The organism is Candidatus Methylobacter favarea, from assembly GCF_902806695.1.
Classification (GTDB): Bacteria; Pseudomonadota; Gammaproteobacteria; order Methylococcales; family Methylomonadaceae; genus Methylobacter_B; species Methylobacter_B favarea.
In genome coordinates this window covers 1-57,671 of sequence record NZ_CADCXN010000047.1, presented here as the reverse complement: position 1 = coordinate 57,671, position 57,671 = coordinate 1, and the positions used below count along the sequence as shown (strand labels likewise).

General features: G+C 50.3%; 54 protein-coding genes and 1 riboswitch. Of the genes, 32 read left to right on the top strand and 22 right to left on the bottom strand.

Features of this window, described 5'->3' with window-relative positions:
• Window positions 1-142: 142 nt before the first annotated feature.
• The 9 genes from HUX64_RS05220 to HUX64_RS05180 form a co-directional block, all read right to left on the bottom strand.
• The gene (locus HUX64_RS05220) at window positions 143-682 is read right to left on the bottom strand and encodes a hypothetical protein (protein WP_174625178.1); all 540 of its coding nucleotides are present in this window, start codon (window positions 680-682) and stop codon (window positions 143-145) included.
• A gap of 251 nt (window positions 683-933) precedes the next feature.
• Window positions 934-1,209: a cell division protein FtsB gene (gene ftsB, locus HUX64_RS05215; protein ID WP_174625261.1), complete on the bottom strand. Its 276-nt coding sequence runs from the start codon at window positions 1,207-1,209 to the stop codon at window positions 934-936.
• Window positions 1,210-1,269: 60 nt separating this feature from the next.
• Complete coding sequence (gene eno, locus HUX64_RS05210) at window positions 1,270-2,550, bottom strand: phosphopyruvate hydratase (protein WP_174625177.1); 1,281 nt, start codon at window positions 2,548-2,550, stop codon at window positions 1,270-1,272.
• Window positions 2,551-2,559: 9 nt separating this feature from the next.
• A complete protein-coding gene (gene kdsA / locus HUX64_RS05205) occupies window positions 2,560-3,393 on the bottom strand; it encodes a 3-deoxy-8-phosphooctulonate synthase (RefSeq protein ID WP_174625176.1) in 834 nt (277 codons plus the stop codon).
• Window positions 3,374-5,023 (bottom strand): CTP synthase, encoded by a 1,650-nt coding sequence (gene pyrG, locus HUX64_RS05200; protein ID WP_174625175.1) that lies wholly within the window; start codon window positions 5,021-5,023, stop codon window positions 3,374-3,376. The genes kdsA and pyrG overlap by 20 nt, the downstream gene beginning before the upstream one ends.
• Before the next feature lie 88 nt (window positions 5,024-5,111).
• Complete coding sequence (gene tilS, locus HUX64_RS05195; protein WP_174625260.1) at window positions 5,112-6,431, bottom strand: tRNA lysidine(34) synthetase TilS; 1,320 nt, start codon at window positions 6,429-6,431, stop codon at window positions 5,112-5,114.
• A 79-nt stretch (window positions 6,432-6,510) separates the two neighbouring features.
• Entirely contained in the window at window positions 6,511-7,479 is a 969-nt protein-coding gene (accA, locus tag HUX64_RS05190; RefSeq protein WP_174625174.1) for an acetyl-CoA carboxylase carboxyl transferase subunit alpha, read from the bottom strand.
• A 340-nt stretch (window positions 7,480-7,819) separates the two neighbouring features.
• Entirely contained in the window at window positions 7,820-8,425 is a 606-nt protein-coding gene (locus tag HUX64_RS05185) for an NUDIX domain-containing protein (protein ID WP_174625173.1), read from the bottom strand.
• Between the two features lies 1 nt (window position 8,426).
• Window positions 8,427-9,542: a PQQ-dependent sugar dehydrogenase gene (locus HUX64_RS05180; RefSeq protein ID WP_174625172.1), complete on the bottom strand. Its 1,116-nt coding sequence runs from the start codon at window positions 9,540-9,542 to the stop codon at window positions 8,427-8,429.
• A 113-nt stretch (window positions 9,543-9,655) separates the two neighbouring features.
• Here HUX64_RS05180 and htpX point away from each other — a divergent pair, with 113 nt between their 5' ends.
• The 4 genes from htpX to thrC all read left to right on the top strand — a co-directional run bounded on the left by htpX (window position 9,656) and on the right by thrC (window position 14,688).
• Window positions 9,656-10,528, top strand: coding sequence for a protease HtpX (gene htpX, locus HUX64_RS05175; protein WP_174625171.1), 873 nt, complete (start codon window positions 9,656-9,658; stop codon window positions 10,526-10,528).
• Between the two features lie 520 nt (window positions 10,529-11,048).
• Window positions 11,049-12,236, top strand: a complete 1,188-nt coding sequence (gene alaC, locus HUX64_RS05170) for an alanine transaminase (protein WP_174625170.1) — start codon at window positions 11,049-11,051, stop codon at window positions 12,234-12,236.
• A gap of 38 nt (window positions 12,237-12,274) precedes the next feature.
• Window positions 12,275-13,585, top strand: a complete 1,311-nt coding sequence (locus HUX64_RS05165) for a homoserine dehydrogenase (RefSeq protein ID WP_174625169.1) — start codon at window positions 12,275-12,277, stop codon at window positions 13,583-13,585.
• An 8-nt stretch (window positions 13,586-13,593) separates the two neighbouring features.
• The gene (gene thrC, locus HUX64_RS05160; protein ID WP_174625168.1) at window positions 13,594-14,688 is read left to right on the top strand and encodes a threonine synthase; all 1,095 of its coding nucleotides are present in this window, start codon (window positions 13,594-13,596) and stop codon (window positions 14,686-14,688) included.
• Between the two features lie 246 nt (window positions 14,689-14,934).
• Here the strand turns inward: thrC and HUX64_RS05155 are convergent, their stop codons facing one another.
• Window positions 14,935-15,861: a histone deacetylase family protein gene (locus tag HUX64_RS05155; protein ID WP_174625167.1), complete on the bottom strand. Its 927-nt coding sequence runs from the start codon at window positions 15,859-15,861 to the stop codon at window positions 14,935-14,937.
• A gap of 306 nt (window positions 15,862-16,167) precedes the next feature.
• On the opposite strand from HUX64_RS05155, the gene HUX64_RS05150 reads away from it, so the two are divergent.
• Genes HUX64_RS05150 through rsfS form a run of 3 tightly spaced genes read left to right on the top strand, consistent with a single transcriptional unit; the run spans window position 16,168 to window position 18,428 of the window.
• Complete coding sequence (locus HUX64_RS05150) at window positions 16,168-17,424, top strand: glutamate-5-semialdehyde dehydrogenase (RefSeq protein WP_174625166.1); 1,257 nt, start codon at window positions 16,168-16,170, stop codon at window positions 17,422-17,424.
• Entirely contained in the window at window positions 17,425-18,048 is a 624-nt protein-coding gene (gene nadD / locus HUX64_RS05145) for a nicotinate-nucleotide adenylyltransferase (RefSeq protein WP_174625165.1), read from the top strand.
• Window positions 18,049-18,074: 26 nt separating this feature from the next.
• Window positions 18,075-18,428 (top strand): ribosome silencing factor, encoded by a 354-nt coding sequence (rsfS, locus tag HUX64_RS05140; RefSeq protein WP_174625164.1) that lies wholly within the window; start codon window positions 18,075-18,077, stop codon window positions 18,426-18,428.
• A gap of 74 nt (window positions 18,429-18,502) precedes the next feature.
• Here the strand turns inward: rsfS and HUX64_RS05135 are convergent, their stop codons facing one another.
• The 3 genes from HUX64_RS05135 to HUX64_RS05125 all read right to left on the bottom strand — a co-directional run bounded on the left by HUX64_RS05135 (window position 18,503) and on the right by HUX64_RS05125 (window position 21,666).
• Window positions 18,503-19,072: a hypothetical protein gene (locus tag HUX64_RS05135; protein ID WP_174625163.1), complete on the bottom strand. Its 570-nt coding sequence runs from the start codon at window positions 19,070-19,072 to the stop codon at window positions 18,503-18,505.
• 52 nt (window positions 19,073-19,124) lie between these two features.
• Complete coding sequence (locus HUX64_RS05130) at window positions 19,125-20,972, bottom strand: TonB-dependent receptor domain-containing protein (RefSeq protein WP_174625162.1); 1,848 nt, start codon at window positions 20,970-20,972, stop codon at window positions 19,125-19,127.
• Window positions 20,973-21,079: 107 nt separating this feature from the next.
• Window positions 21,080-21,290, bottom strand: a riboswitch (cobalamin riboswitch).
• A gap of 37 nt (window positions 21,291-21,327) precedes the next feature.
• The gene (locus HUX64_RS05125; protein ID WP_217426431.1) at window positions 21,328-21,666 is read right to left on the bottom strand and encodes a hypothetical protein; all 339 of its coding nucleotides are present in this window, start codon (window positions 21,664-21,666) and stop codon (window positions 21,328-21,330) included.
• Window positions 21,667-21,688: 22 nt separating this feature from the next.
• Here HUX64_RS05125 and urtA point away from each other — a divergent pair, with 22 nt between their 5' ends.
• The 13 genes from urtA to ureG all read left to right on the top strand — a co-directional run bounded on the left by urtA (window position 21,689) and on the right by ureG (window position 33,314).
• Window positions 21,689-22,924 (top strand): urea ABC transporter substrate-binding protein, encoded by a 1,236-nt coding sequence (gene urtA, locus HUX64_RS05120; protein ID WP_246246909.1) that lies wholly within the window; start codon window positions 21,689-21,691, stop codon window positions 22,922-22,924.
• A gap of 110 nt (window positions 22,925-23,034) precedes the next feature.
• Window positions 23,035-24,735 (top strand): urea ABC transporter permease subunit UrtB, encoded by a 1,701-nt coding sequence (gene urtB, locus HUX64_RS05115; protein WP_174625160.1) that lies wholly within the window; start codon window positions 23,035-23,037, stop codon window positions 24,733-24,735.
• A 2-nt stretch (window positions 24,736-24,737) separates the two neighbouring features.
• Window positions 24,738-25,826, top strand: a complete 1,089-nt coding sequence (gene urtC, locus HUX64_RS05110) for an urea ABC transporter permease subunit UrtC (RefSeq protein WP_246246908.1) — start codon at window positions 24,738-24,740, stop codon at window positions 25,824-25,826.
• 29 nt (window positions 25,827-25,855) lie between these two features.
• Window positions 25,856-26,662, top strand: a complete 807-nt coding sequence (gene urtD, locus HUX64_RS05105) for an urea ABC transporter ATP-binding protein UrtD (protein ID WP_217426438.1) — start codon at window positions 25,856-25,858, stop codon at window positions 26,660-26,662.
• A gap of 3 nt (window positions 26,663-26,665) precedes the next feature.
• Window positions 26,666-27,361 (top strand): urea ABC transporter ATP-binding subunit UrtE, encoded by a 696-nt coding sequence (gene urtE, locus HUX64_RS05100; protein ID WP_174625158.1) that lies wholly within the window; start codon window positions 26,666-26,668, stop codon window positions 27,359-27,361.
• Window positions 27,362-27,487: 126 nt separating this feature from the next.
• Window positions 27,488-28,054 carry a HupE/UreJ family protein gene (locus tag HUX64_RS05095; protein WP_174625157.1) on the top strand — a complete coding sequence of 189 codons (567 nt, stop codon included), beginning with the start codon at window positions 27,488-27,490 and terminating at the stop codon, window positions 28,052-28,054.
• A 4-nt stretch (window positions 28,055-28,058) separates the two neighbouring features.
• A complete protein-coding gene (locus tag HUX64_RS05090) occupies window positions 28,059-28,910 on the top strand; it encodes an urease accessory protein UreD (protein WP_174625156.1) in 852 nt (283 codons plus the stop codon).
• 268 nt (window positions 28,911-29,178) lie between these two features.
• Entirely contained in the window at window positions 29,179-29,481 is a 303-nt protein-coding gene (ureA, locus tag HUX64_RS05085) for an urease subunit gamma (RefSeq protein WP_174625155.1), read from the top strand.
• A 9-nt stretch (window positions 29,482-29,490) separates the two neighbouring features.
• Entirely contained in the window at window positions 29,491-29,799 is a 309-nt protein-coding gene (locus HUX64_RS05080; RefSeq protein WP_174625154.1) for an urease subunit beta, read from the top strand.
• A complete protein-coding gene (gene ureC, locus HUX64_RS05075) occupies window positions 29,796-31,499 on the top strand; it encodes an urease subunit alpha (protein WP_174625153.1) in 1,704 nt (567 codons plus the stop codon). Before HUX64_RS05080 ends, ureC begins: the two co-directional genes overlap by 4 nt.
• A gap of 54 nt (window positions 31,500-31,553) precedes the next feature.
• Window positions 31,554-32,018, top strand: coding sequence for an urease accessory protein UreE (ureE, locus tag HUX64_RS05070; RefSeq protein WP_174625152.1), 465 nt, complete (start codon window positions 31,554-31,556; stop codon window positions 32,016-32,018).
• Window positions 32,008-32,685, top strand: coding sequence for an urease accessory protein UreF (locus tag HUX64_RS05065; RefSeq protein ID WP_246246907.1), 678 nt, complete (start codon window positions 32,008-32,010; stop codon window positions 32,683-32,685). The genes ureE and HUX64_RS05065 overlap by 11 nt, the downstream gene beginning before the upstream one ends.
• 8 nt (window positions 32,686-32,693) lie before the next feature.
• On the top strand, window positions 32,694-33,314 hold the full coding sequence (gene ureG / locus HUX64_RS05060; RefSeq protein ID WP_174625151.1) for an urease accessory protein UreG: 621 nt from the start codon (window positions 32,694-32,696) through the stop codon (window positions 33,312-33,314).
• 106 nt (window positions 33,315-33,420) lie between these two features.
• On the opposite strand, the gene mutM is transcribed toward ureG, so the two are convergent.
• Window positions 33,421-34,236 carry a bifunctional DNA-formamidopyrimidine glycosylase/DNA-(apurinic or apyrimidinic site) lyase gene (mutM, locus tag HUX64_RS05055; RefSeq protein WP_174625256.1) on the bottom strand — a complete coding sequence of 272 codons (816 nt, stop codon included), beginning with the start codon at window positions 34,234-34,236 and terminating at the stop codon, window positions 33,421-33,423.
• Between the two features lie 387 nt (window positions 34,237-34,623).
• On the opposite strand from mutM, the gene HUX64_RS05050 reads away from it, so the two are divergent.
• Window positions 34,624-34,794, top strand: a complete 171-nt coding sequence (locus HUX64_RS05050; RefSeq protein ID WP_174625150.1) for a hypothetical protein — start codon at window positions 34,624-34,626, stop codon at window positions 34,792-34,794.
• A gap of 139 nt (window positions 34,795-34,933) precedes the next feature.
• Here HUX64_RS05050 and HUX64_RS05045 read toward each other — a convergent pair whose 3' ends face one another.
• The 4 genes from HUX64_RS05045 to HUX64_RS05030 all read right to left on the bottom strand — a co-directional run bounded on the left by HUX64_RS05045 (window position 34,934) and on the right by HUX64_RS05030 (window position 38,857).
• Complete coding sequence (locus HUX64_RS05045) at window positions 34,934-35,518, bottom strand: DUF1440 domain-containing protein (RefSeq protein ID WP_174625149.1); 585 nt, start codon at window positions 35,516-35,518, stop codon at window positions 34,934-34,936.
• Window positions 35,519-36,347: 829 nt separating this feature from the next.
• A complete protein-coding gene (locus tag HUX64_RS05040; RefSeq protein ID WP_174625148.1) occupies window positions 36,348-36,668 on the bottom strand; it encodes a carboxymuconolactone decarboxylase family protein in 321 nt (106 codons plus the stop codon).
• Window positions 36,669-37,541: 873 nt separating this feature from the next.
• Window positions 37,542-37,745 (bottom strand): hypothetical protein, encoded by a 204-nt coding sequence (locus HUX64_RS05035; RefSeq protein WP_174625147.1) that lies wholly within the window; start codon window positions 37,743-37,745, stop codon window positions 37,542-37,544.
• Window positions 37,746-38,221: 476 nt separating this feature from the next.
• On the bottom strand, window positions 38,222-38,857 hold the full coding sequence (locus HUX64_RS05030; RefSeq protein ID WP_174625146.1) for a YchE family NAAT transporter: 636 nt from the start codon (window positions 38,855-38,857) through the stop codon (window positions 38,222-38,224).
• 81 nt (window positions 38,858-38,938) lie between these two features.
• Between HUX64_RS05030 and HUX64_RS05025 the strand changes: the two genes are divergently transcribed.
• The 11 genes from HUX64_RS05025 (at window position 38,939) to HUX64_RS04975 (ending at window position 51,958) form a co-directional block, all read left to right on the top strand.
• Window positions 38,939-39,412 (top strand): ATP-dependent zinc protease family protein, encoded by a 474-nt coding sequence (locus HUX64_RS05025; protein WP_174625145.1) that lies wholly within the window; start codon window positions 38,939-38,941, stop codon window positions 39,410-39,412.
• A gap of 79 nt (window positions 39,413-39,491) precedes the next feature.
• Window positions 39,492-43,055 (top strand): exodeoxyribonuclease V subunit beta, encoded by a 3,564-nt coding sequence (gene recB, locus HUX64_RS05020; RefSeq protein ID WP_174625144.1) that lies wholly within the window; start codon window positions 39,492-39,494, stop codon window positions 43,053-43,055.
• On the top strand, window positions 43,045-44,691 hold the full coding sequence (gene recD, locus HUX64_RS05015) for an exodeoxyribonuclease V subunit alpha (RefSeq protein WP_174625143.1): 1,647 nt from the start codon (window positions 43,045-43,047) through the stop codon (window positions 44,689-44,691). Before recB ends, recD begins: the two co-directional genes overlap by 11 nt.
• 366 nt (window positions 44,692-45,057) lie before the next feature.
• Window positions 45,058-45,768 (top strand): DUF2490 domain-containing protein, encoded by a 711-nt coding sequence (locus tag HUX64_RS05010; RefSeq protein ID WP_174625142.1) that lies wholly within the window; start codon window positions 45,058-45,060, stop codon window positions 45,766-45,768.
• Window positions 45,769-45,830: 62 nt separating this feature from the next.
• Window positions 45,831-46,022, top strand: a complete 192-nt coding sequence (locus HUX64_RS05005) for a hypothetical protein (RefSeq protein ID WP_174625141.1) — start codon at window positions 45,831-45,833, stop codon at window positions 46,020-46,022.
• Between the two features lie 42 nt (window positions 46,023-46,064).
• Window positions 46,065-46,271, top strand: a complete 207-nt coding sequence (locus tag HUX64_RS05000; protein ID WP_174625140.1) for a hypothetical protein — start codon at window positions 46,065-46,067, stop codon at window positions 46,269-46,271.
• 17 nt (window positions 46,272-46,288) lie between these two features.
• Complete coding sequence (locus HUX64_RS04995; protein ID WP_174625139.1) at window positions 46,289-47,299, top strand: molybdate ABC transporter substrate-binding protein; 1,011 nt, start codon at window positions 46,289-46,291, stop codon at window positions 47,297-47,299.
• Window positions 47,300-47,492: 193 nt separating this feature from the next.
• Window positions 47,493-49,049: a cytochrome B6 gene (locus HUX64_RS04990; protein WP_174625138.1), complete on the top strand. Its 1,557-nt coding sequence runs from the start codon at window positions 47,493-47,495 to the stop codon at window positions 49,047-49,049.
• A 42-nt stretch (window positions 49,050-49,091) separates the two neighbouring features.
• Window positions 49,092-49,889: an OBAP family protein gene (locus HUX64_RS04985; RefSeq protein WP_217426430.1), complete on the top strand. Its 798-nt coding sequence runs from the start codon at window positions 49,092-49,094 to the stop codon at window positions 49,887-49,889.
• A gap of 67 nt (window positions 49,890-49,956) precedes the next feature.
• Window positions 49,957-51,306: an MBL fold metallo-hydrolase gene (locus HUX64_RS04980; RefSeq protein WP_217426429.1), complete on the top strand. Its 1,350-nt coding sequence runs from the start codon at window positions 49,957-49,959 to the stop codon at window positions 51,304-51,306.
• Between the two features lie 91 nt (window positions 51,307-51,397).
• Window positions 51,398-51,958 (top strand): DsrE family protein, encoded by a 561-nt coding sequence (locus HUX64_RS04975; protein WP_174625137.1) that lies wholly within the window; start codon window positions 51,398-51,400, stop codon window positions 51,956-51,958.
• A gap of 295 nt (window positions 51,959-52,253) precedes the next feature.
• On the opposite strand, the gene HUX64_RS04970 is transcribed toward HUX64_RS04975, so the two are convergent.
• From HUX64_RS04970 to HUX64_RS04955, 4 genes are all read right to left on the bottom strand, one after another.
• The gene (locus HUX64_RS04970) at window positions 52,254-53,303 is read right to left on the bottom strand and encodes an SDR family oxidoreductase (RefSeq protein WP_174625136.1); all 1,050 of its coding nucleotides are present in this window, start codon (window positions 53,301-53,303) and stop codon (window positions 52,254-52,256) included.
• 730 nt (window positions 53,304-54,033) lie between these two features.
• Window positions 54,034-55,764, bottom strand: coding sequence for a SulP family inorganic anion transporter (locus tag HUX64_RS04965; RefSeq protein WP_174625135.1), 1,731 nt, complete (start codon window positions 55,762-55,764; stop codon window positions 54,034-54,036).
• 124 nt (window positions 55,765-55,888) lie between these two features.
• Window positions 55,889-57,142, bottom strand: a complete 1,254-nt coding sequence (locus HUX64_RS04960) for an NAD(P)/FAD-dependent oxidoreductase (RefSeq protein WP_174625134.1) — start codon at window positions 57,140-57,142, stop codon at window positions 55,889-55,891.
• Window positions 57,143-57,309: 167 nt separating this feature from the next.
• On the bottom strand, window positions 57,310-57,671 hold a 362-nt coding region (locus HUX64_RS04955), incomplete at its 5' end, for a rhodanese-like domain-containing protein (protein WP_246246906.1).

The window sequence follows — 57,671 nt, the reverse complement described above, 5'->3', positions numbered from 1 at the left end:
ATCACTTATCCTTGCCCGCTACAGAGTAGTTTTAAATTGAGGGGTTATATAGTTAAAGGATGAAAATGTCAGGTGTTCATATTACAAAATAATGTCTATAGTCATCTTAATGCAATATGCAGGCTCGCTTCTTCTGCGCCCCTCAGCAGAGCACGACAAGCAAGATCAGTCCCGGGATAATGCCCAGGATCAAGCCGACCACGATGGCGATTACCTCTCCTGTTGAGTAGCTGCATCCGGCCTTGCCCACGTTTACATTCGCTGCCCGGTCATCGTCGAGCCCGGCAAGCATCATACCGGAAAACTCATCCGCAACCTGGCGTGGCATACCGGCATCTTCGATGCGCGAGCGTGCGTCGCTGAGCCGGGTTTCGGCCAAGCGCAGGTCTTCGCTAAAAGGCATAATGGAACGGGCATTTTTGAGGGCGCCAATTGCACCGTTTGTCGGTGCTAGGGCCAGAACACGGGCCTCATTGACACTGCCTGCTTTTGATATTTCATCGCGCAAGCGAACAAGCTCCGGATAGCGTGTTGATCCGGAAGTGCGAGCAGCCTTAACCAACTCCAAAGACTCTTCCTTAGGCCAGGTAGTTGCGGCGGCTGTTTTAGACATCATAAAAACAGCGGCCGGAATTATCGCCAACATCATTAATACAAACAAAAACTTATTACTTGTAGACATGGGCTTTCTCCTTCATGATTCAGGCAATTGGCAAGGCTTGAGATATAACTTAAAAAAACGGATTTATACCAAGTTTATTAGCTTGCCGACTTTCAATGCATTGCTATGTCGCAGATTCCCGGACTAAAAATGGATGTCGCCTGATGGACGGTTTTATTCAGCCACAAACATTAGGCGGCGCGTTGCTTAGCCCAACCTGGGAACTCTAAAAATAACAAGGCAAGGCTAAAAGTGTTTATTCACTTTTAGCCTTATTTGGACTCAAGAATCTGAAAAAATGTTTCATCTTCCCTAATCATCCCTAATTCTTCTCTGGCTCGCTCATCAATTGCTTCCGCGCCTTTTCTTAAGTCCAGCACTTCCGCATAAAGAGCGTCGTTGCGTTCTCTTTTTTCCTGGGCCTGTTGCCTGAGGTCATCAAGCCGTTGTTGATAGGCATTAATCTGCGCAATGCCGCCATCGCCAAACCATAAGCGGTATTGAAGATGAACAATCAACAGGATAATGATTGCAATTAGAATTTTTATGGGTTCCACCTCAATGTATTGGCAAGGGCGGACTGACCGGCCGCCCTTGCCAATTCTAATTTATAGCATTTTAAAGGCGCTGCGGCCTGCGTATTTAGCCAGACTGCCTAATTCCTCTTCAATTTTCATCAGGCGGTTGTATTTGGCAACGCGGTCAGAGCGGCTTAAGGAACCGGTTTTGATTTGACCGGTGCCGGTTGCTACGGCTAAATCGGCAATGGTGACATCTTCTGTTTCCCCGGAGCGGTGTGAAACCACTGCCGAATAAGAGGCTTTATGCGCCATATCAATCGCTGCCAGGGTTTCCGTCAGGGTGCCGATTTGATTGACTTTAATCAGAATGGAATTGGCGATATTTTTTTCAATGCCCTTTTTCAAAATGGCGGGATTGGTTACAAACAGATCATCGCCGACCAACTGAATGCGGTTTCCGAGTTTTTCGGTCATCAATTTCCAGCCGTCCCAGTCATTTTCATCAAAGCCGTCTTCAATGCTGATAATCGGGTATTTATTAACCCAGTCTACAAAGAAATCAGCCATTTGCGCTGAACTGTACTTTTTGCTTTCAGACGCTAAATCATAAACGCCGTCCGTGTAATATTCAGAGGCGGCCGCATCCAGACCCAGGTAAATATCCACGCCGGGTTTATAGCCTGCCTGCTCGATGGCTTGCAGGATAACGCTTATGGCTTCTTCGTTTGAAGACAGGTTCGGAGCGAATCCGCCTTCATCGCCGACTGTAGTCGCCAAACCTTTGGCTTTTAATACTTTGCTCAGGTTATGGAACACTTCCGCGCCGTAACGGATCGCTTCGCGGAAAGTCGGCGCGCCTACCGGCAGAATCATGAACTCCTGCAAATCAACGTTGTTATCGGCATGCGAGCCGCCATTGATAATATTCATCATCGGTACCGGCATGATGAATTCGCCGGATTTATTCAAATACCGGTATAAAGGCATAACCGCTTCCTTCGCCGCCGCGTGAGCTGCCGCCAAAGACACAGCCAACGTAGCATTTGCTCCCAGCCGTGATTTACTCTCCGTGCCGTCCAGCGCTATCATTTTATGGTCAATGCCGGACTGATCGGCGACATCCATGCCGATAATGGCGGAACGGATTTCTGTGTTTACATTGTTAACTGCGTTCAGTACGCCTTTGCCCAGATAACGGGATTTATCGCCATCACGCAGTTCTATCGCTTCGCGTTCGCCGGTTGAGGCGCCGGACGGCACCATGGCATTGCCAATGACGCCGGAGGCTAAAATTACATCGGCTTCAACGGTGGGATTGCCGCGTGAATCCAGGATTTCTCTTGCTCGAATATCTATTATTGCAGCCATTATGATTCCTTATAGCGTTGTTTCTATCAGGCCTTTTGATTTAACGGCCTGATCGATGGTTAATAAAATTTCCAGTAATTCCTTCATTCTGTGGATCGGCCAGGCATTCGGGCCGTCACTTTTGGCTTCCGCCGGATTCGGATGCGTTTCCATGAACAGGCCGGCAATGCCGACGGCGGTTGCGGCTCTTGCCAAGACCGGTACAAATTCGCGCTGTCCGCCGGATGACGAGCCTTGTCCGCCCGGCAACTGCACGGAATGGGTGGCGTCAAAAACGACCGGGCAGCCGGTGTCTCTCATTACCGCCAGGGAGCGCATATCGGAAACCAGATTATTGTAGCCGAAGGACACGCCGCGCTCACATACCATAATCTGCTGATTTCCTGTCGCCTTGGCTTTATTGGCGACATTTGCCATATCCCAGGGCGCCAGAAACTGGCCTTTTTTTATATTAACGGGAATGCCTTGCGAGGCGACCTGCTGGATAAAATTGGTTTGCCTGCATAAAAAAGCAGGGGTCTGCATGACATCGACAACTGAGGCTACCTCAGCCAACGGCGTATCTTCATGGACATCGGTTAATACCGGCACCCCAATTTGCTGCTTGACTTTTGCCAGTATTTCCAAGCCTTTATCCATGCCCAGGCCGCGAAAACTTTCGTGTGACGAGCGATTGGCTTTATCAAATGACGATTTATAGATAAAGGGAATATTCAATGCGCTGGTGATTTCCTTCAGAATGCCGGCGGTATCAAGCGCCAACTGCTCGCTTTCAATAACACAAGGGCCTGCGATCAAAAAAAACGGCAGATCCAGGCCTGCTTCAAAATGACACAGTTTCATTACGTTTAGCCTTTTTATGTTTGGAAGCCGCCACTACAAAACCGGAAAATAAAGGATGGCCTTTCCTTGGGGTTGAGGTGAATTCGGGGTGAAACTGACAAGCCAGAAACCAGGGATGATCAGGCAGTTCAATGACTTCTACCAGCCGGCCGTCAATAGACTTGCCTGAAAATCGCAGCCCTGCCTGCTCAAGCTTTTCAAAATACCGGTTGTTAAATTCATAACGATGCCGATGTCTTTCGGTAATTATCTCTTTCCGGTAAAGCTGAAAAGCCAGGGAATCCGGCTGCAGCCGGCACTGCTGCCCGCCCAGCCGCATCGAGCCGCCTAAATCGGAGTGTTCATCGCGCGTTTCCAGTTGACCGCTGCCGGCTATCCATTCTGTAATCAAGCCGATAACAGGGTGCGGTGAGGCAGGCGAAAATTCAGTACTGTGCGCGCCTTCAAGACCGGCAACAGTACGGGCAAATTCAATCACGGCTACCTGCATGCCCAGGCAGATGCCCAGGTAAGGAATTTTATTTTCCCGCGCATACCGGGCCGTTATGATTTTTCCTTCAATGCCCCGTTCGCCGAATCCGCCCGGCACCAGAATGGCATCAACGTTTTCCAGCCTGGCTATCCCATCCTCTTCTATGGTTTCCGAATCAATATATTCGATATTCACTTTATGGCGGGTGCGGATGCCGGCATGAATTAAAGCTTCATTGAGGGACTTATAAGCATCCGAGTGATCCACATACTTGCCGACAATGGCAATGGTCACTTCATCGGCTGAGTGCGTCAAGGCCTCAATAACATCTTTCCATTCAGTCAAATCGGCGGGGCGCGCATCCAGCTTTAACTTATCGACAACAATATCATCAAGACCCTGCTCGTGCAGCAACAGCGGAATCCGGTAAATGGAATCTGCATCTATCGCCGAAATAACCGCTTTTTCCTCGACATTGGTAAACAGGGCGATTTTACGCCGCTCACTGACAGGTATCGGCTGCTCGGAGCGGCACATCAGAATATCCGGCTGGATGCCGATAGACCGCAGTTCCTTTACCGAATGCTGGGTAGGCTTGGTTTTTAATTCACCGGCCGAACGGATAAAAGGAACCAGCGTCAGGTGGATAAACAGCGATTTTTCATGACCCAGTTCAAAACGCATCTGCCGGATGGCTTCCAGGAACGGCAGGGACTCAATATCACCGACCGTGCCGCCGATTTCAATCAGGGCGACATCGACTCCCTCGCCGCTCTGATAGACACGGTTTTTTATTTCATCGGTAATATGCGGAATAACCTGAACAGTCGCGCCCAGATATTCGCCCTTGCGCTCTCTGCGCAGAACGCTGTCATAGATCTGGCCGGTGGTGAAGTTATTCTTTTTGGCCATCGTGGTTTTAAGAAAGCGCTCATAATGGCCTAAATCCAGATCAGTTTCCGCGCCGTCTTCAGTAACAAACACTTCGCCATGTTGAAAAGGGCTCATGGTGCCCGGATCAACATTAATATAAGGGTCGAGTTTGGTCATCGTAACTTTAAGATTGCGGGCTTCCAGAATAGCGGCAAGCGACGATGCGGCAATGCCTTTACCCAGAGATGAAACCACGCCGCCGGTAATGAAAATGTATTTCGTCATGTAAAAATTTATAGACTACAGATAACAAATTAGAGTAAACACAGACATTTTAATCGACCAGGCGTGTGCCGTCATCGTCTTTCGGGATTTACTGTTGTCTTCGCCTGGACAAACTGATACAGGCCTCTTTTTTTTCGCGGTAAAACGCCGCGCTTATCCATTTGTCACCGACAGCGGCGAGCTCATCATCAAGGTAGACCAGCGGCATAATTTCTCTTTCCCACGGCGGAATTCCTGCTTCCTGAAACAGGTTTTTCAGGGTATGACGACCTTTACGTCCCGGCAAACAGATTTTTTCGCCCCCCCTTCGAAATCTGACCACGATCGCCGAACTGCGCCAATATTCGCCAAGTATGCCTGCCGAAGAGGGCGCACAGGACAATACTTCATCGTCAGCGAGTTGTAAATATGACTGCCCGGCAGGCCAGATAATAGCTTGCCTGGAGTCTGCGGATTGATTCAGACAATAGAGTTTATCGCGATAACGGCGAATGCAATAGCCCTGACCGGCCAACACGGGATCGCTATCCTGTCTTGTCGCCAGCACCTCAGTGAGTATGCTTCCGATAAAAGCCCGGGCCGGCATTTTCAGCCCCAGGCTCTGAAACCAATGCCTTATGACAAGTTGCTGCCTGGCAGGCGTGTGTTCCTGCAGCTTGCTGATGCAAAGCGTCCGGTCGTTTTTGTTAAAAACCTGAGCGAATAATTTATCAGCAAGCGCCGAGAGTAAATTTTGTGCTTCGGCGCAATGGTTAGCCGAACGCGCTACCGTTTTTTCAAGGGCTGGCCAGCGCTGCTTTAACAGCGGCACAACTTCATTGCGAAGGAAATTGCGGTCATACTCATTGCGTTGATTGCTGGGATCTTCAACCCAATGTAATGCCTGTGCGCGGGCATAATCATTTATCGCCTGTTTGGAAACATTCAATAACGGTCTTAGCAGCATGCCCTGGCCGAAAGGCATCCTTTCAGGCATTGCGGAAAGCCCGCGCAAGCCGCTGCCCCGAAACAATTGCAGCAGTACCGTTTCCATCTGATCTTCGCGGTGCTGCGCAGTCATTAAAATATCGTTAATGCCAAGCAGCGGTTTTAAAGCCCTATAGCGGGCATTTCTGGCAGCTTCTTCGGGGCTTTCCCCGGGCAGGGCAATAGCCTTGACCCGGCACATTAAAAAGTCAACGCCTAAATCTTCAGCCGTTTTTCGACAATGCCGGGCCCACGCTTCAGCTTCTGCCTGCAAGCCATGATGCACATAAACTGCTGTAATCTTATCTTTGAGCTGTTCTACTGAAGCGCAGACATGCAGCAAAGCATGCGAGTCCGCACCGCCGCTGTAAGCGATAAAACAGTGCTTTACCGGATTAAATGGCGTTAACGCTGATGCTATCGTTTGGGAGGAAAGGCGCACGATGATATCTGTATTAGCCGTCGTCAAGCTGATAAAAATAAAAGGCCGGTCAGAAGATTATGTGAGCACCTTAACCGGCTTATTTACCCCCTTCCTCGCTAAACGCTCCAAAACTCATAATCCTCTGGTAGCGCCTTTCCAGCAGTTCATCGATGGCTTGCCGTTTCAGGTCTTCCATATGGCGAATCAATGTTTCCCTTAAATTTAAAGCTATAGCCTGAAAGTCCCTGTGACCGCCCCCTACCGGTTCTCTGACTACTTCATCCAGCAAGCCCTGTTCACGGATGCGGTCGGAAGTAATCCCCATGGATTCCGCCGCTAATTGGGATTTATCTGCACTTTTCCAGAGGATTGAGGCACAGCCTTCCGGGGAAATAACCGAATACGTGCTGTATTCGAGCATGATGAGACGGTCGCCCACGCCGATCGCCAAAGCTCCGCCTGAGCCGCCTTCACCGATAATAGTACAGATAATCGGAGTTTTAAGCCTGGTCATTTCAAACAGGTTTCTGGCGATGGCCTCGCTTTGTCCTCGCTCTTCGGCTTCGATGCCCGGATAGGCGCCCGGCGTATCGATCAGGCAAATTAGCGGCAGTTTAAACCGTTCCGCCATTTTCATGACCCGTAAGGCCTTACGATAGCCTTCAGGTCGGGGCATGCCAAAGTTGCGGTAAATCTTCTCCCTGGTGTCGCGTCCCTTTTGATGGCCGATCAGTATAATCGGCTGTCCTTCCAGACGCGCGAGGCCGCAAACAATGGCAGGATCATCCGCATAAGTGCGGTCTCCGTGCAGTTCATGGAAATCGGTAAACATATGCTGGATATAATCGAGCGTATAAGGTCGCCCCGGATGTCTTGACAACTGGGATATCTGCCAGTCGGAAAGATTGGCGAAAATCGACTCGGTTAAAGCCCTGCTTCTATCTTCCAGTTGTCGGATGGCGTCGGAAATATTAATGTTATTATCAAACTCCACATTGCGCAGTTCTTCAATTTTCGCCTCCAGGTCAGCGATGGGTTGTTCGAAATCGAGAAATTTTAGGTCCATGTAGACATGATCTTATGAAATAAGCCAGTAAAAAATCAATTTTATAGAAGTTCAGCAATTAATTCTAAATAAATTCAGGATGGTCCAGGCCTCTTTTATATTAAGAGGCCTGCCAGGAATGAGCGGCGGTTCCGCAAGTGAAGGAGAAGCCGGCAAATTAAAAGCGCAAAAGCAATAAGGAAACCTGACGCTGGCGATCAAGCCACGTCCTGAGAGGGGATTGAAAGCCAATCCCGGAGGCATTGGCCTATTGCCTTATACAGGTTCTTTTTGTCCTTTTACCGGTAGCGCTTCCATCTTGCCTGCGCCTTCAGAAAGCCCGAATACGGCTTGCTTTAAATTATCCCGTATTCATCCATTTGTGCTTGAGTTGCTGTCTGTTTAATGCCAGCCATTGAATCGCGATGATAGGAATCGCTGATTCTATTTCACGGTTTTCCAGCATTTTATAGGCCTCATCAAAATGTACGGTGCGTACTAATATATCCTCATCTTCATCGTCCAGGCCATGAATACCCCCCACTAGCGTAGAATCAACCCGGCCGCAAAAAAGAGTAATTTTTTCAGATGATCCGCCGGGCGTCGTGTAAAACTCATTGATCTTCATTAATTCTTGAATTTCACAACCGGCTTCTTCCAGGGATTCCCGATAGGCGACATGCTCAGCTGTTTCCCCTTCCTCCGTGGCGCCGGCAACAATTTCCAGCATCCAGGCTTTATCAGGCTGTGCAATCGCGCCAATCCGGAACTGCTCGATCAGAACGACTTCATCGGTATGCGGATCATATAAAAGCACGGCAACGCAATTGCCCCGCATGAACAGCTCGCGGCTTATTTCCGCACTCCAGCCGCCCGCGAACAGCGTATGTTTCAACCGGTACTTTTCCATGCGAAAAAAGCCCGGATAAACGATGTCTTTATGAAGAATTTCAAATTGTTTTTTCATGCTAGCCTTTGTATTCAACTTTATAGATTACCCCGAGTTTGTCATCCGAGATCAGCAGGCTGCCGTCCGGCAGTTCCAGGATATCAACCGGCTGTCCCAGAACCTGTTTTTCAGGTGTTAGCCAGCCGCTGATAAAAACCTGTTCTGACACCGGGTCATCCTGTTTGAATTTTACTAGCACGACGCGGTAACCATCCGGCTCGGTGCGGTTCCAGGAGCCATGCTGGGCAACAAATAACTGATTTTTAAATTCGGCCGGAAACTGTTTGCCCTGATAGAAGCGCGCTCCCAATACCGCAACGTGCGCTTTAAATTTCCATACCGGCGCCGTAAATTGGCGGCAATTTTTATGGAAGCCGAACTCGGGATCGACAATTTCTCCGCCATGACAATAAGGATAACCGAAATGTTCTCCTTTGGCGGACCACCTGTTCAGTTCATCATGCGGCTGGTCATCGCCTAAATAATCCCGGCCATTATCGGTAAAAAATAACGTTCCCGTATCAGGCCGCCAATCAAAACCGACCGTATTTCGGATGCCGTGGGCAATAATTTCAAAGTCGCTGCCATCGGGCTTTAAGCGGACCAGCGAGGCATAAATAGCTTTTTCAGGCTTACAAATATTACACGGGGCGCCGATGCCGGTGTAGAGCTTATCATCGGGGCCAAAACGCAGATATTTCCAGCCGTGATGCTGATCTGACGGCAATTTGTCATAGACCACAACGGGTTTGGGGGGTGTAATCAGACGGTTAATGATATTGTCGAAACGAAGAATGCGATTTATTTCCGCAACATAAAGCGAACCGTCTTTATAAGCAACGCCATTAGGCGTATATAAATCCGTAGCAATAACGTAATGTTTATCAGCTTTACCGTCATTATTGGCATCTTGGACGGCATAAACTTTGCCTTGGGATACAGTGCCTACAAATACAGTGCGGTTATCGCCTAATGCCATGGAACGGGCATTAGGCACATTATCGGCAAAAATGGATATTGTAAAGCCGCGAGGTAAATGCAGTTGTTTTAGAACGTCCTGGTGACTCTGTTGTGAAAAAGCCAGACTTGAGTTAAATAAAAAAACGCAAAAAACTGTGACTTTTAGAAAATACATGGGAATGCCCCCGCCAGTAAACTTTTCGCTATATTATCACTCTGAAAATCAGATTGAATTAATTAATTTAATCCCCATATATTTGAAATTTCTTACCATACAAGGGTTTTATCATGATGCGTATATTACTTTTCCTGGCTACCAATGCGGCAATACTGGTAGTGATCAGTATTGTCTTTAATCTTCTAGGCTTGAGCGGAACTTTGGATGCCCAGGGCGTGAACCTCGATCTTAATGCGCTGTTGATTATGTCCGCCGTGATTGGCATGACCGGCTCCTTTATTTCCCTGGTAATGTCAAAATGGTCTGCAAAAAATGCGATGGGCGTGCAGGTAATTGAACAGCCGCAAAATCAGACTGAACAGTGGCTGGTCAATATCGTCGCCAAACACGCCGAAAAGGCGGGAATCGGCATGCCTGAAGTGGGTATTTTCGATATGTCTCAACCTAATGCCTTTGCTACCGGCATGAATAAAAACAGCGCCCTCGTTGCGGTCAGCACCGGGCTTTTGCACAGCATGGACAGCAATGAAGTAGAGGCGGTTGTGGGCCATGAAATAAGCCATGTCGCCAACGGCGATATGGTGACAATGGCCTTATTGCAGGGCGTATTGAACACCTTTGTGTACTTTTTTGCCACGCTTATCGGCCATGTGGTTGACCGTGCTGTGTTTAAAACCGAGCGCGGCTATGGCCCGGCTTATTACATTGTGCAGATAGTGGCGCAAATTGCTTTGGCTTTTCTGGCATCCATGCTGGTCATGTGGTTTTCCCGTCGGCGGGAGTTCAGGGCGGATGCAGGCGGAGCGATTTTAGCCGGTCGCGAAAAAATGATTGGCGCGTTACGTGCTCTGCAACGGGAGCAGCCACAAGAGCTGCCGGGCCAATTTGCTGCCTTTGGCATAAACGGCGGCGGCGTGCGAAAGCTGTTCATGAGCCATCCGCCTTTGGAAGAGCGTATTGCGGCATTGCAGAACAACGGCTAATTAATTTCATCCTGCCGGACCGACATTTGTCCGGCACTTCCTAATGCCGGATACTGGATTCGCTTTTTCTCTCAGCTTTTCCTGCCAAGCCATTAGAGCCTGTCAGTAAAATCATAAGCCTTACCAATCTATCTGGAGCAGATTGGCATTTACCCGAAGAGCTCCACGCAGGATAGCCCGGAGTGACTCCATGCCGGAATGACGAACTTGGAAAAGATGGATCATGTAATCTGCAAAAGTAGTAATAATAACCCCGGTGTCAAAAAATTATCTTTGAAAACCTCTTTTCCAAAAAGATCACCCTGCTTTTTGGCAATGCAGCGCTTGCAGAGAGTAGCCATAGAGCTTCGGCAAATTAAAATTTAGCAAAAGCGCGAGTTTAGTGTTAACCCCTCGACAGCTTTCCAGAGCAGACAATGACGCAGTCTTCCACTCTACTATTATTTGACACATTCAATTAACACCATTACTTTAGATTGCTTTTTAACTTCACTTATATTTTGGTTTATCAAAAGCTGTAATGGAACAATTTCACAGAATAAGCCGTCTGCCCCCTTACGTTTTTAATATTGTCAACGAGCTTAAAGCCGAAGCCCGTGCAGCGGGCGAAGATATTATTGATTTTGGCATGGGCAATCCTGACCAGCCGACGCCGACCCATATCGTCAATAAAATGCTTGAAGCGACCAGCAGGGAGGATACGCATCGCTATTCTGTTTCCAAGGGTATCCCGAGATTAAGAAAGGCTATCTGCAACTGGTATAAAAAACGGTTCAATGTTGATCTGGACCCGGAAACCGAAGCCATTGTCACTATTGGTTCAAAAGAGGGTCTGGCGCATCTGGCGCTGGCGACCTTGGGCCCAGGCGATATCGTGCTAGTGCCCAATCCTGCTTATCCGATACATCCTTATGGCGTGGTCATTGCCGGAGCCGACCTAAGGCATGTGCCGCTGGTGCCGGGGGTTGATTTTTTCGAGGAACTGCATAAAGCCATTATCGATTCCTGGCCTAAACCGAAGATGCTCATTCTTAATTTTCCGGGCAATCCCACCTGTCAATGCGTGGAACTGGATTTTTTTGAAAAAATTGTTGACGTGGCCAAGGAACACAAGATCTGGGTAGTGCATGACATCGCCTATGCAGATATTGTTTTTGACGGCTACCAAGCGCCTTCCATTCTCCAGGTAGAAGGGGCTAAGGATATAGCGGTAGAATTTTTCTCCTTATCCAAGAGCTACAATATGCCCGGCTGGCGGATAGGCTTTATGTGCGGCAACAAGCAACTGGTTGCGGCTCTGGCGCGGATTAAATCCTATCTGGATTACGGTACGTTTACGCCTATCCAGATTGCTGCAATTACCGCCCTGGAAGGCCCGCAGGACTGCGTGGCCGTAATTGCCGATAGATACAGAAGAAGACGCGATGTATTGTGCGAGGGCTTAACGGCAGCAGGCTGGCCGGTTGAAAAACCGAAAGCGACCATGTTTGTCTGGGCGCCAATTCCTGAGGCCTATAAAGCCATGGGCTCGCTTGAGTTTTCCAAAAAACTGCTGGCGGAAGCGAAAGTGGCAGTCTCGCCGGGTATCGGCTTCGGCCAGTACGGCGATGATCATGTCAGATTCGGCCTGATTGAAAATGAACACAGAACGCGGCAGGCCATTCGCGGCATCCGCAATATGATGAAAAAAGACAACATTGTAAAATGATTGGATTTATCCAGCAAAATACTGGGCGGGAGTGGGCTTTGAAACCGGTAAAAGTGGGGGTTTTAGGATTAGGTACGGTCGGCGGCGGCACCGTTAATGTACTGAAACGCAATGCGGCAGAAATAGCCCGCAGGGCGGGCCGGGACATTATTATTACCCATGCGTCGGCAAGGGATTTAAGCCGGGAGCGCATTTGCTCTACTGAAGGCATTATTTTAACGGCAGACCCTTTAATTCTCATTAATGACCCGGAAATTGACATTATTGTCGAATTGATAGGCGGCGATGTTTTTGCCAAGGAGCTGGTCCTGAAAGCCATCGCCAACAACAAGCATGTGGTAACGGCTAACAAAGCGCTGATCGCCCTGCACGGCAACGAGATTTTTGCCAAAGCAAGTGAAAAAGGCGTAATTGTTGCCTTTGAAGCCGCTGTTGCCGGCGGAATTCCGATTATCAAAGCCATACGCGAAGGTTTGAGCGGTAATCAGATTCAATGGCTGGCCGGCATTATTAACGGCACGGGGAATTTCATACTGACTGAAATGCGCGATAAAGGCCGGGATTTTTCCGATGCATTAGCCGAAGCGCAAGCATTGGGCTATGCCGAAGCCGATCCGTCTTTTGACGTTGAAGGCATTGATGTCGGCCACAAACTGACCATTTTGGCCTCAATCGCTTTCGGCATTCCGCTACAGTTTGACAAGGTATTTATGGAAGGCATTACCCGGATCACCCCCATCGATGTTGAGTATGCCGAGCAGCTGGGCTACCGGATCAAGCATCTGGGCATTGCCCGAAAAACGCCCGAAGGCATTGAATTAAGAGTTCATCCGACATTAATCCCCGACCGCCGGCTGATTGCCAATGTTGACGGCGTCATGAATGCCGTGCTGGTTAAAGGCGATGCGGTCGGCGCTACCCTGTACTATGGGGCCGGAGCGGGCGCCGATGCTACGGCGTCAGCCGTAGTCGCTGACGTCATCGATGTGGTCAGAGCGCTGACCAGTGATCCGGAAAACCGGGTGCCGCATCTGGCTTTCCAGGCCGCTTTCCTGGCCGACATCCCGGTATTGTCTTCAGACCGGTTCAAAACCTCATACTATCTGCGCCTTAATGCTGAAGATAGACCGGGCGTTCTGGCAGATGTCACCAGAATTCTTGCGGCTCACCAGATCAGCATAGAAGCAATTATTCAAAAGGAACCGCTGGAAAATGAAACAGCTGTGCCGATTATCATGCTGACGCATACCACGCTGGAAAAGGAAATGAATGCAGCCATTGCTGAAATCGAAGCCTTGCTTACCGTTGCCGGAAAAGTCAACCGAATCCGACTCGAAACTTTGGGATAAATAAAAACATGTTTACGCATAAACGCTACACCGGAATAATTGAACATTACCGAAACCGTCTGCCGGTCAGTGAAACTACCCGCTTGATCAGCCTGGGAGAAGGCAATACGCCATTAATCCAGCTTCAGAATATCCCGCGACTGACGGGTAAGGAAGTCGATATCTATGTCAAGTTTGAAGGCTTGAACCCCACCGGATCATTTAAAGATCGCGGCATGACAATGGCTGTCACCAAAGCCGTGGAAGCGGGCAGCAGGGCGATTATCTGCGCCTCAACCGGCAATACGTCGGCTTCTGCCGCCGCCTATGCCGTACGCGCGGGAATCAAGGCCTTCGTGCTGATCCCCGAAGGCAAGATCGCCCTGGGCAAACTGGCCCAGACCTTAATGTACGGCGCTGAAATTATCCAGATTAACGGTAATTTTGATAAAGGCATGGCGCTTGTTAAAGAAATCGTTAATCATGCGCCGGTTACCATTGTCAACTCCATCAATCCGTTCAGAATTGACGGGCAAAAAACCGCCGCCTTTGAAATTGTCGATGAACTCGGTGACGCGCCTGACTATCACTGCCTGCCTGTCGGCAATGCCGGTAATATTAGCGCTTACTGGAAAGGTTACAAGGAATATTCAACCGCTTCCGAAACGCATAAAGCCGTCACCGATAAACGCCCGGTCATGTGCGGCTACCAGGCCGCAGGCGCCGCGCCGTTCCTGGCTGGAAAAATGATTGATAACCCCGAAACGGTCGCCACCGCCATACGCATCGGCCATCCCCAATCCTGGGATTTGGCCTGGGCGGCACAAAAAGAATCCGGCGGCTGGTTCGACATGTTTTCAGACGAGCAGATTCTAGCCGCGCAAAGACTGCTGTCTCAACATGAAGGCATATTTTGCGAGCCCGCATCGGCTGCTTCCCTGGCCGGGGCATTGCACGATATCAGCACCGGCAAGATCCCCGAAGGCAGCAAAATTGTCTGCACCTTAACCGGCAACGGCCTGAAAGATCCCGACACCGCCATAAAACAATGCATAGCTACCCATCCGGTCACGGTAGAAGCTGAATTGAATGCGGTCAAGAAGGTAATTCTGGATTGTCTTTAAAAATAGAGTGAGTGAGTTTGGCGATTGCAGGGATACGGGAAAATACGGCAGGGAGGCGGTATCGCTGAGCGAAGCCCAGCGTTTTTGATTTGATGGCGCAAAAATGTAGACTGCCGCTGCGCGTTCCGCATGGTTTAGGTATTCTTATAACGATAGGTCTGTAGGGGGATTGGCTAGCCATCCTCTCTATAAACAGAGCGTCTAAATCCAGGCTCTCGTTTGAGCTTTCCTGTTTCCTTGCTCGTGTTAATTTCCCAGCAGGGTTTTAACATGAATGGCGACGCTGGCTGCGAGGGCGCGGAGATTATAGCCGCCTTCCAGAATTGAAATAATCCTACCCTTGCAGTATCTGCCGGCAATATCCATCAGTTCCTGAGTGAGCCATTGATAATCCTCCTCGACCAGCCTTATCGAGGCTAACGGATCATCCTTATGAGCGTCAAAGCCGGCTGAAATGAGCAGTAGTTCGGGTTTGAATTTTTTCAGCGCAGGTAAAATAATGGCGCGGTATTTTTTCCGGAAAGCCAGGCCTGATTCACCGGCTGCCAGCGGTACATTAATAATATTGCCGAGTCCCGTTTCTGTGGGATAGCCGGTGCCGGGGTAATTCGGCATCTCATGGCTGGACGCATACAGCACATCGGCTTCATTATAAAAAGCCGCTTGCGTGCCATTGCCGTGATGCACATCAAAATCAACAATGGCAACGCGTGCCAGCTGATAATGACGGCGTGCGTATTGCGCTGCAATCGCTATATTATTAAATACGCAGAAACCCATCGCCAGATCGGGTTTGGCATGATGCCCCGGAGGACGTACTGCGCAAAAGGCATTATCGGCTTCACCGGCCAGAATCTTGTCTACAGCATTACAGACCGCCCCGACCGCGCGAAATGCGGCCTTTTGTGATCCTGGCGACAGCACGGTATCATTATCCAGATAATGATGGCCTTGTTCGGGGAGGGCGTTAAGGATAGTATCAATATGAGATTGGGAATGAATCAGGCGGATTTGCTCCTCGGCGCCTGGAGGCGCAGCTTCCCGGACTAGACGCGAGAACTCTGGCGCCTCAAGCGCTTTGGCAATGCTTGTGAGTCTGTTTGCACATTCAGGATGGCCTGCACCGGTGTCATGAAAAAGAAAATCAGGATGGCTGTAATAAAGAGTCGTCATAAAGCCTCCTTCAGGAATCAGCCAACTCGCTTTCTTTTTACCGGTTTATTGACATGATTACAAGGGAAACAAATTTCTGTCATGGTATTTTTTTTAATGAGGTATTTTGTGTTCCTGAATTTCTTAGCTATGAATCTGTTAGCTATATTCCGCTATTAGCGGCGTAGTCGCCATTGTCGCGGTAAAATTATGGCAACTATCGTAATTCGCCGGAAATCTGTTTGCCTGGTTTAAGAATTCTTTGCCTGTTGAAAAACTTTGTTAACCGATATAATCCGGATTATAAATCCAGTCAGTGAGCATACCATGGATATTAAAGCATATATGACGAGCCTGGGCCGGCAGGCCAGAAAAGCCGGCCGGGAAATAAGCCGGACTGAATCCGGTAAAAAAGATACGGCTTTGCTGAAAATTGCAGAAGCCATTGAAAGCAGCCGGGAAATGCTGGTAGCTGAAAACCGGAAGGATCTGGATGCCGGCAGAAAAAATGGTCTGGATGCGGCTTTACTGGACAGGCTGGCCTTAAATCCGAAAGCTATTCAGGCTATGGTTGAAGGTTTGGAGCAGGTTGCAGCTTTGCCCGATCCGGTCGGTGAAATCATTGATTTAAGTTACCGGCCCAGCGGCATACAGGTCGGACAGATGCGGGTGCCTTTGGGCGTTATCGGCATTATTTATGAATCCCGCCCGAATGTCACGGTCGATGCCGCGGCGCTGTGTCTTAAATCCGGTAATGCCTGTATTTTAAGAGGCGGCTCGGAAGCCATCCATTCCAACCAGGCGATTGCCTCCTGCATTGCCAAGGGTCTGGAAGCGGCGGATTTGCCAAGGGAAATCGTGCAGATTGTGGCAACGGCGGATCGGGCTGCCGTAGGTGAATTAATTACGATGAATCACTATGTGGATGTTATCGTACCGCGCGGCGGCAAAGGCTTGATTGAGCGCGTTTCCCAACAAGCCACGATTCCGGTAATCAAGCATCTGCACGGAATTTGCCATGTCTATATTGATGATAAAGCCGATATCGACAAGGCGGTCAGGATTGCCGTCAATGCCAAAACCCAGCGTTACGGCGTCTGCAACGCCATGGAAACTTTGCTGGCGGCTGAAGGCATTGCCCGCCAGGTATTGCCGCTACTGGCTGAAATATACAGGCAAAAAGGCGTTGAACTGCGCGGCTGCCTTAAAGCCTGCTCGCTGATCCCAGGCTGTATAAGGGCGACTGAAGAAGACTGGCATACTGAATACCTGGCGCCGATTTTATCCATCAGAGTAGTTAGCGGTATCGATGAAGCGATGGAGCATATCCACTGCTACGGCTCTGCGCATACCGATACTATTGTGACTGAGGATTACGCGCGGGCCCGACGTTTTCTGCGCGAAGTTGATTCCAGTTCGGTTATGGTAAATGCCTCAACCCGTTTTGCCGATGGTTTTGAATATGGTCTGGGCGCCGAGATCGGCATCAGCACCGATAAGCTGCATGCGCGCGGCCCCGTGGGCTTAAAAGGTCTCACTTCATTAAAATATATCGTCCTCGGCGATGGCCATATCCGGCAATAAATGATTGGCATTTTTGGCGGCACCTTTGATCCTATTCATTACGGGCATTTGCGTTCTGCAGTCGAAGTCGAGGATATTTTCGGCCTGACCGAAATCCGCTTTATTCCCGGCGCCAATCCCCCTCATCGTGAACAGCCCGTGGCGCTTGCCGCGCAGCGCATGCAGATGCTGGAGCTGGCAATAAAAAATCGGCCGGGGTTAATAGCGGATGCCAGAGAGCTGGACAGAGAAGGCTACTCGTATACCGTCGATACCCTGAAATCTTTACGCCGGGAATTTCCACGCCTACCATTGCTGTTGTTTATAGGCAGTGATGCGTACAATAATTTAACCGCCTGGCACCAATGGCGGCAGCTATTTGATTATGCGCATGTAGTAGTAATGACAAGGCCCGGCTGCAGGAGACAGGAACTTGATGAGCTTTTTAAAGTCACGCAAGCCAAGGAAATAAAAGAGTTGGCGCAAAATGCAGCAGGGAAATTATTTTTTCAGCGCATAACCCAGCTTGATATTTCGGCAACAGCAATCAGAACTATGATTGCAGAAAAAAAGAATCCGGCGTTTTTATTGCCGGATGCTGTCATAGAATATATTAAACAACACAAACTTTACGAGAGACATTGATCTTACTACAAAGCACAGGAGTTTGAATGCAAGCAGAAAATTTAGTGAAAATTGTTCAGGATGTTCTGGAAGAACGCAAAGGACAACGTATAACAACACTGGATGTTCAGGGCAAAACCAGCTTTACCGATTATATGGTGCTGGTAACAGGCACGTCCGATCGTCACCTTAAATCGTTATGCGATTATGTATCGGAAAAAGTCAAGGAAAGCGGCTTTAAACCGTTGGGTCGTGAAGGCGATCTGGGTTCAGACTGGATATTGCTGGACTTGGGTGATGTCATCGTGCATGCGATGACAGCGCAAGCGCGGGAGTTTTACCAGCTTGAGAAATTATGGTCGGTTGATCGGCCTAAAGAAATCGAGCAGGCAACGGCTTAAATCGTTGGGTTAGATCGTAAGGACGCGATAATTGCGCCCTTACGGTCAGCCGCATAGGCTGGTTCAGCTTTGCATTAACCGGCTTTATGCCGTCTTGTTAAAGCGGGTAATGCATAAATAATCTTAATGACAGCAAGACCTGCGCCTGCATAAATCAAGGCGGCGCTCAGGTAAGACGGATAATAGAGGGCTACCCTTGCAAGATATTCGAGCAGGGATAAGTCATCAAAACGGCCGGAAAACAGATAGAAACTGATGTTTGAAATAATAAAAGCGGCCGTTGTCGCCAGCATGATCAGGCTCATCGAGGTTGCCAGTTCCGAAATTTTCAGGGCTTTGAAGGTTGAGCAGTAGCGGCCGGCTGACCACATTACCGCATAGGTCGGAATCAGAAAAACATAGGCCGGTGATACGCACCAGTCGCTGACGCCGTTTTTGATGGCGATATAATCAATTAAAGCCGCCATAGCCAGTAAAAACACGAAAAAGAACTTTTTCCGGTAAAAGCCGGCAAGGAAAAAAACCGCCAGCGATGCATCCGGCAGGTGTAACACGTCGCCAAAATGATGAAAGCGCGTCAGCGCCATCAAGGCGATCAGCGGCAGGGGTAAATACTCGACTTGCAGCCATTGTTTTATGTTCATCTTGTTATCTCTGCTGTAGGGTTGATTAAAGTAAAGCCATTGCCTGTGGTAGTTAGTTATTATAATGCACTGAAATAAAGAAGTTTCGGCCTGCTGTATTGAAAGTATTCACGGTCTGATAATTTTTGTCCAGCAGATTGCTCAGCTTTGCGCTCACCATCCAGTTTTTATTGAAATGGTAGGCTGATCGTAAATCGACAGTTACAAATCCCGCCACTTTAATTGTATTTTTAGAATCATCAAAACGATCGCCCTGGGCCAGTACATTAGCGCCAAGATCAATCTGTCCAAATGATCTGGATAAATCAAATGACAAGGTTTTTTCAGCGCGGCGCGGCAAGCGCGCATTGGTTTCCCTGTTTTTAGGACTTAACAGGTTAAGGCTCAGCTTGCTGTTCCAGCCCATCAGTTGTGTTCCGATTTCCGCCTCAATACCGTCAATTTGGGATTTGCCAATATTTTCGGCACTAAAATTGAAGGTAACAGGATCCATTACCGGCGTAATCAAGTTGTCAATATTGGTATGGTAGGCGCGTACTTCCCATTGCCCCCAATCATGAGCGCCTGCCAGTCCTGCTTCAAAAGACTTGGATTCTTCCGGATCCAAACTGGCGTTGCCGAAATTAGGAAAATAAAGATCATTGAAGGAGGGCGCTTTAAAAGCATTGCCAAAGCTTGCCAGCAGGCTGATGCCGTAATTCCAGTTATAGCGCAAGCCCACATTGCCGGTTACATAATCGCCGAATGCTTCATTTTCATCCCAACGCACCGAGGCGTTAACAAAAAGGTCATCCAGAATCCGGCTTTGCAGTTCTGTGAATACGCCTGCATCATAACGGGAGCTTTCATTGAATGTTTCCGAGCTGTCCACTTCATCCAGCCGGTAGTCGGCGCCTAAAACCAATTGATGATTATCAGATAAAGCGAACTGGTTCAGCCAGCTGGCATTCCAGCGGGTGCTGTTAAAGCGAGTGGAAAACGAGCCGTCGGGCGCAAAATTATCCCCGTCATCGCGGCTTTGTCCAAAACGCAGGGTTGAATGCCAGTTATCGACAATATCCATGCTTCCTGACGCTCCGACCACCTGCTCAACAAATTCCGTTTTATTTTGAAAAGCGCCGTCATATTCCGTTCTTCCTTCGGCGCGCATGAAAAACGCTTCCATTTCGGCATTATTATTATCAAACCGATGCCCCAACCGCGCATTTAACGCCGTATTGTAATAACCATCCCGGTCGGGCTGATTAATGCCGAACGGCCCGGGCGTGGGCTGTTGCGCATTAAAGCCCTGGCTGTTGAAATGAGAAGTGCCCAGGGAGTACCAGTTATTTTTCCATTTGCCGCTGACAGTTCCCGCCGCCCGGAGAGTATCGTAGGAACCGCCGCCCGCATCGAGAGTGACCGTGGGTGTTTCACGCTGGGCGCCTTTACGGGTAAAAATCTGAATAACACCGCCAACTGCTTCTGAACCGTATAAGCTCGATTGCGGGCCGCGGATAATTTCTACCCGCTCAATTTGGTCAAGGGGAATAAATTCAAAGGGTGATGTTCCTGCTGTAACAGACCCGGCTTTAATGCCGTCAATCAGCACCAATACATGATCAGAATTGGTTCCTCGCATGAAAACACTGGTGATTTTGCCATATCCGCCCGTTTGCACCACGTCAAGTCCATTCGTACCTCTTAAAAGATCCGGTAAAGTATTAACCTGTAAACGCTCAATATCTTTTCGGGTATACACAGTGGCAGCCGATGCCAGCTGATTTTTGGCAGCTTCGGTTCTGGTGGCCGTCACTACCATATCGGGAAGCGTTAATGAATCAGTATCGTTGCGTTGCTGTGCTTGCAACTGCGAATTAAAGCCCGCAATCAATAACGAGCTGAATAGTATTTTTTGCATGTTGTCCTCGGCGCCGCCCGCGCAAATAGTTGTTTACACAACGGAGGACAAAAGAAGAAGTGGGATACCAAGAAGCACTGTCTTTTTCGCAGACAGCCCTCCGCTGTACCGAATTATACTTTCGGGCCGGTCTCCGGGCTTATAAGCGGCGTGGGCCTGAATCATCACCTTCCCATGCTGATAACACAGTGGCATAAGATGACTCTTTACTTAATATACCGTTGCGGGGGCAGCGTCGGATTTGGCCGTAACCTTACCGACTTCCCGTTTAACCATTAGGTGTAAAAACCCTCTGGAACCTGAAAGTAACAGGCATTATAAGATATTGCAGGCGTTAATCAAATTTAATCAACTGTCAACGCCGGTTATTGCCAAACTCCAGAATGACAGTGTCGCCCTGGTTAAAAATGGTTATTTCCCTGTTTTGCCAGTCTTTTTCAGTGTTTTGCTCAATATGGGCAGCAGGCGGCTGCTGAGCGTGTTTTGCTGTGAGGGGGCCGGCTAACGGTATCTGTTGTTGTGGCTTAATTATAGTTGGCTTGGACTGGGTTTTTACTCGAACGGCGGGCGTGAAGGTTTCAGTCTGTTCAGTTTGTTCCGCTTTTTTTGTTGCTTTGGGTTTTATTTTTAGCCGGCTTAGCAGATTATGAAATGAATAAAAATTCTTTTTTAAAACCATCAGATCTTTTACCACTCTGCTAGTAATTGCAGGATTTGTGTTTACTGCCTCTGCCAGAGCGGAAGATACGATCAAGGTCGGCGTCCTGCATTCTTTATCCGGCACTATGGCGATCAGTGAAACGACGTTAAAAGACACTATGCTAATGCTGGTTGACGCGCAGAACAAAAAAGGCGGTTTGCTGGGCAAAAAGCTTGAAGCTGTCGTCGTTGATCCTGCATCCAACTGGCCGCTGTTTGCTGAAAAAGCCAGGGAATTATTGCAAAAGGATAAAGTAGCCGCCGTGTTCGGATGCTGGACTTCGGTATCGCGTAAATCGGTTTTACCGGTATTTGAAGAACTGAACGGATTGCTGTTCTATCCTGTTCAATATGAAGGCGAGGAATCGTCCAAAAACGTATTTTATACGGGCGCTGCGCCGAATCAGCAAGCTATTCCGGCGGTTGATTACCTGATGAAGGATCTGGGAGTAAAACGCTGGGTGCTGGCCGGCACGGATTATGTTTACCCAAGGACAACCAATAAAATTCTTGAATCCTACCTCAAAATGAAAGGCGTTTCCGAGAAGGATATCATGATCAACTATACGCCGTTCGGCCACTCGGATTGGCAAAGCATAGTTGCAGACCTCAAGAAATTCGGCTCTACCGGAAAGAAAACGGCAGTCGTCTCCACCATTAACGGCGATGCCAATGTGCCTTTTTACAAGGAACTGGGCAATCAGGGCATATCCGCAGAAAACATTCCGGTGGTAGCCTTATCTGTGGGTGAAGAAGAACTTTCCGGCATAGACACCAAGCCGCTGGTTGGGCATCTGGCAGCCTGGAACTATTTTATGAGTATCGATACGCCTGAAAACACGGCATTTATCAAACAGTGGCATGAGTTTATTAAAGATCCGAAGCGCGTGACCAATGATCCCATGGAAGCGCATTATATTGGTTTTAATATGTGGGTGAAGGCCGTTGAAAAGGCAGGGACAACCGATACTGACAAGGTTGAGCAGGCCATGCTGGGCATGACTTTTCCCAACTTGACTGGAGGCACAGCCAAAATGATTGTCAATCATCATTTATCAAAACCCGTGTTGATCGGCGAAATTCAGGAAAATGGCCAGTTTGAAACCGTATGGAAAACCAAGGATCTGGTTGATGGCGATGCCTGGACGGATTTCCTGCCGGAAAGCAAGATTATCCTGGCTAACTGGAGTAAGGAGTTACGCTGCGGCAATTACAACAAAAAGACTAAAAAATGTTCTGGTCAAAATTTCTGAGGTTAATTAAGAAATAACAGGGATAGCAACAGAATGCGTATTTATCCGATTCCCATGCGGGAAGCATGGGAATCGGAATCCCGGCCTGTACATTTTATTAAGCTAATACTATGAAGAAAAAGCGGTCTGTTTGGAGCAGCTATCTTGTTAAGCTGTTCAGTTTGATTATTTTTATTTCATCTTTAACTTTCGCCGATAATCAGATAAGCCCGGAGGTTAAAACCCGAAGCGAGGCAGCAGCGCATGAAAAAGCCGCTTCCGTCTTTGAAAATTTGCTTAATCAGTTTAAGGAAGGTGATTTTAGTCAAAAGATAGCGGTAATAAAGCAAATAACCCGGCTCAATGATAAACGGACCCGGCTGGTGTTCGAGCGCCTGGTGCATGATCGTCTGTTTTATGCCAAAGATGCAACTCAGCGTATTTATTCAGCAGAGACTACTCCTGGCGGCTACCGGCTGACTGATGTTATTAGCGGCCAGAACATTGGCGAAGTCAGCCAGGGCAGCGTGGCCAAGATAAAAATCAATAATCGACTGAGAAAAACGCTCAGAACCAGCCTAGCGCAGTTGGATATGTCTGTGAAAGACCCTGACATCCGCCTTAAGGCGGTTAAAAGCATTGGCAACGTTTTGAATGAAGATACCGTGAAATTTCTGAGAACCATTTTGCCGACAGAAACCGATTATGACGTCAGAACCGCCATCAAAGCCTCGCTGGCAATGGTCGATTTGCATGCTGATGACCTGAATGTTCGCCTTGAGGCAATAAAAAGTCTGTCAGTGACCTTGGACCCGGAATTTAACACCGAATTAAAAGAACTGCTTGAGAAGGACAGCGCCGGCAATTACCTGGAACAGGATCCTCAAATTATTGAGGCTGCAACAAACGCCATTAAAAAAATTGAATCAAGAGTCAGCTTTTATGAACATCTGCAAACCCTGTTTTTCGGCTTGAGCCTGGGCTCTGTGCTGGTTTTGGCGGCTATCGGCTTGGCCATTACCTTTGGCGTGATGGGCGTCATTAACATGGCGCACGGTGAATTGATCATGCTGGGCGCCTATACCACCTATGTCGTGCAACTGCTAATGCCCAATCATATCGATATTTTCTTGTTTATAGCCATTCCTGCGGCATTTGCGGTGTCCGGGCTCTTTGGAATTCTTATTGAGCGTGGAGTGATCCGCTTTTTATATGGACGCCCCCTGGAAACCTTGCTGGCGACTTTCGGCATCAGTCTGCTGCTTCAGCAGTTGGTGAGGACGGTATTCTCGCCTTTAAATCGTTCGGTAACCACGCCCTCATGGATGAGCGGCTCGCTGGAAATTAACAGCGTTTTAACCTTGACGCTTAACAGGCTATACATTATCGGCTTCACTTTACTGGTATTTTTGATGCTGCTTGCAGTATTGAAAAAAACCCGTCTTGGTCTGGAAGTCAGGGCTGTTGCACAAAATCGTTCCATGGCCAAGGCGATGGGCATCAAAACCGAATGGGTTGACGCGATGACCTTTGGCCTGGGTTCAGGCATCGCCGGCGTGGCCGGCGTGGCCTTAAGCCAGCTCACGAATGTCGGCCCGAATCTGGGTCAGGCCTATATTATCGATTCCTTCATGGTCGTTGTTTTCGGAGGTGTAGGAAATCTTTGGGGGGCGATGATCAGCGGACTGTCATTGGGCCTGGCAAATAAATTCCTGGAACCTTATGCGGGCGCAGTATTGGCAAAAATCCTGGTATTGCTATTCATTATTTTGTTCATCCAAAAAAGGCCGCGCGGGTTATTTCCGCAGAAAGGGCGGGCGGCGGAGGGCTAACAGTGTTTATTACTAAAATCCTTCAGGATGACTTGAGCGGGAAAATTTTTCTAGCCGTGCTGGCTGCTGTTATTATGCTGGTTCCGTTGTTTAATCTGCTGGTCCCGGCATCATCCCTGTTTCATCTGCCTACTTATACCGTGACATTATTCGGCAAATATTTAAGTTATGCTTTACTGGCGCTCGCCGTGGATATGGTTTGGGGGTATTGCGGAATATTGACTCTGGGACACGGCGCTTTTTTTGCACTTGGCGGTTACGCCATGGGCATGTACCTGATGCGCCAGATTGGCGACCGCGGTGTTTACGGTAATCCTGTCTTACCCGATTTTATGTTGTTTCTGGACTGGCAGGAACTGCCCTGGTATTGGCACGGTTTCGATCAATTCTGGTTTGCCATCATAATGGTGGTGCTGGCGCCGGGGCTTTTAGCTTATGTTTTTGGCTGGTTGGCCTTTAGGTCCAGGGTCACCGGCGTTTATCTGTCCATTATCACCCAGGCCATGACTTATGCCTTGTTATTGGCGTTTTTCCGTAATGAAATGGGCTTTGGCGGCAATAACGGCTTGACTGATTTTAAAGATATACTGGGTTTTAATTTGCAATCTGATAATGTCCGGGTCATTATTTTCATGATGACTGCATTCGCCTTAGCGGGCGGATATCTGGCCTGCCGGGTTGTGGTAAGCTCAAAACTGGGCCGGGTCGTTATTGCGCTTCGCGATACCGAAAGCAGAACCCGCTTTATCGGTTATAAAGTGGAGCTGTTCAAACTGTGGATCTTTGTTTTTTCAGCCGTTATGGCGGGCATAGCAGGGGCGCTTTATGTGCCCCAGGTTGGCATTATTAATCCGGGCGAGTTTTCACCTTTAAATTCAATCGAACTGGTGATCTGGGTTGCGGTAGGAGGGCGCTGTACTTTATATGGCGCTGTTGTCGGTGCTGTTCTGGTCAATTTCGGCAAATCATTTTTCACCGCCGCATTGCCGGAAGTCTGGCTGTTTGCCCTGGGCGCCTTATTTATTCTGGTCACCCTGTTTCTGCCGTATGGACTGGTCGGCTTACTGCGCCCGAAAAGGAGGTCCGTCTAATGGAGCTGTTGACAATAACGCGGCAATTGATGCGGCGCGGTAAAGTGTTTGATTTTCTTATTCCTGAGCCGGTTCAGGACTCCGCACTGGACACAACGCACGGCCCCATACTATATCTGGAAGATATCAGCGTCAGTTTTGATGGTTTTCGCGCGCTGAACAAGCTGAATCTTTATATTGATGAGGGCGAATTGCGCTGTATTATTGGGCCAAATGGCGCCGGTAAAACAACCATGATGGATCTCATTACCGGCAAGACCAAACCGGATACCGGATCGGTATTTTTTGGTCAAAATATTGATCTGCTGAAGCTGGATGAACCGGCCATTGCTCAGGCCGGCATCTGCCGAAAATTTCAAAAACCCACTGTGTTCGAGCAATTGCCGGTATTTAACAACCTGGAGCTGGCTATGCGAACCGATAAACGGGTCTGGTCCACCCTGTTTGCAAAATTAAGCGGCGAACAAAATGATTTCATTGATGAGACGCTGGAAACCATCGGTTTAAAAGAGCTGAGCCATCAGGAAGCCGGATCATTATCGCACGGGCAGAAGCAATGGCTGGAAATCGGCATGCTGTTAATGCAGCAGCCGAAGGTATTGCTGGTTGACGAGCCGGTAGCGGGAATGACGCATCAGGAAACCGAACGCACGGCTGAACTGTTATTGGCGCTGGAAGGCAAGCATTCGGTCGTGGTGGTCGAACATGATATGGAATTTGTGCGCTCCATCGCCAGAAAAGTGACGGTTTTGCATGAAGGCTCGGTGCTTGCCGAGGGCAGTATGAACGAAGTGCAGAATAATGCGCGGGTTATTGAAGTTTATCTGGGAAGCTAGGGAATGCTTAAAATACAGGGGTTAAACCAGTTTTATAAACAAAGCCATACCCTATGGGACATCAGCCTGGATATTCCCGAAGGCGCATGCGTTTGTCTGATGGGCCGCAACGGCGTCGGTAAAACGACGCTGCTGCAATGCCTGATGGGACTTCTGCCGTCGGCATCGGGCTCCATATTGCTGAACTGGCAGGATATAACAAAACTTCCGGCGGAAGCGCGCGCGTCCATAGGCGTCGGGTTTGTTCCGCAGGGGCGGGAAATTTTTTCCCTGCTGACCGTTGAAGAAAATTTGAAAACCGGTTTGAGCGCCCGCAAGGATGGCTTAAAGGAAATACCCGAGCGGGTATTTAAATTTTTTCCGGTGCTGAAACAGATGCTGCACCGGCGCGGCGGAGACTTGTCGGGCGGCCAGCAGCAGCAGCTGGCGATAGGGCGGGCGCTGGTTATTGAACCGACCCTGTTAATTCTTGATGAACCCACGGAAGGCATTCAGCCTAATATCGTCAAGGAAATCGGCGATATTATTATCCGCCTGAATAAAGAGCATGGCCTGACTGTGCTTTTGGTTGAGCAAAAACTGCATTTCGCCAGGCGAGTGACCGACAGTTTCAGCATTATGGAAAAAGGCCGGATAGTCGCAGCCGGAAAAATAGAAGCGCTTAATGAGGATGTTGTCCAGCGCTATTTAACAGTGTAATTCGCCTGGGAGCTTTAGCATTTATAGTAAACAGCTAACTATTGAGCGCACACGAGCCTGATTCCGCCGACTTATTTACAGATGTGCTGGATAATTACAAAAATATTTACTTTGAGAGGTACAACTATGCGTTTTAAATATTGGTCAAGTATGGTCTTGTGTTTAGCGTCACCCGCACTCTATGCGCATTCCGGAGAAATGAGTGATAATGGTTTTTTGAGCGGCTTATTGCATCCTTTAACCGGAGCCGATCATTTACTGGTCTTGATAGCAGTTGGGATTTGTGCAGCTAAACAGGGCGGTAAAGCCATCATTTTGTTTCCAGGCATATTTCTGGCGCTGATGTCAGCCGGAGCACTGATGCGTTCTTATGCTGTACACATCCCTTTTATTGAACTACTTATTACTGTATCGGTAATGGTGTTTGGCTTGCTGGCCAGCGTCAATCAGAAACAACTTTCAGGATTATTTTTTTCTGCTACAGCATTTTTTGCCGTTTTCCATGGCTATGCGCATGCTGCGGAAATTCCGCAAGGCGCCCCTGTCATTAGCTATTTTTCTGCATTATTGCTGATGAGTTTAATGATTTGTATGAGCGGCATCCTCTTGGGCCTAAGTACAGGTAAACGCGCTAATTACCTATTTTCATTGACTTGTTTGAGTAGCGGCTTATATTTTTTAGCGGCCGGTTAAATCAATGCCGGTTCCGTCATCGCTAACTGTTTTATCAGATAAGGAACAAAAATTTAATGCGTGGCACGCTAAACTATCCTTGGGATTTGAAAACCGGCAAGCAACAACCTATTTAACCGATCGCAGCCATTATGGCCCGTTGCTGGTTCAGCGTCCTTTTTACCCTGAAGGTCCGGTTTGCCATGTGTATCTGATTCATCCTCCAGGCGGCGTGATTGGCGGGGATGAACTGGAAATTAAAATTGACTGCCGGGAAGATTCTGAAGTATTAATCACGACGCCCTCAGCGGCTAAATTTTATCGCAGCAATGGTAAAACAGCTTATCAGGATGTGCTTTTAAAAGTAGCCGGCAATGCCGTGCTTGAATGGTTGCCGCAGGAAACCCTGTTATTCAAGGGCGCAAAGGTTGCAAGTTCATTGCGGATAGAATTGGCGGAAAATGCCCGTTTTTTTGGCTGGGAAATGGTCAGCTTCGGACGTCCGGCCTGTGATGAAATTTTTTCCGCCGACGCCGCGCAGATAACGATTGGAATATACAGCAACGGCAAGCCACGGCTGATTGAACAAATCACCGTGGAGAGCGCCATGCTTGATTCGCTTTGCGGCCTGGGCGGACACGCCTTAATGGCTTCATTACTCGCCTATCCGGCCGGCCGGGCCGAATTGGAAAAAGCCTGCGCCATTGCTGATCAATATCGTTTTTTTGGCGCCACATTAATCAATGGCGTATTGGTAGGCCGAATGCTGGGAGAACAGGCCGAACCGGTACGGAAAGTATTCACATTAATATGGGAAGCGCTCAGGCCCGGGTTTAATAATCGCCGCGCCTGCAAGCCCAGGATCTGGGCGACCTGACGCGGATTTACCACGGCGATGCACCACCATTAAATTATCGTGCGTTAATTCTACTTTGTCAGATTATGCGTAAGCTCGTCATACCCGCCGGGAAGCGGGTATCCAGTGCCAGGGATGGTAAGCTCAATACGTCCCTGTAGTGTGAATTCCGGGAAGGATAGCCCGGAGTGACTCCATGCCGGAATGACGATCTTGGAGAATAGTCATCATGTCATCTACAAAGTAGAATTAAGCCATTGAATATTTCTTAAATTACCTCTAAACAGATATGGAATTAACACCCCGAGAAAAAGACAAGCTTATGCTTTTTACCGCTGCTGTGGTGGCCGAGCGGCGCAAAGCCCGAGGCGTAAAACTGAATTATCCGGAAGCGGTCGCCTTCATCAGCGCGGCTATTGTGGAAGGCGCGCGCGATGGGCGCAGTGTGGCGGAATTAATGAATTACGGCCGCACCTTGCTGACGCGCGATGAGGTCATGGAAGGCAGTGCCGAAATGATTCATGATGTGCAGGTCGAAGCTACTTTTCCCGACGGCACCAAATTGGTGACCGTTCATAACCCCATTGTGTAGGAGAGAGTAATGATTCCAGGCGAATTATTTCCCGAGGACGGGGATATTGAACTGAATCAGGGGCGCGATGTGCTTGAGCTGAGCGTCTCCAACAGCGGAGACCGGCCTGTGCAGATAGGCTCGCATTACCATTTTTATGAAGTCAATTCCGCATTGCTGTTTGACCGCGAAGCCGCCAAAGGCTTCCGCCTGGATATTCCGGCAGGCACAGCCGCCCGTTTTGAACCGGGCCAGGCGCGTAAGGTGACGCTGGTAAGTTTTGCCGGAAAGCGGGAAATCTACGGGTTTAACCAGAAAGTAATGGGAGCATTGCCATGAGCCGTCTGGATCGCCGCGGTTACGCTGAAATGTATGGGCCTACCACGGGCGACAGGCTGCGATTGGCCGATACCGGCCTTATTATTGAAGTTGAAGCGGACCATACGGTTTACGGTGACGAGGTCAAATTTGGCGGCGGCAAGGTGATACGCGACGGTATGGGTCAAAGCCAATGCGGCTGCGGCGAATCTGTCGACACCGTCATTAGCAATGCGCTGATTGTCGATAACTGGGGGATCGTCAAAGCCGACATCGGCATCAAGGATGGGCGCATTGCCGCTATCGGCAAAGCGGGCAATCCCGATACCCAGGCCAATGTAACCATTATTATCGGGCCCGGTACGGAAGTTATCGCGGGAGAAGGGCAGATAGTCACGGCCGGCGGCGTGGGCTCGCATATCCATTTCGTTTGTCCTCAACAGATTGAAGAAGCCTTGATGTCGGGCGTGACAACCATGTTAGGGGGCGGTACAGGCCCTGCAACGGGAACCAATGCGACAACCTGCACTCCCGGCGTTTGGAATATCCAGCGTATGCTGCAGGCGGCCGATTCCTTTCCGATGAACCTGGGCTTTCTAGGTAAAGGCAATGCCAGTTTGCCGCTGGCGCTTGAAGAGCAGGTTAAAGCCGGGGCAATCGGTTTGAAACTGCATGAGGACTGGGGAACGACGCCTGCCGCCATCGACAACTGCCTGAATGTGGCCGATCACTATGACGTGCAGGTCGCCATTCCTACCGATACCTTGAATGAGTCCGGTTTTGTCGAAGACACCCTGGCGGCTATGAAAGGACGGGCCATACATACTTATCATACCGAAGGGGCGGGCGGCGGTCATTCGCCGGACATCATAAAGGCCTGCGGCGAGGCCAATATACTGCCGTCTTCGACCAATCCGATGCGGCCTTTTACCGTCAACACCATAGACGAGCATCTGGATATGCTGATGGTTTGCCATCATTTGGATCCTAAAATCGCCGAAGACGTGGCTTTTGCCGAAAGCAGGATTCGCCGGGGAACCATTGCTGCGGAAGATATTCTGCATGATTTGGGCGCTTTCTCGATGATTGCATCGGATTCGCAGGCGATGGGCAGAGTGGGCGAAGTGATTTGCCGGACCTGGCAAACCGCGCACAAAATGAAAGTGCAGCGCGGCAGTTTAAAGGAAGATACCTCCCGGAATGATAATTTCAGGGTTAAACGTTATATCGCGAAATATACGATCAATCCGGCGATCACGCATGGCATCAGCGCTCAGGTAGGCTCGATTGAAGTCGGTAAACTGGCCGATCTGGTCTTATGGAAACCGGCTTTTTTTGGGGCCAAGCCCAGTTTAATTATTAAAGCCGGTTTTATTGCTGCTGCGCCTATGGGAGATCCCAACGCCTCCATTCCAACGCCGCAGCCGGTTCATTACCGGCCCATGTTTGCAGCTTTCGGCAAGGCGCGTTCGGCCAGCTGCATAACCTTTCTTTCCAAAGCGGCTTACGATAACGGCGTGGCGGATTTGCTGAAGCTAAGCAACATGATCAGTCCCGTCTTTAATACCCGCACTATCGGCAAGGCGGATTTGATTCATAACACTTATCTGCCAAAAATTGAAGTGGATCCGCAAACCTATGAAGTGCGGGCAGACGGCCAGTTACTGATTTGTGAGCCTATGTCGGTATTACCCCTGGCGCAACGGTATTTTCTGTTTTAAAAGCCGCTCCTAAAAATATTTAAACAACACGGCATATTCTTACGGGAACAGTCCATGATTAACATTAATGAAAGAACATGGCCTACTAAAAAACCTGCGGCATCTTTGACATTGCCTTTCGAAAGCAGACAAAAAAGCCGGTTACGCGTCATGCTGGATAATGGCGAAGAAGCGGGTCTTTTTTTGCCTCGCGGAACATTGCTGCGCGGCGGCGATTGTTTGCTTGCCGAAGACGGCCGCGTCATTTTAGTCAAAGCCGCTGCGGAATCCACCTCTACTGCTTATTCCAGCGATCCGTTGCTGCTTATGAAAGCCTGCTATCATCTGGGCAATCGTCATATCCCTGTGCAAATAGGGGAAAATTTTGTGCGTTATCAGCATGATCATGTGCTCAATGACATGATAGCCGCCTTTGGTTTGAAGGTTAAGCATGAGCTGGCGCCTTTTGAACCGGAATCCGGCGCCTATCATTCCCATAATCACGGCGGCCATCATCAAAGCCACAGTCATGACCATTAACCCAATATTGCCGTTATTGCGTTTGCTTCAGCTGGCAAGCCCTTCCCTGCCGGTGGGCGCATACAGTTATTCCCAGGGACTGGAATGGGCGGTTGAAGATGGCCTGGTGACGGATGAAATAACCGTGCAGCGATGGATTTCGGCTAGCCTCAGGCAGGCAACGGCTAAATTGGACGGCCCCATTCTGGTAAGAATGCATGAAGGCTGGCAAGCGGGAAATTTAAAGTCAGTACGATATTGGAACGATTTTATTTTAGCCTGCCGCGAAACCAGGGAGTTACAAGCAGAAGACCAGCATCTGGGCATGGCGCTGGGTAAAGTTCTGGAAGGGCTTGAAATTGACTGGACGCGGCGCTGGGGCATGGCGGAATGTTCTTTTGCAGCGCCCTACAGCCTTGCGGCGGTCGAATGGCGCTTATCCATAGATATGATGTTAAGCGGCTATCTTTGGGGAAGGCTGGAAAATCAAGTGTTGACCGCCATGAAGTTGATGCCGTTGGGACAGCGTGCGGGACAACGCATGTTATTTGAACTGGCCAAACCCATTCCTGCCTACATAGAAAAAATAGTCCGGCTGCAAGACCATGAAATCGGCGGTTCACTGCCGCTGCTGGCTATCGCCAGCAGCCGGCATGAAACCCAATATTCAAGATTATTTCGCTCGTGAGAAGAATTATGAAAAAAAATCGTGATGTGCTCAGAATCGGAGTCGGAGGACCTGTGGGCTCGGGAAAAACAGCCTTGCTGGATGTCTTGTGCAAGCAGTTGCGCGGCCGCTTTAATATTGCCGTGGTGACTAATGATATTTATACCCAGGAAGACGCCAAGTTCCTGTGCCGCAGTAATGCCTTGCCGGAAGACCATATTATAGGCGTGGAAACCGGCGGCTGTGCGCATACGGCAATCCGGGAAGACGCTTCTATGAATCTGGTGGCCGTGGAAAAAATGATAGAAAAATTCGGCGATCTTGATTTTGTGCTAATCGAGAGCGGCGGCGATAATTTGAGCGCATCGTTTAGCCCCGAATTGGCCGATTTAACGATTTATGTCATCGATGTCGCCGCCGGTGAAAAAATTCCGCGTAAAGGCGGGCCCGGCATTACCAAATCGGATTTACTGGTCATCAATAAAATTGACCTGGCTCCTTATGTCGGCGCTTCGCTTGCAGTGATGGAAAATGATTCCCTTAAAATGCGCGGCGACCGCCCCTTTGTCTTTACTAATCTAAAAACAGGGCAAGGGTTGAATGAAGTCATTAATTTTATAATGAATAAAGGCATGCTGGAGTACGCCTGAAGCATTTTATACCCATTCCAATAAGTTCACACATGCTATCCCTTCTCCAGCGGGAGAAGGTTAGGTTGAGGAGATTCAAACAGTAACTTATTGGAATTGGTATTAGTTATCGCTGACAATCACTGCAGAATACCGTCGAGCGGTTAGCCAGCCTTATTTCTGTTAAGGGCTGTCGGCAATAAATACAGGGCAGTCCGGCGCGGCCGTAGACACTGAGCTGCTGCTTGAAATAGCCGGGTTTCCCCTTTTCATTAACAAAATTGCGCAGCGTTGTGCCGCCTTGCCGGATGGCATGCTCCAGAATGATACGGATAGAGTCAGCCAGTTTTTGATAGCGTTGCAGGGAAATTCTTCCAGCCTGACGCGACGGCTGTATGCCGGCCATAAACAAGGCTTCATTGGCATAAATATTGCCGACCCCGACAACGATATGGCTATCCATAATAAAAGACTTTACCGGCATTTTCCGGTGTCTGGATAACGAGTAAAGCAGGTCGCCGTCAAAATCCGCTAATAAGGGTTCGGGGCCTAAATCCTTGAGCAGTTGATGGTCTGATGCAGGCGCTGTTGTCCATAACACGGCCCCGAATCGCCGCTGATCATTAAAACGCAGCACGGTATCGTCTTCAAAAATAAAATCAATATGATCATGCTTACCGGCAGTTTGCGCGGGGGACATAATCCTTAAGCTGCCCGACATGCCCAAATGCAGCAGCAACGTACCCCGGTCAGTATTGAATAATAGATATTTGGCCCGCCTAGAGACCGACCTAATGCTGGCGCCTGTTAAAATCTGGCCGAGAAGTTCAGGCACAGGCCAGCGCAGTTTCGGCTGGCGGATAATGACCTGTTTGATGGTTTGCCCTTCAATATAGGGCGCGATGCCGCGCCGGGTTGTTTCAACTTCAGGTAATTCAGGCATGATGGCCAGGGCGGTAATTTTTTGGTTTGGATGGCTGAAAAGTTTAACACTAAAGTAAGCACGATCCTGAGGTTCAGGTTTTTGCACGGCGCCTGATTACGCCAATAATGCTTCTTTCACATCCGGTTTATTGCGCGGCTTGCAATCAAACTCAACCGCTTCCGCCTACTCCATTTTTGTAATCACGGCGACATCAGTCGTATTAAAAATCGTCGAGTATTTGAGAGACTGATTTATGGCCGTCAGCGGCGGCATCAGCACGATGCGTCACGCTTCGCCAAACCGTATCTCGAAGGACAGACGAAATTCCGGCATTTTCGATAAATGAACAGTCGAGTTCGTCCAAATCCCCTCTTCAAGCGCATTTAAAGCAATTTAAGTTTCAAGATGACCGATGTTTCCCGTAACCATTTGTTTGAAGGAGCTTCGGAAGATGCCAGCTGCGCCGCGTCATTCGCCGTCGCCAAATTGGCGGCGAGCGCCGCCATGCAAGAGTTCTCGCGCAAAGATGTTGCTTGGCAAAACCACGTTGTAAGAAAAAAAGCCGAATGTCTTTGATCAGCCCCGACCATGCTTCCCAACTTGAGATAACTTGCATTTATCTGGGTAGCGCCGCGATGCAAATATTTTTCCACCGACCTATGGACCCTACTGACGGCAATCGAAACTTCGTGCAGAAATAGTTTTATTTCGCTTTTTATAGTTTACGGCGTAACGCCCTCCGCACTATTTCAGCAGTCAAGCCATAAACCAGATGCGAACTGAAACTGTAAGCGAGTTTTGAAAAGGGTAATTCCGACGGCGATTTTGAAAGACCGAGCAAAGGCACAACGCCTTCGTCCGCCGTTACCCAGATTAACGCGCCATACGGCAAACCCGCGCCGATGGCTACTTCGGGTAAAAGTTCAGCCGCCATACCGTAAACCCCACCGACTGTTAAACCAAATCCATAATGAAACGCAGTGCCGGCTAAATCCTTTTCTCCCTCCGTCAAATCGTGGTCAAAAACTTCTTCAGAAATAAAGTTGGAAAGCCGTTCGGTTGCGTCGTCATCCGGGTCGTCTTTACCTTTCTCCTGTAAAATCCGTCCCGCGCCGCGTTGCGGCAAACCCTGTTGCATAGATTGTGCGCCGTGCGCTCTTTCTTGGCCTTCTTTCAATTTTTGCCACATCGATTGAAACTGATTCATCGCTACCGAGGCAACCATTCCGCCAACCGCACCCGCTACTAATCCTTTCAAAATATCCCTATCTTGCAGTTTGTCTGGTTTATTAAAATTCATAATTCCTCCTGTCCGTTTTACGATTCGCCCACTATTTCAGCGTGCGATTAAAAATCAGTTAGTATTAAGCGGGCCGATATTCATTGGACGAAGCGGACTTTTTTGGTCGATTTTTATCCAATCAGCCCTAACTGACTGGTGGTGGCCGCCGTTGGGTAAAGACCGGTTAAGCTAACTCGCTATTCAGTCTCGACACTGTATCGTCGCGCGACACGCCAAGGCATAAGTCAAACGAATGTTCCGGTACTCCTGCCGCAAACAGAAAGGACGCGATATCAACCGCTGCCGCTATCCGCCTCCGGCCTGAAGCCACGGACTCAGCCGTTCAGTGAAAAAGTTGCTAACGCACTCTTTTGCGGAGCGAACAAACTTAAAGGTCATCCTGGGTGCTTCCGTTTGTTATTGAGCACACTGCCTGTTTTCTAATTTATTACCGGATCAAGGTATCTTTCAAATATATAGGAATTTTACTATACAACCAATTTTCGAACGGTCAATATAAATCCTGGATAGCCAGGAGCGTCAGCTATGGGAAGACACCCCCGTTTCCGGCATGGCTTCACGTCCGGCTATCCTGCCTGTCCGCCGCCATTCGGATTAATAAAAATCCGTTTCAGATAGAGGGGTACCGGTAGTATCGGGGCTACAGGAGGTGAGTGAGGCAAGCCATCCCTGGCTACTTAGGTTCCGGCCTGCCAACTAGCAGGCAGGCACTCCACGCCGGCGCGAGGGAAGAGAATTATTGTTACGACTTGACTGAAGATTCTTGCTGATCAGTACCAGCAATGATCTCTGGGTAGAAATATTTTGTAATATCAAAGAAAAACACTTACTCCCTGGACAAAACGTCCTGAGCCCAGCTCACCGCTGCCGAAACCGTGGGAAAGCCGATGGTATTCGTGAGCAGGATAATGGCGTGATAAATCTCTTCAGGCGTCGCTCCGCTTTCGAGAGCTCTTCTTACATGACTGTGAACAGCGCCTTCCGAATGTATGGCGATAGCGGCGGCAAGCTGAATAAGATGCGCCGTTTTGGCATCCAGTGGGCCCTGTTTTTTGACTATTTTACCCAGGGCTTCCACTGCCTCAATAAATTCCTCATGCTGCTTTTTCTGAAATAAATAATGGCCGGGTAGTTTTTTCTTTGACATAAGTCCTCCAAGGTTCAGGTTCTAAAAAATTTACTTTGCGTGAAGAGCATAAAAAAGCCGGGTGCATCGGCTTCGTTGACTGACCGGTACACCTTAAAGCGAGTGATATCGAGAAGGAAGATTTTCACAATCTCTCCAGGGACGCATTAATTTCCGGCTGTCTACCTGAAGTAGCAATGCCAAATTAAATCTTGCTCATGCGAAAAATCGCATCAGTTCCAGCGCCCGCGGCAAAGGCCAGCGGTCGGGAAGAGGCTGAGTACATAATTCGCCGTGGCGGCGCTGGAATTGTCTCCGAGGCTTATCCGCTCATGAATTGCATCCGCCGTGATAACTTCTTTACAGAAAATCAACTGAAAGATAAGGCTCTCTACCTAAATTTACCTTCGTCAGGCTCCCTTGTCCACTTAAGTTGCAGATGGCTCAGGCATTAATTTCAAATGGCTTGAGTTTAAGTGAAAAATTGAGATTTAGTGCGAAAATTGACCCGACTGGTTAGTGGGACATTGTTTAACGGAATAAAGGCGAGGGATAAATCGGTTGAGCAATTTACTCGTCTATAGACAGCAAAGACATTGAACCGAAAGCATTGAATTTTTATTAATTCGAAAAAATTATTGCCGTATTGAAGATATTGATTAGAACCGGGAAAAATTTCTAATCAAAAAACGGAAATTTTCATTTCTTAAGGAATATATCAGTCATTAAGACAATTCCTTGGATATATTGCAGCTAAAGAATGGCGCACTGAAACTGCCGATTCCGGTATTAAAAGATTCTAAAAGCGGGCATGAATCAGGATAAACCCAAAAGAAATAATGAGGTCTTATCATGGAAAACTCCCCCCCGATGAAACTACGGGGGGGAAGTATATTAATTTCCTTCAGTTCCAGTAACGTTGCTGGTATGTCTTTTTTCTATTTTAGAAAATGTTTCATTTTGAAGTTGTTGAACAGCACCGCTTTGTAAATGCCTTGTTTCATCTTTCTTTAACAATACAACCAAAAGAATAATCGATGCGATAGCAACTCCAACAATTATCCACGTGTTATCTTTTTCTTGTGCTTCTTCAGCCATTTTAAAATCCTCTATAGTTAATAATAGTTATAAGTTTGTTTCCCCTCTCCTCAAAGGAGCAACTCAAAAAATACATCTTGTGAGCTGGTTGTCGTATTGTTTAAACAACGGGGTAATTTTTATCATGATCCAAGGGGTTGTGTCAAAACTATAAGCAAAAAAAAGATAAAAATTGCGCTAATAATAGTGAATGTTGTTGGCTATATACTTCAATGTTGGCCGGTTCAGTAAATAGGTCTACTTTAACTTACTGAAAATGTTGTCTATTTCTAAACTCGTCGGGCCCTTGCAGACAGGAGGCAAAAAGCTTTTGGTCAAGAGAAGCAGCCTGATCAATACAGGTATTTTTGCTTAATCAGGCTGTCTGCAGAGGTGACTTTTAAGTAGCTGAAAGGGAGAAGTGTTCAGGAATCCAATCTAAATCCCTTGCCATTGCTTTTACGGTACCTCTGCATTGCCCGCTTTATGCTCAATAACTAACTGGCTAACACAGGGAACAAACCTTTTAAACCGCTGGCAATAAATTCGACAGCCAGGGCGGAAAGAATCAAGCCCATCAGCCGGGTAAATATATTAATACCGGTCTGGCTTAGATGTCGGGTCAACCACGGAATACAGCGCAATGTTACCCAGAGGATAATTGCCACAGCGATAATATCAGCACTCATTATTAGGTAATGGCTGATATCGTATCCGCGATTTGCATATAAAATTACCGTGCTGATAGCTCCAGGGCCCGCCAGTAAGGGCATGGCTAGCGGAACCACGGCAATGGATTGTTTGCCTTCTCCTTCAAGTCCTTCTTCTTTCGTGTGTACGGTTTCACTGATTTTGGCTTGCAACATCGAAATCGCCATCAGCATCAGCAAAATGCCGCCGCTGACCCGGAATGAGTTAATGCTGATGCCAAAAAAAACCAGAAGCGCTTCGCCAAAAAAAAGCGCGACCAGAAGAATCGTCGTTACCGAAAGCACAACTATTCTTTCGATTGATTTAATTTCTGATGCTTTGGAGCGTGAAGTTAGGGCGACAATAATAGGCATGCTGCCTAAAGGATCAACCACAGCCAGTAAGGCAATAAAAATTTTTATATAATCGGTATATTCAAGCATAATAAATTTTTCTACAAGGACCGGAAAGCTGTTGAGATATGAAACTCTTGCCAAGAAGTTTACTGGATTAAGGCTTTAATCATGACACAATTACCACTATTAGGCTGGCGGGAATGGGTTGCCTTGCCTGAATTTGATATTAATCAGATTAAGGCTAAAATCGATACCGGCGCCCGTTCATCCGCCCTGCATGCCTTCGCCATCGATCCCTATCGAAAAGGCGGCCAGCGCTGGGTGATGTTTGCCATTCACCCCAAACAGAAACATAGCGATGGCTATATTGAATGTCATGCGCCGGTTAAGGATCGGCGTCTGGTTTCAGATTCGGGCGGGCATAAACAGCGTCGCTATGTTATAGAAACCCGGCTGATTCTGGGGGATACCAATATCAGAACCGAGATGACGCTGACTAACAGGGACAGCATGCTGTTTCGTATGTTGATAGGCCGGACGTTGATAAATACCCGCTTTATTATTGATCCCAGCGCTTCCTATTTGCAGGGGAAGCCGGCTATTTACACTCCTGACCGTTTTCAGGAAACTGCCGCCAGCTAATAGATCATTAATTCGAAGTGTAAGTCTGCAGATCCCCGGTAGAGTGTGTTTATAAGCTTAACTTAACGGCTGATTCCTGATGCCATCCAACTATTTTGATCCGCTGCAAACCGAACTGCTGAAAGGCATAAATCTGCTCGAGGCCAGCGCCGGAACGGGAAAAACCCATACCATAGCCATGCTGGTTCTGCGTTTTGTAGTCGAGCAGGATTTGGCGATAGATAAGCTGCTGATAGTTACTTTTACCAAAGCGGCAATGGAAGAACTTAAAGAGCGGGTGCGGAGCAAACTGACTGAAGCTGGAATGGCGTTGCAAGGCCATACAGCAAGGGTAGACAGCGCTATTATCGATTGGCTGGCCCATCTGGATATAGACACGCAATTGGTCAGGCACCGTTTAAAGTCGGCGCTATTGACAATAGATCAGGCTGGCATTTTTACCATACACGGTTTTTGCCAGCGCGTTTTAAGAGAGCATGCGCTGGAAAGCGGGCAGCTATTTGATATGGAATTGACCGGAGATCTGTCCCTTGTCAAGCAGGCCTGTGCCGATGATTTCTGGCGGCAGCAGGTTTATAACCGTCCGCTTCGGGAAGCGGCGGTATTAACGGCGGACTATAAAACCCCCGGGGACTTGCTGGCCAGCATTGACTGTATTGGCGCTCCCGTCAGCGTGTATCCTGATTGTAAAAGTCTGGATGAGGAATTAAAACAGCTGCAGCAACTGACAGAGTTGGCAAAAAATGCCCTGGACGATTGTGCCGGAGCTTTACTGGCCGGTTTTGCCGATCAGAAATTCAAGCCCGGCTATAGCCGCTCGTTTGATCTGCACTATTGTTCCTTAAGGAATTGGCTGCATGGCCATAGCGCACTGCCGCCGTGCGCAGAGGCCTTGGCCTTGTTGACCCTAAACGGGCTGATGGAGGCGCTGCATGGCAGCAAATTCAAAGCTGATAAAACCCGGACCTGCGAGCAGCGCAAAGCCGATTATCTGGCTGAGCTGGCGTTAACCACTGAGCCTTTCGATAGCCTGGCTAAGGCGCTTAAACACATCACGGTGGTATTTCGCAGAACTCTGCTGGAAACCTTGCGTAAGGATTTGAACAGTCGCTTGCTGCAACAGAATGCGCTGTCGTTCGATCATTTAATCAGCCGCCTGGCCGAGGCCCTGCAAGGTAAAAAAGGCGCATTGCTGACGACTGAACTGCAGCAGCGCTTTAGAGTTGCCCTGATCGATGAATTTCAGGATACCGATGAGAGCCAGTGGTTTATTTTTTCTACGCTGTTTGCAGCGCCCAGCCATTATTTATATCTGATTGGCGATCCCAAGCAGGCGATTTATAAATTTCGCGGGGCCGATATTTATTCTTATCTGGCTGCGCAAAAACAGGCTCAACATCACTTTACGCTGGGAAAAAACTGGCGTTCCCAGCCGCAACTGGTGGATGCCGTAAACAGCTTGTTTCAAAGAGAGCAGGCGTTTTTGCTCAAGGACTTGGCGTTTAAAGCAGTCAAGCCGGCTTTGACGGCTGATAATGGCGTATTGCAATCGGCAGGGCAGGCAATAGCGCCGCTGATGCTGTGGCAGCTGCCGGAAAGCCGGAGCAAAACCGGCTATTGGACAGCCGGCAAGGCAGCAGAAGCAATCAGAGCCGCTGTTATTAATGAAATAGTGAATTTACTTTCAAAGGCTTATGCCATAGAGCCTGGCAACAGAGCCCTTCAGCCTGAAGATATTGCGATTCTGGTAAGAACAAATACCCAGGCAAGAGAATATCAGCAGTTATTGCGCGCGGCAGGCGTGCCTTCCGTATTAAACAGCACCGAGTCTGTTTTTGCTTCGCAGGAGGCGGCGGATTTGTATTTTTTATTGCAGGCTGTAGCTAATCCCGCAGACAGCATATTGCTCAAACAGGCCTTGGCCTTAAACTGGTTCGGTCTGGATGGCCAGGCGCTTTGCCAGATTATCAATAACGACACGGCGCTGGATGTCTGGATGTCGCGATTTTTATCCTATTATCAGGAGTGGCGGCAAACAGGTCTTATGGCCATGATGCAGCGTTTGCTGGCGCAGGAAAAAGTCAGGCTGCACTTGTCAAAAACGCTCGCGGCTGAACGGCAGTTGACCAATTTGCATCATCTGATCGAACTGTTGCAGCAGGCTGTCGTGGATGAACGGCTGGGCATCAATAAAACGCTGAACTGGCTGCGCATAGCCATTAGCAGAGCGCATCAGGATAAAAGCAGTGCCGAAGATCAGCAACTGCGTCTTGAAAGCGATCAGAATGCAGTGAAGATAGTTACCATGCATCGCTCCAAAGGCTTGGAGTATGCGATTGTATTTTGCCCCTGTCTCTGGCAGCGCAATAGTCATTCAAGCAGCGAAAAGCTGTGGGTTACCTGTCATAAAAATGGCCGGATGATAATGGATATAGGTTCGGACGATTTTGAGGAGCATCGCGCTCTGGCTGTAAAGGAAGAATTGGCGGAAGACTTGCGGCTTGCTTATGTGGCCGTTACCCGAGCCAAATACCGGTGTTATATTGCCTGGGCCGATGTTCGTTACGAGAAGGCCGCAAACGAGTCGGCTATGGCCTGGCTGCTTGATTTTGCCGAAGCTGATTTTTCCAGACAGCAGACACTATTGCAAGCTTTCCGGGATAAAGCTGCACAAGCCTTTAATTATCAACTGCTGGAGGCGCCGGGCGTCATAAACAGACTGTATCAGATGCCGGCTGCTTCAGCAGATTTCTGCGCCAGGCGGCGGAAAAGATATTTATTTACCAGCTGGCAAATGAGCAGCTATACGGCATTATCGGCATTAAGCTTGCCTGATGCGCCGGAAATCCCCGTCGATAAGGCTGGAGAGCAGCAACAGGATGAGATCGATCAGCCGGCATCGGCAGTAATCACCGGAAAGAGGGAGATAGAGCCGCGCTGGGAGCAGTTGCCCAGAGGCAGTCATACCGGTAATGTCGTGCATGAGCTTTTGGAAAATTGCGCTTTTGCCGATCTGTCCGAACGCATGGATATTTCGAAGCAGCGCGATAAGGCTTGCCGGCGTTATGGCTTGAAGCTGGAACAGCCGGCTGTAATTGACGAGCTATTGCAGGCTGTCGTTTCAACGCCTCTGTCTGAAACAGACCACGCTTTCTGCCTGAAAAATCTGCCCGAACGCACCTGTTTAAAGGAAATGCCGTTTTATTTATCCATGCAGACTATGGACACCAGCCAGATCAATCGCATCCTGCAGAACACTCCTGTTTTTCAGCCCCTGACCGGCAAGCAGATGTGCGGTTATCTCACCGGCTTTATTGATCTGATTTGCGAATATAACGGCCGCTACTATGTCATGGACTACAAGACCAACGGACTGACCGGCTACAGCCGCGAATCCTTATTACACGCCATGCGCGAGCATAATTACGGCTTGCAGTTCTGGCTTTACACCGTAGTGCTGCACCGCTATCTGCAAATGCGCTTGCCTCGGTATGACTATGAAAGGCATTTTGGCGGCGTGCGCTATTTGTTTGTCCGCGGCATGCAGCCGGAGACGGCGATGCGCGGCGTTTATCAGGACCGGCCGGCTTTGGAGAAAATCGAGGCGATGGCGGCATTGTTTGGAGATCGGAATGCAAGTTGATGCTAACGCCTTTAGCCGCCTGGATATCGCTTTTGCCCGCTTTCTCAGCCAGAGGACAAAATTTGATGAAAACCGGAAACAGGAATTTGAACATATCGTCATGCGGGTATCGCATGAGCAAAACCAGGGTCATAGCTGCATTCAACTGGATGATAAAAGCAGGGCGCTGATGCTTGCCTCCGGCCTTGCTGCGGTGCCGGCGCAGCCGACAGGGTGTTTGCCGCTGGTGGTCGATCAGAATCGCCTGTATCTGCACCGCTACTGGTTTTATGAAAACCGTCTCGCGATGCAGATTAAGATGCTGACAAAGATAAACTTTCCTGTTGAAAACCTTGACCCGATGCTTGAGCGTTATTTTGAGGACAGGGGGGATGAAACGGACTGGCAGCGCGAGGCTGCGAAAATGGCAGTCCGGCAGGGTTTCAGTATTATTACCGGCGGGCCGGGAACCGGTAAAACGACCACCGTGGTCAAGATTCTGGCTTTATTACAGGAATTGGCGGCAGAAAAATTTTTGCATATCGCCTTGGCCGCGCCCACCGGCAAGGCCGCCATGCGTCTTCAGGAATCCATAGCCTTTAACAAGGCCGCGCTGCCGTGTCCGGAACAGGTAAAAGAACATATTCCGGCAACGGCGACTACGCTGCATCGCCTGTTAGGGGCAAAGCCGCCGTCTCCGTATTTTAACCATGATGCCGAAAAGCCGTTAATGTATGAGCTGGTTGTGATGGATGAGGCATCCATGGTCGATCTGGCCTTAATGAGCAAACTGGTCGATGCCTTAAAGCCCGGAGCGCGGTTGATTTTGCTGGGGGATAAGGATCAGCTGGCTTCAGTAGAATCCGGCGCGGCACTGGCTGATTTGACAATGGCGTTACCGGATCATACGGTTGAATTAAAAAAATCGCACCGCTTTGATGAAAACATAAAACACTTGGCCGATGCTGTGAATTGCCAACAGCACGATACGGCCTGGCAGATTTTACGAAAGCATAATAAAGATTATGCTGTACAGGAGCCGAATCTGATCGATTATGTGGCCGGACAACAAGCAGAATATCTGCAATTGATTAAAGCCCAGGCGGAATTTGATGAAATTTACCGGGCCTTCAGCCGTTTTCAGGTGTTGTGCTCCAATCGCCACGGAAAAAACAGCGTCGCCGATATTAATTACCAAGTTGAGCAGAAGCTGGCTGTGCAAAAGCTGATCAATTTGTCCGGCGCCTGGTATTCAGGCCGTCCTGTTCTGGTGACGCAAAATAACGCCGCCATGCAGCTTTATAATGGCGATATCGGCATCTGCATGCCCGATAAAGAGCAGGATGGAAAACTCATGGTGTTTTTCCAGAGCGCGGACGGCGCTGTTAAAAAATACTTGCCCACGCGCCTGCCGCATTGCGAGACTGTGTTTGCGATGACCATACATAAAAGCCAGGGCTCTGAATTTGAGGAAGTGTTAATCGCCCTTCCCGACACCGTCAATCCTGTGTTGACCAAGGAACTGCTTTACACGGCCATCACGCGGGCAAAAAAAACGCTCAAGCTGGTCGCAGATGAAGCCGTTTTTGCAGCAAGCTTGAAACAAAGGGTTCAGCGCTTTACCGGCCTGGTTGATAAGTTTTCTAATCCGGATTGAAAGTGACGGCAGCGAAAATACGGCAGGTTGTGTGTGCGAACCTCAACATTTGCCGCTTCGAAACGCCCTTGCTGCCAATCACTCCAGCCTTCTTCGAACCTCATCTTGCGGGTCTCCTGTAGCCATTCTGTCCGTATCATTCGGCGCCTCCTTAGGCACTTCGAAACCGGACAATTAATTTACTCCCGATACAAATGCTTGACGATGCGTCTGTGCTTTTATGCCGCAGCCTCGCTTTTGATTTTTATAAAGCTCCTGTCATTCCAGGCGGCTGGAGTTTTAAGCTGGGGTTAAGATACGCAGAATAAGTTCATGCCCACGAAAAGAAGATGCCGATCTACTCATTCCACCCCGGAGGACAAGCCCATGAGACATTCAACCTCAACCTCAATCGCCGGTCGCTTCAGCATTCTGGGAATGGCATTCCTGGGCTCCGTCCAGGCAGCTTCAACCGCAGAAGACTTCCAGACCTGGTCTGCCATTGAGGCGAAAGGGAGCCTCGAAGTAATCCACCCCGATTTAAAGGATTTTCGCTACTGGCTGGAAGGACAGGGGCGGTTCGGCAACGATACCTCGTCATTATCCCAGGGTATATTGCGTCCGGGTTTGGGTTATTCCCTGAATGAGCATGCGAGCATCTGGCTGGGGTATGCCTTTGTTCCGACGATAGAACCGTTTACCGACGCTTCCTACAACGAGAATCGTATCTGGCAGCAGTTCCTCTGGACCGGCAAGACTTCCTTGGGCAAGTTCACCAGCCGCAGCCGGTTCGAGGAACGCTTCACCGATCAACCGGATGTCGCCTACCGCTTCCGGCAGCTGTTGAAGCTGTCCTATCCTTTGGATTTTGCGCCGGATTTCAGGCTGGTCGGTTCGGACGAGTATTTCGTCAATGTCAATACCACGGGCATGATAGATTCCGGGTTCGATCAAAACCGGGCATTTGCCGGAATCGGCTATCATTTCGACGAAAATATCGAGATGGAAATCGGTTATATGAATCAGTATATCCGCAGGGCGGAGCGGGAGGATTTGATGAGTCATATTCTGTCCCTCAACCTCCAGCTCGATTATTGAAACGCGGCGCCGCAAAGTGCCGATGCCATTCCGGGCTCCCATTCTGTCATTGCAAAGCGGCAATGGCAGAATGGGAGCCCGGCTTCATGGTTTTGCGCGATAAGGAAGCCGGCAGCTATGTTTGTTATCGTACAGACAGCCCTGATGGCTGGGTTATTTTGAAAATAACCCTTAAAAATGAAGTAAAAGCCGTTCGTCCAGGAGCTTTAAAGGTGAGGGTGAAGGATCGAGTGGAAGGTTTGTCCAAGGCCTGATCTTCCAAGCTCGAACCGGAATTTTCGGAAAGGAGTTCGAACATGACCGCAAGCCAACCTTATGAAAAGGAGACATCCAGGATGCATCTAGAACCGGAACGCTTTCTCACGAACGCTCTCCCTTCCGCAGGCTGTCAGCAGGCAAAGTCACCGGCCGGCATGCAGCAAATACGGGCCATTAGCGGAGCTGCAGCGCTGGCTTCGTGCTTGCTCGCCGTGTCCATAGCCGCTTGCACGCCATCGCCTTGATTCCGGGTTAGAGCCTGATGGACGCACGCAACGGCATTGAAACAAAGCCCCAGCACGTCGCATGGCACTCGGCGCGGGCACGCGGGAGTATTTGGCGTCTGATTCTGACCATTCTTCTTTTGGAAGCGACCGCAATGACTCGTATCGAAGCGAAAAATTTCGATCCTCCCTGGGAAGGGGAAGATCCCTCCTCGCCGCGCAAGGGCGTTATCTTTACGGCGCCGGATGTTGATAATATGCCCGACTTCCACGGCAACCCGGTCGAGGCGCGCTTCGTTATCTTCGCGGGGGGCAATTATTTCTTCGCCCTGGGCGAACTTATCGCCGCCTTCGAGAACGAGCAGCCGGGACTCAAGGGCAAGGTATTCTACGAGACGATTCCGCCGGGCGTTGTGGCGAAGCAGCTCCAGAGCGGCAACGCAATCACCGTGGGCAACCTGACGCTGTCCGTTCGGCCCGACGTGGTTCAGGCGGGGCGGGAACAGGTCGAGGAACTAATTGCGCGGAACCTGCTGGAGGGGCCTCCGGTGAGCTTTATCGAGAACCGGCTGGCCATCATGGTCAAGGACGGCAATCCCAGGCATATCGAATCCCTCAATGACCTCGCACGACCCGGCCTCCGGCTCGCCCTTCCCAATCCAGAAACCGAGGGCATAGCCAAAAAGATCAGGATTGCGCTCCAGCAGGCGGGCGGCGAGAGACTGGCCCATGAGGTGCTGGAAAACAAGATCCAAGGCGGCGAAGCGCTTTGGACCCAGATCCATCACCGCCAGACGCCGCTGTGGATCCTGAAAGGCCAGGTCGATGCGGGCGTGACCTGGCTCAGCGAAGTTGTATTCCAGCAAAAAATCGGGCATCCCATCGGCCTGATTTCCATAGCGCCGGAATATAACCAGGACGGCATTGAGGCGGCGGCGCTGGTCAGGAGAGCGAGGCACTCCGAAACGGCGAAGGCCTGGCTTCGGTTCCTGCGCTCCGACATCGCCCGCCGCATTATCGAGAGCTATGGCATGGCGGCTCCTCGTTAAGGGGAGTAATTAAATTCGTAAGTCCTGAAAGGAATAGAGGCTGATTGCGCGTCGATGAAGGAAAGCAGGAAAATGGCGAGACTCGGGGCAGGGTTCTGCTCCATGACATCGGGCGATGCCGGTTCCTGTAAGAGGTCAACGATCTGGTGTTGGCCGGATAAACCATAACTATAACAGAAATAAGGAGACGAACATGACACTGAACCCATTATCGGCTACACCCGCCGCGGCGCTGGCATTGCTTGGAGTGTTTTTGGGCAGTGGCAGCTTCACGCTCGCCCTGGCTCAGGATGAGCCCCCAACGAGGACGCGCGCTGATGCTGTGGCTGATGCGCAAACCCCGCAGTCAGTTCCTATAGAGCGGCCCGAGCAGAGGAAAACCCTGCATGATCGCTCTAACCTCTTCGATGTACGCGAAGCCAAACCTTCATCGCCGGTCTTTGAAGATCAACCGAAGCAAGGCAAAATCTCGGGCTTTGATTTCTATAGGGATCCGCTGAACGCTGACAAGCCTTTCCAGGAGCCGGCCGCTATCATGGAAAAGGAGATCGCTAATAAACCTGCGGTGATGTCGGCTCAGCGCGAGTTGCTGGAGCGACGCTATAACCTCAAGCCGAAATTTGACCCGGAGGTCAAAATGTCGCGCGGCAAACCCGTGCTTGTAGGGCCTACTGTCAAACTGGCCGACGACACGAGCTGGGATGAGCTTGCTTCGCTCACGCCTGAACAGATCAAAGATCGCGGCATTTTCCCTTACCCTTCACTGCCGCATCCGTTGCAGTCTAATGGCGGTCAGGTTTTCCCCAAAATGCAGATCAAGATGTTTCCCAGGCTCGAGCGTTTTGATGTGGACTTCGACCTGCCAGAGGAATTCCTGCCTGAGTTTCCGCCGGCCATTTTCCTGCAGAACCGCCCCGAGCTCGGCGATGTCTCTCGTGGCGAAGTCGTCTCAATCAATAACTTCTACAAATTGTTCAAGGATATCCTGACGCCAGTTCAGCTCAATGGCTTGCAGTTTCTGTTGACACCTCTGCCGCAGGAGGAATTCAACCCGACCGATGATCGCAAAAGCCGCGAGGCAAGTCTCGGAGTGGCCTGTTTTGACTGCCATGTCAACGGCCATACCACCGGGCAGTTTCATCTCAATCCTGACGACCGGCCGGAGGAGCGGCGTTTCCGGCTCGATACCACCAGCCTCAGGGGAATGTTCAACCAGCAGATCCACGGTTCCAAGCGGAGCCTGCGCTCAGTCGAGGACTTCACTGAATTCGAGTTCCGCACCGCCTATTTTAACGGCGATCCGATACATGCCATGAAAAAAGGCTTCCCCGTTCTGGACCGCATCCATGTGAGCCACATGGCGCAGTTGCAGAACATGCTCGACTTCCCCCCTGCGCCCAAGCTTAATCCCATAACCAAACGCCTTGACCCAGCCAAGGCGACCGAGAGTGAGCTGCGCGGCGAACAGGTGTTCTTCGGCAAGGGCCAGTGCAGCAGCTGCCATATCCCGCCGACTTATCTTGATCAGCAGATGCACGATCTGCATCTTGAGCGTTTTTTGAAGAACGAGCCCGGCGACGGCCCGATCAAGACCTTTACCTTGCGCGGCATCAAGGATAGTCCGCCTTATCTGCATGATGGCCGGGCGCTTACGCTTGAAGATACGGTGGAATTTTTCAATCTTGTCCTGGAATTGAAACTGAATGCCCGGGAAAAGCAGGATCTGGTCGCTTTTATGCGCCAGTTATAACGGACAGCAAAAACCAATTTATTTAACGAAAGGAGAAAAACTATGCCGCCTATTGTTCAGCCTGTATTTCGAGCACTTAAGCCCCTAGCTTTTATTTCTGCCGGCCTAATGGCGGCCGCCTGCACGCCATCCGTTCAATCGCCCTTGCAGCCGCAAGGCGTGGAGAAGAGCGCCAAAACCCGGGTGCTCGAGGCGGGCGCGACGATGCTGCAGACGGATTCGCCCCTGGAACCGATGAATATCTATCTGGACGGCTTTCATGCCGCCAAGGATAATCCTGCTCACCAGATGGAAGCCCACCATTTCTGCCGCCAGGTTAATGAAGATTTTGCCCAGTGCGCGCTGTTCGACGGCAACACCCGCGAAGCCAACCTGATCGGTATTGAATATATTATTTCCGAAAAGCTCTTTGAATCCTTGCCGGGGAAGGAGAAAAAATACTGGCATCCGCATAATTTTGAAATCCTCTCCGGGGAACTCATCGCTCCTGCCATCCCTGCCGCCGCCGAACACGAGCTCATGAGCGGCAAGATGAACAGCTACGGCAAGACCTGGCATGTCTGGAATTCCGATCCTTATGGAAGAAAGGGCGACCAGATGCCGCTTGGCGAGCCGATGCTGGAGTGGTCGTTCAACCGCGACGGCGAGGAACTGCCGGGCCTATTAGAGCAGCGCGACCAGCGGATGGGCATCAGTACCGAAGAGAAGCGCCGGAGCCGGCAGGATCTGGCGCCTCTGGCCAAGCCGCAGAACGGGGTGGATGCACTCAAGGGCAAGTTCCCAAGGCCCCCGACGCCCATTCCCGGCGTTGTGGATAAAAAAGCCGCGGGCCCGCGCTAGCGTGGAAAAAGGAGCCTTACCATATTCTTCCAACGCATCAAGACGCCGGGCATCGCCCATAATGCCTATGTCATCGACCCGCGGGCGCGATGTCGATGAGTACCTCCGGCTCGCCGGCACGCAGAAACTCACCATTACCTATGTCATAGAGACCCACCGGCAGGAGGATTTCGTGCTGGGCTCCTCCGAGCTCGCCCGCATCACGGGTGCGAGGATCGTCAACGGCGCCCATGAAGGCTTCGGCCACGGCGACATCCGGCTGAAGGACAGGGAAGAACTCTCGTTCGGAGGCTTGCGGCTGCGCGCGCTTCACACGCCGGGCCATACCCCCGAGAGCCTGTGCTACGCGCTGTACATTCCCGATTCGCCCGAGCGCGCTTGGGGCGTCTTTACCGGGGATGCCCTATTCATCGGCGAGACCGGCCGCACCGATCTTCCGGATCCCGGCAAGACCGGCGAGAACGCGGGGCGTCTTTACGACGCCGTGCATGAAAAGCTGCTGCCCCTCGGCGATCAGGCGCTGCTCTATCCCGCGCACGGTTCCGGCACCGTCTGTGGCGGCAACGTGGCGGATCGGGACGAATCCACGCTCGGGCTTGAGCGCCTTTACAATCCGGTGTTCACGAAGACGCGCGAAGAATTCATGGCCGCGAAAGTCAAAGAGCGCCTGCCGCGGCCGCCCTACTTCGCGGTCATGGAAAAACTGAACTCGGCCGGCAGCATTGCGCTCGCCAGGCGGCCCGAGGAGATCACGGTATTGCAGCCCGAGGCGTTCTCGCGCGAAATGGGCCGCGGCATCGTTATCGATACGCGAAGCCCGGAAGCGTTCTCAGGAGGCCATATTCCGAACGCCTTAAGCATCTGGGCAACGGGACTGCCCGTCTTCGGGGGGTGGGTTGCAGGCCCGGATACCCCGGTGTATCTGCTGTTGGAGAGCCCGGGCGCACTCGACGAGGCAGTGCTCGCCCTCGCCCGCATTGGCGTGGACGGCGTCCAAGGCATTCTCGCGGGAGGCTTCGAGGCCTGGCGCGATGCGGGCCTTCCTATTGAAACGTCCGGCACTATCGCGCCCCGCGAGCTCGAGGCCCGGCTCGATCAGTTCCGCGTTATTGACGTCCGCGAAGACAGCGAGCTGGAGGAAGGCCATATCCCGAATGCGGCTCACCTTTACGTGGGTTATCTCGACCGGCATCTCGGCAGAATCACGCCTCCGCTGGATAAGTCCCGGCCCATCGCCGTGACCTGCAGTGTCGGCCACCGCGCGAGCCTCGCCGTAAGCCTCCTGCAGCGCCAGGGCTTTCCGCGGGTCGAAAATCTTCTCGGCGGCATGACCGCGTGGTCGGCGCTCGCGCTTTCCAGGGAGACGACGCCGGATTACCCGGTGACCACGACGGACGTGGAAGGTCCGCGCCAATGAGGCCGTTCATAGCGCGAAGGCTTTCCGCGAGAGAGCTTCGCGGGCGAGGATGTTTGGTAAAACGTTAAAGTTAAATAAACCAGGGGGTCTGATGAGATTATCTTACGGTGTCGGTATTCTGACGTTGGCGTTGTCCGGCTGCGCCCAACCCGCACTCTCCGCGGTCCAGGAACGGGACGCCTGGCAGTATCCGGCGATTCCGGCCTACGGGAAAGTCCGGTCCTATCCCAACGCCGCGGCGCGGCCAGTGCCCGACCGCGACTACCGTGTGCTGTTCGACATCACCAAGGCGGCGGGTACGCCGGACAAGGTCAATCCGGGGCTCGACCATGTGGCGCGCCTTCTTAATCTTTTCGCCCTGTCCGGGGTTCCCGCCGAAAGCCTGAAGATCGCGCTGGTGATTCACGGGCCGGCGACGCCCATCGTGCTCGCCGACGAGCGGTACCGGAAACTCCACGGGAGCGACAATCCCAACACCGAACTCATCGGGCTGCTCAAACGCGCCGGCGTTACCCTGTATATCTGCGGCCAGGCGCTGGCGGAAAAGGGCTTCGATCCCGCCGGGGTTAATCCGGCGATTACGCTCGCGCTCTCGGCCCTGACAGTGCTGCCCATTTACCAATTGGACGGCTACGCCCTGATTCCGGACTAGAACGGCACAGGGAGAGGCTTGGAATGTGGTTTCACCGGCCGCGATTTGAGAAGACATAAGGCGAGGGTGAAACAGGTGCAAGCTTACAGTATTCGCCGCCCTCCCTTTAGCGATTGACGGCGATGAGCCAAACCGGGCAAATGCGTTTTACCCGTTCCGGGACCAGGATGATCCTGCCTCGCCCCGAAAGCGCATCAGCATGCTCATCGCAATCCGGTGCGCTTGTTGTCCTGAGCCAAGCATGCCTGTTCCCTGTGCACAGGCGCTTGAAAAGGCTTGAGCTGATAAAAACAGGTTATTTCAGGGTTGCCGCCAGGCGCTTTGCCGGTTTAGCCCGCGCGAACGGATAGGTTTCTCTGGCGTACCAGGCGGCCAGCGCAGCGCCGCCGACCATCATCAGGGCGCCTGTCAGAAAAGGGTGAAGCTTGGCTTGCTGGTAGACGCTAGTCTCAAGCACGACGCGCTCGCCGGCTCCGCGCTGTTGCAGTTGGGAATGGGTTTCGTACAAACTGTCAGGCCGCAGCGCCGCTGCCTTCTTACCCGAATTCTGTCTGGAGTCAAGCAGTGATTCATTCATCTTCTCATAAAGACGCGGCATAGTGCGTGCCATGGCCGAATTAAGTTTCGCCATTTCGCCGACAAAGAATTCTCGCTGCGCCTGTTCAGCGCAGTAGAGGATGGCTTCGGCGACAAGCTCCGGTGCGTAAACCGGGGTCGGCAGTTTCGGCTCATAGGGCAGATAGTTTTTTGCATGCTCTGGAAACGGGGTATGAATGGCGGTGGGCTTGATCAGCGTCACGGCGACCGGCACGCCGTCGCCTTCAAGCTCCATGCGTAAACTGTCCGTGAACCCCTTGACAGCCTGTTTCGAGGCGGTATAGGCGCCTTGCAGCGGAATCGGCGCATCCGAGGCTTCGCTGCCCATATTGATGAGGGCTCCGCCCTTGCCGCGCAGATGATCGACGGCGATTCTGGAGCCATTGACCACGCCCCAAAAATTGGTTTCGAACAGGCGGCGAAAGTCTTCCTCGGGTACTTCCATTATCCGCCCGTAAACAGAAACGCCTGCGTTATTGACCCAAGTGTCAAAGCCTCCCCATGCGGCGATGGTTTTATCGGCGGCCGCCTGAAGAGCTGGTTTATCGGCCACATCGGCTATCGTATAAAGGGCTTGTCCGCCGCTCGCGTTTATTTCGTCCGCCAAGGACTGCAAAGCGTTTTCGTTGCGGGCTACCAGCATAACCCTGGCGCCCTGAAGCGCCGCCATGCGCGCTGTCGTCAGGCCGATGCCCGAGGTGACGCCTGTAATCACAAGAGTTTGTTCTGCTAAAGGTTTTAAATTCATTTTTGCCTCCTGTCTGCTTCTTCGGATTAAAGCCGCTCTATGCCGGACAAATATCAACCGGTCGGAAATGCTGCTCGAAACTGGAATAATAAAAGAAGCTTTTTCAAGCTCTCGTAGGGCCTACGTTCAGGTACTATGAAAAATACAATGAACCGCAGACGCGAATGCTTCCGTACGGTATCTAACGCATAGTTAAAAAACTGGCTCGAGAGGACAGGGTCCCTGCTAATTGCCGGTATAGCAGGAGCTTAAGTCTTTAACCTATATTTTCCAGGCTTACGCTTGCACCTATTCGCCAGTCTGCCGAGCATGCGCTTGGTCCGGAAGAAAAGCCGGAAAATGGCAAGGCGCCCGCTTATTCCCCCTGCCATAACAACGCTAATCGGGCTGCCGCTAGCCGGCTGGGCGTTCTGAACCAGTGGCTTCATTATTTTTCCTGATGATGCAAATGTGAAAATTAATCTGTAGCGCGAGCGATGAATATCCTCTATGTAACAGTAGCTTAAAAGGCTGCGCCTGATGAATTGAAAGAAGCGGGGAAAGCAATCGATAAGAATTTACCAGGCCTTTCATCGATTATTTGCAGGAAAGCGGAAGTCCAGAATGTGGTATTAATGAACATAAACTCATCATACGGCATGCCAAGCCGACGAGGCAGCGAAAGAGCAGAGTGTCAAATGATTTATAAATCCTTAGCGTGCAATTTTTTCAGGTTACGCCTTTTTCTTTTTCATCCCAGCTCTCTAATCGCATCCTCGGTGCGAAAAAATACTTTGCCGGGCGCTAGGTGATTGAGGAAATCGGTTTTTTTCAGTTTGTCGAGCACCGGCCCTTTGGCTTCCGACAGATGCAGGGTAATGCGGGCGGACTGCAGGGCACGATTAAGCTCTTCCAGTACTTCCAGCGCCGTGGTATCGATATCGCTGACGGAGGTAAAGATAAGAATGATATGTTTAACAGCCGGTTGACGCAGCAGTTGGGCTTCAATGAACTCTTCAATATAATTAATATTGGCAAACGTGATGCTTTCATCAATCCGCAGCAGGAGCAGATGGTTCCAGGTTTGCACGGCATGCCGTTTGATATTCCGGTAATGCTCGGTATCGGGTATGCGGCCGACTACGGCAATATGCGGCTGGCTGGTTTTTCGTAAATGGCTGAGAATGGTCAGCACAATACCCAGCATAATGCCTTCCTCGATACCCACCGCCAGAACCGCCAGCAAGGTGATGATTTCAGCGATGCCATCGCCGCGATCATAACGCCAGGTATGAACAATATTGTCCAGCCGCACCAGCGGTATGATGGCGACCAGAATAATGGCCGCCAGCGCTGCTTTCGGGATGGTTTCAAACCAGGAACTAAAGAAGATAACGATCAGGGCAAGCAAACCGGCCGCGATCAGCATAGCCATTTGCGTGCGCGCGCCGGCGTAAAAATTGACCATGGTACGGCTAAATCCCCCTGCAACCGGCATGCCGCCCGATACGGCAGCCGCCATATTCGCCAGGCCCAGCGCAATCAGTTCCTGATTCGGAGCGATTTTTTCGCCTCTAAAATGGGCAGTCACCTTGGCAATGGCAATGCTTTCCACATAGGCAATCAGGGCAATGAACAGCGCATAGGGCAACAACAGCCGCCACTTTTCAGCATTCGTGAAAAAATCCAGGCTAAAGCCGGCAAAGCCGGAGGGAATATGGCCCACAACAGCCACGCCATGCAGCTCTGCCAGCTTAAAATAACGGACGGCGAAGGCGGCAAGAATAACCGACAGCAAAGGTCCGGCTTTGCTGACGGCAGTCACTGATGCAGATTGCCAGCCTGCTTTTTTAAGAAAAGCGGGGAGGGGCTTGCCAAAAACCATCAGCAGGCTCAAGGTCATAAGTCCAATGGATAACCCGGCGGTATTAAAGGTCTGAAGATATTCGCCATAACATTCAAAATTCATTCCGCAAGCTGCTTTTTTCAAGCCTGCCAGGTGAGGCAGCTGGCTGAAGATAATCAGAATGGCTGCGCCGCTGGTAAAGCCCGTAAGGACAGGATGGCTGATAAAATTGACAAGTCCGCCCATGCGCAGAACCGCCATCAGCAGCATGACCGCGCCGCTTTCCGCCGACAGAATCAGAGCGCTTTGCACGGCGTTGCCCAAACCGCTAACTGCCGGCGTGGACAAGGCGGCGGCAATCATGATGGCCGCGATTGAAACCGGTCCGACGGATAAGGTTCGGCTGGTGCCGAGCACAGCGTAAAGCATCGGCGGCAGAATGCTGGCGTACAAACCCATCTGCGGCGGCAAGCCCGCCAGCAGGGCATAGGCAATGCCCTGGGGCACCAGTAAAATGGCGGTAATAACGCCGGCAAACAGGTCATCGTTAAGAGTCTGACGACTATAGGTTTTTAGCCAACCGGCAGGAGGAAATAACGAAGTTAACCACAACGCGTGGTCATGCGAATTAGCCATGTCAGTTAGTTTCAAGTAAAGGAAATCGCCGGCCTTACAGTCAAGGGCGTGCGAAATAGTGATTTACCTGACCTTTAACATCACTCAGGGCGCGCTAGTGCTTGTCCTGAGTGACGGATGCGGATCAGTTATCGGTCATGAATTTTTTCGCGTAGCTTTCCTTATGCGGAATATCAATGCGATAGCCTTTGAGCATGATGTGCCAGTACAGCCACGGAAAGCCCGTGGTTTTGCCCCACCACCAGATATAGCGGTTTTCGCGCGGATCCAGAAACGGGAAAGAGGGCGTGACTTTGCCGTCATAAGCAAACTCAGCCAGCATGACCGTATTCAATGACGTAGTTAACGGACAGGAGCCATAACCGTCATAACCTTCTGCCAACTGTTGGCTGTTTATCAGGCCAAGTATATTATCGACTACTACCGGAACCTGCTTGCGCACGGCTGCGGCGGTTTTGGCATTCGGCGTCGAACCGGCATCGCCCAGGCCAAAAACATTGGGATATTTAGTGTGCTGCAGGGTTTTGGGATGCACGTCCACCCAGCCGGCGGCATTCGCCAGGGGGCTTTTTTTAATAAAATCCGGCGCGCTTTGCGGCGGAGTCACATGAATCATGTCAAACTGCCTGACCACTTGCTGTTTATTGCCGTCGCTGTCCGTGGTTTCAAAGGTGGCAGTCTTGGCGGGGCCGTCGATAGCCACCAGATTATGGTTAAAGGACGTTTTAATCCCGTAGTGGGTCACGACTTTCATCAGGGCTTTCGCGAAAAAAGGCACGCCGAACATGCCTGGGCCGGCATTTAGAAACTCAATCGTAAATTTGTCGAGAATGCCTTTTTTGCGGAAGCGGTCGGCGGCCAGATACATGATTTTCTGCGGCGCGCCGGCGCATTTGATTGGCATTGGCGGCTGCGTGAACAGCGCTGTGCCGGATTCGATATTTCTGATACATTCCCAGGTATACTCGGCCGTATCGGGCGAGTAGTTGCTGCAGACATTATTTTGGCCCAGGGTTTCTTTCAAGCCGGCAATTTTATCCCAATCCAGTTGCAGGCCTGGGCAGACAACCAGGTAATCATAGCCAATCGTATCGCCGGAGCGTAGCGTGACGGTATTATCCTCAGGCTGAAAGGTTTCGGCGAAGTCTTTTATCCAGGTAACGCTGGGATGAATTAAATCGGCCTCATTGCGCAGGGTCTGCTTTAAGGTATATTCGCCGCCGCCGACAATAGTAAATCCCGGCTGGTAATAATGCTTTTCAGAAGGTTCAATAATGGCGATATTGATATCGGGATTCTGACGGCGCATGTTATTGGCGATGGAAACGCCGGCCGCTCCGCCGCCGACAATCAATAGAGTATGGTGTTGATTTGACATAATTCTCCTCATTTTATTGTTATTGTTGTGTATTGGTCACGGCACGCCGCATTAAACAAACACATTTATAGTTATAGGTTGATATCGGGTAAAGCTATTGACGATTGACTATCTCTCAACTGTTTACTTTTGACTTAAAAGGCGTGTTAAGTCAACTTATCTTTGAACTATGACTTCTGGTTAAATGCCTGTTGCCATGCTTCAAACCCGCCTGCCATAGACAGGACATTGTTATAGCCTAATTGCTGCAAGGTTTGCGCGGCCAAGGCTGAACGGCCGCCGGTGCGGCAATATGCCAAAACCGTTTTGGATTTATCGGCCAGTTCGGGAATGCCGCCCACTTTAAATTCCAGTACCCCGCGCGGCAACGGAACGGCATTATCAATATGTCCATTGGCGTATTCGCTTTCTTCGCGGACATCAACAACAACGATATTGCCTTCCTCCAGCAGTTGCCTGGCTGTAGCGGCATTGACTTCGGTAATGTGCTGTTTGGCTTCGGCTACCAGGTCTTGAACGCTGAGTTCAT

Bases quoted from the DNA above. Each gene is read 5' to 3' on its own strand.
- pyrG (WP_174625175.1), bottom strand. From the start codon at position 5,023: ATGACGAAATACATTTTCATTACCGGCGGCGTGGTTTCATCTCTGGGT.
- HUX64_RS05000 (WP_174625140.1), top strand. From the start codon at position 46,065: ATGACCGCAAGCCAACCTTATGAAAAGGAGACATCCAGGATGCATCTA.
- ureG (WP_174625151.1), top strand. From the start codon at position 32,694: ATGAAAAAAAATCGTGATGTGCTCAGAATCGGAGTCGGAGGACCTGTG.
- HUX64_RS05155 (WP_174625167.1), bottom strand. From the start codon at position 15,861: ATGACGACTCTTTATTACAGCCATCCTGATTTTCTTTTTCATGACACC.
- urtD (WP_217426438.1), top strand. From the start codon at position 25,856: ATGCGGCGCGGTAAAGTGTTTGATTTTCTTATTCCTGAGCCGGTTCAG.
- recD (WP_174625143.1), top strand. From the start codon at position 43,045: ATGCAAGTTGATGCTAACGCCTTTAGCCGCCTGGATATCGCTTTTGCC.
- HUX64_RS05185 (WP_174625173.1), bottom strand. From the start codon at position 8,425: ATGAAAAAACAATTTGAAATTCTTCATAAAGACATCGTTTATCCGGGC.
- HUX64_RS04995 (WP_174625139.1), top strand. From the start codon at position 46,289: ATGGACGCACGCAACGGCATTGAAACAAAGCCCCAGCACGTCGCATGG.
- ureC (WP_174625153.1), top strand. From the start codon at position 29,796: ATGAGCCGTCTGGATCGCCGCGGTTACGCTGAAATGTATGGGCCTACC.
- alaC (WP_174625170.1), top strand. From the start codon at position 11,049: ATGGAACAATTTCACAGAATAAGCCGTCTGCCCCCTTACGTTTTTAAT.
- kdsA (WP_174625176.1), bottom strand. From the start codon at position 3,393: ATGAAACTGTGTCATTTTGAAGCAGGCCTGGATCTGCCGTTTTTTTTG.
- HUX64_RS04980 (WP_217426429.1), top strand. From the start codon at position 49,957: ATGTCATCGACCCGCGGGCGCGATGTCGATGAGTACCTCCGGCTCGCC.
- HUX64_RS05150 (WP_174625166.1), top strand. From the start codon at position 16,168: ATGGATATTAAAGCATATATGACGAGCCTGGGCCGGCAGGCCAGAAAA.
- accA (WP_174625174.1), bottom strand. From the start codon at position 7,479: ATGGACCTAAAATTTCTCGATTTCGAACAACCCATCGCTGACCTGGAG.
- HUX64_RS05080 (WP_174625154.1), top strand. From the start codon at position 29,491: ATGATTCCAGGCGAATTATTTCCCGAGGACGGGGATATTGAACTGAAT.
- HUX64_RS04960 (WP_174625134.1), bottom strand. From the start codon at position 57,142: ATGTCAAATCAACACCATACTCTATTGATTGTCGGCGGCGGAGCGGCC.
- HUX64_RS05180 (WP_174625172.1), bottom strand. From the start codon at position 9,542: ATGTATTTTCTAAAAGTCACAGTTTTTTGCGTTTTTTTATTTAACTCA.
- HUX64_RS05045 (WP_174625149.1), bottom strand. From the start codon at position 35,518: ATGAATTTTAATAAACCAGACAAACTGCAAGATAGGGATATTTTGAAA.
- HUX64_RS05050 (WP_174625150.1), top strand. From the start codon at position 34,624: ATGACCGATGTTTCCCGTAACCATTTGTTTGAAGGAGCTTCGGAAGAT.
- urtE (WP_174625158.1), top strand. From the start codon at position 26,666: ATGCTTAAAATACAGGGGTTAAACCAGTTTTATAAACAAAGCCATACC.
- HUX64_RS04965 (WP_174625135.1), bottom strand. From the start codon at position 55,764: ATGGCTAATTCGCATGACCACGCGTTGTGGTTAACTTCGTTATTTCCT.
- mutM (WP_174625256.1), bottom strand. From the start codon at position 34,236: ATGCCTGAATTACCTGAAGTTGAAACAACCCGGCGCGGCATCGCGCCC.
- HUX64_RS04990 (WP_174625138.1), top strand. From the start codon at position 47,493: ATGACACTGAACCCATTATCGGCTACACCCGCCGCGGCGCTGGCATTG.
- HUX64_RS05040 (WP_174625148.1), bottom strand. From the start codon at position 36,668: ATGTCAAAGAAAAAACTACCCGGCCATTATTTATTTCAGAAAAAGCAG.
- HUX64_RS05035 (WP_174625147.1), bottom strand. From the start codon at position 37,745: ATGGCTGAAGAAGCACAAGAAAAAGATAACACGTGGATAATTGTTGGA.
- rsfS (WP_174625164.1), top strand. From the start codon at position 18,075: ATGCAAGCAGAAAATTTAGTGAAAATTGTTCAGGATGTTCTGGAAGAA.
- recB (WP_174625144.1), top strand. From the start codon at position 39,492: ATGCCATCCAACTATTTTGATCCGCTGCAAACCGAACTGCTGAAAGGC.
- HUX64_RS05220 (WP_174625178.1), bottom strand. From the start codon at position 682: ATGTCTACAAGTAATAAGTTTTTGTTTGTATTAATGATGTTGGCGATA.
- HUX64_RS05130 (WP_174625162.1), bottom strand. From the start codon at position 20,972: ATGCAAAAAATACTATTCAGCTCGTTATTGATTGCGGGCTTTAATTCG.
- HUX64_RS05135 (WP_174625163.1), bottom strand. From the start codon at position 19,072: ATGAACATAAAACAATGGCTGCAAGTCGAGTATTTACCCCTGCCGCTG.
- HUX64_RS05090 (WP_174625156.1), top strand. From the start codon at position 28,059: ATGCCGGTTCCGTCATCGCTAACTGTTTTATCAGATAAGGAACAAAAA.
- HUX64_RS05095 (WP_174625157.1), top strand. From the start codon at position 27,488: ATGCGTTTTAAATATTGGTCAAGTATGGTCTTGTGTTTAGCGTCACCC.
- eno (WP_174625177.1), bottom strand. From the start codon at position 2,550: ATGGCTGCAATAATAGATATTCGAGCAAGAGAAATCCTGGATTCACGC.
- ureE (WP_174625152.1), top strand. From the start codon at position 31,554: ATGATTAACATTAATGAAAGAACATGGCCTACTAAAAAACCTGCGGCA.
- HUX64_RS04985 (WP_217426430.1), top strand. From the start codon at position 49,092: ATGCCGCCTATTGTTCAGCCTGTATTTCGAGCACTTAAGCCCCTAGCT.
- HUX64_RS05065 (WP_246246907.1), top strand. From the start codon at position 32,008: ATGACCATTAACCCAATATTGCCGTTATTGCGTTTGCTTCAGCTGGCA.
- urtB (WP_174625160.1), top strand. From the start codon at position 23,035: ATGAAGAAAAAGCGGTCTGTTTGGAGCAGCTATCTTGTTAAGCTGTTC.
- nadD (WP_174625165.1), top strand. From the start codon at position 17,425: ATGATTGGCATTTTTGGCGGCACCTTTGATCCTATTCATTACGGGCAT.
- HUX64_RS05010 (WP_174625142.1), top strand. From the start codon at position 45,058: ATGAGACATTCAACCTCAACCTCAATCGCCGGTCGCTTCAGCATTCTG.
- HUX64_RS05025 (WP_174625145.1), top strand. From the start codon at position 38,939: ATGACACAATTACCACTATTAGGCTGGCGGGAATGGGTTGCCTTGCCT.
- HUX64_RS05005 (WP_174625141.1), top strand. From the start codon at position 45,831: ATGGCAGAATGGGAGCCCGGCTTCATGGTTTTGCGCGATAAGGAAGCC.
- htpX (WP_174625171.1), top strand. From the start codon at position 9,656: ATGATGCGTATATTACTTTTCCTGGCTACCAATGCGGCAATACTGGTA.
- thrC (WP_174625168.1), top strand. From the start codon at position 13,594: ATGTTTACGCATAAACGCTACACCGGAATAATTGAACATTACCGAAAC.
- HUX64_RS05030 (WP_174625146.1), bottom strand. From the start codon at position 38,857: ATGCTTGAATATACCGATTATATAAAAATTTTTATTGCCTTACTGGCT.
- HUX64_RS04970 (WP_174625136.1), bottom strand. From the start codon at position 53,303: ATGAATTTAAAACCTTTAGCAGAACAAACTCTTGTGATTACAGGCGTC.
- HUX64_RS04975 (WP_174625137.1), top strand. From the start codon at position 51,398: ATGAGATTATCTTACGGTGTCGGTATTCTGACGTTGGCGTTGTCCGGC.
- ureA (WP_174625155.1), top strand. From the start codon at position 29,179: ATGGAATTAACACCCCGAGAAAAAGACAAGCTTATGCTTTTTACCGCT.